Origin of the sequence: Nonomuraea sp. MTCD27 (genome assembly GCF_041950495.1) — a bacterium.
Lineage (GTDB): Bacteria > Actinomycetota > Actinomycetes > Streptosporangiales > Streptosporangiaceae > Nonomuraea.
Genome location: NZ_JBGNUW010000013.1, coordinates 286,837 through 344,507, shown reverse-complemented (window position 1 = coordinate 344,507; position 57,671 = coordinate 286,837). Strand labels below are relative to the sequence as shown.

Below are 57,671 nucleotides of genomic sequence, written 5' to 3'. Positions count from 1 at the left end.
GTCCGCCGCCGCCCAGCCGGTGCCCCACGACAGCTCCGCCTCCACCGGCCGGGTGCGCGGGGCGCCGATCTGGGGCGCGTTCTGGCCCTGGACGACGACGCCGAGCTTCGGGTCGTACAGGTAGCTGAGGCCGAAGCGCTGGTTGTCCCAGAAGCCGTACTGGGTGTCGACGTGCTTGCCGAAGCCCAGGCCGACCACGTAGGAGGGGCGCTTGGCGAAGACGAACCGCTGGCCGGTGACCTCGTCCGAACGGTACTCGGTGTACGGGGCGCCCGCGTACGGGCGGAGCGTGCCGACGGCCGCCCGGCGTTCGGCCGTGGTCGGGTAGAACTCCTGCCCCAGCGCGACGTCACGGATGATCGACGGGTCGAGGTAGGCCCACGTCGGGGCGATGAGCGGCGCGACCGAGGACTGCCACCCCGCCGCGGCGAACGCCTCCCGCCGCCGCTGTGTCTCCTCCCGGGTGGCCGAGTACGCGCGGGCCTGCGGGATGACCGAGCCCCACAGGTTGTTGGAGCCGATCGGCAACTCGTCCGCGTAGTTCCAGCCGCGGTGCCGGGAGTCGGTCGCCGTGTTGATGAAGTAGCCGTCGAGCCCTTGGTCGTAGAGCAGGTTGTACTGGGCCCAGTCCAGGTAGCGGGCCTGCATCCGGTCGATCGTGGGCCGGGTCGCCGGGTCGGCCCAGCCGGCCAGGTCCTCCGACTCCACCTCGATGCTGTAGCGGTGGGCCACCGTGCCGTCGCGGAAGAAGCCCGCCGTACCCTGCGAGATCCGCTCGTGGTCGGCGAGACGCTGCTCGAACCTCGTGCGCAACGCGGGGTCGCCGAGGCGGCCGAGCAGGCGGGAGATGCCGACCAGCCCGCCGGCGACCTGGTTGGCGAACTGCGCGCCGCGCGGCCCCCAGACCTCCTCGTCCTTCAGGAACCACCTGGCCGCCGACCTCATGGAGCCGGTCAGGGCGGTGGTCAGGGCCGGATCGACCGTGCCGACGGCGTCCAGGAGCTCCAGCATGATCGCGTACAGTTCGAGCGCGAACCCCGTGGCGGCCCGCGAACGCACGTCCCCGCCGCCCTGGGGGAAGGAGCCGTCGGGGTTCTGGGTGCCGAGCATGAACTGCAGCGCCGCCTCCAGCCGCCCGCGCAGGGCCGCGTCCCGGTGGTACGGGTTCCAGGGGCGGTCGGCGGTGTAGAAGTAGGCGAGCGTGAGGACGTTCTCCATGACCCGCGCGTCGCTCGGGCCCTGCCCCGTGCGCCAGCAGCCGCAGGTGATGAAGCCGTAGTTCGTGGCGCTGTCGTCGTTGACGCTGTTGGCCAGGCGGGCCAGGTTGCCGAGGTAGGGGGCGATCTGCTGCTCCAGGCCGGTGAAGTCGGCGAGGTCGATCGAGGCCGGGTCGAGGGCGGCGACCTCGGGCAGCGGACCGGCCACGACCGTCGGCACCCGCCCCGGCTGCGGGTCCCGCGCCGCCGCGGCCGGGACGGCGGGAGTCAACGCCAGCGTCGCGGTGACGGCCACCGAGGCGATCCGGCGGCCGGCGTGTCGTTGCGATCTCATGATCGGAGTGCCTCCAGGGGCAGGGGATGGGGATCGGCCGCACCAAGATCGTGAATCGATTCACGGCGGTGGCGCGACTGTAGTGACGCCGCCGCACCCATGTCAACAACGTGTTTCGCCCATCCGCCGCGGGTGCGGGCCTGCGGTGCGGGCCTGCGGTGCGGGGCTGTCGGACGCCGTGGGACGCGGCCCGCTGCGGTCAGGCTGACTGGCGCAAGGGCACGCCGGGGCGGGTCGGTGCGAGGCGCGCGGGGCCGGGCGGGGAGGAGGCCCGGCGGGGGGTGGGGGCCGGGCCGAGGGGGTTATGGGTGGTCGGCGGGTGGTGGGATGGGCAGGGAGGAGGAGCGGATGACGAGTTCGGGCTCGAAGCGGCCCTTCGTGTCCTCCTCGCGCTCGATCCCGATCAGGATCCGCACCGCGCTGGCCCCCAGCGCCGCCGACGGGTGCCGGATCGTCGTGAGCGGCACGATCGCGAAATCCGCGAACTCTATGTCGTCGTACCCCACCAGCGACAGGTCCTCCGGCACCCGGATCCCGCCCACGATCAGCCCGTGCAGCAGCCCCAGCGCCAGCAGGTCGTTGCCCGCGACGATCCCGTCGGGGAAGGTCGCGGCCGAGCGGCGCAGCAGCGTGCGGGCGACCGCCTCCCCGACCTTCGCCGTCTGGACCTGGATGCGGATGATCTCCAGCGAGGCCGGCTCCGCTGCCTCCGCGATCGCCCGCTTGACCCCGGCCAGCCGGAGGTCGACGTGGGGATGGGCGCCGCCGACGAAGATCAGGCGGCGCCGCCCCTGGGCGAGCAGGTGCGCGGCCGCGAGGTGGCCGCCGCGCTCGTTGTCGCCGGAGATGGCCGGATAGCTGTGCGGCCCGGGGGCGACGCCGACCAGGACGAACGGCGTGCCCCGGCTCCTGAGCCCGAGCAGCTCCGGCGGGACGTCGCCGACCGGGGCCGCGAGGATGCCGCTGACCTGCTGGGACTCGAAGAAGTTGAGGTAGGCGCGCTCGCGTGCCGCGTCCTCGTCGCTGTTGGCGACCAGGATGAACCGGCCGTGCGCGGCCGCCTCGGCCTCCGCGCCCGCCGCGAGCTCGGCGTAGACGGGGTTGTTCATGCTGGAGATCAGCAACCCGAGCGCGAGGCTGTGGCCGACCCGCAGCCGCCGCGCCGCGTCGTTGCCCACGTAACCGAGCTCGTCGGCGGCCGCGAGGACGCGCCTGCGGAGATCCGGGGAGACGCGGTTGGGCTGGGTGTAGGTGTAGGAGACCGTCGCCCGCGAGACCCCCGCCAGCGCCGCGACGTCGCCTACCGTGGCGGCGGAACCCTCGGCCCTCGGCTGGTTCGGCACCGGTCCAGTGGTCATCGGGCTCCTCACTGACGTGTCCACCGTGTGTCGGCCGGGTGTCGCCCGTCAGCCTAGCGCACGCGTGAATGGATTCACGCAGCCGTCTCGGAGGGCGCAGCGCCATTGACGCGAGGTCCGGGGGACCCGTAATCTGCCCGAAACGCCGTGAATCGATTCACGACATTCACGCCCGGCTGCGATCAGCCCGCCTCTCTCGTCCAGGCGTACAGGACGCGATCATCGGTCACCCCCGAGAGGAGTCACACGTGGCCTTGCCGCATGCGACGACGAAACCGCCCGACGTGCGCGAGCCCGCCGCCGCGCGCACGCCTCCCAGCCCGTACGGCAGGTCCCGCCGAGGGACAGGGGTACGCGCCCCGTGGTGGTTCGTGGTGCCCGCGATCTCGATCTACCTCTTCATCGTCGTCGTGCCCAGCGCCAACGGCGCGTTGTACTCCTTCACCGACTGGAACGGCCTGCGCCCCGACTGGTCCTTCGTCGGCCTGGACAACTTCGCCGCCGTCTTCTCCGACCGGGCGGCCCGCGCCGCGCTGCTCAACACCGTGGTGCTGGCGGCGGTGGCCATGGTGGTGCAGAACGTCGTGGGCCTGCTGCTGGCCCTGGGCGTGAACAACCTGGTCAAGAGCCGCTACGTGCTCCGGGTGATCTTCTTCGCGCCGGTGGTGCTGACGCCGCTGGTGGCCGGGTACGTGTGGAGCTTCCTGCTGTCACCCAACGGCGCGATCAACGACGTCCTGCGCGCCGTGGGCCTGGACGGGCTGGCGCGCGACTGGCTCGGCGACCCCGACACCGCGCTGTACGCGATCGTGCTGGAGATCGTCTGGCAGTTCGCCGGCTACTCCATGGTGATCTACCTGGCGGGCTTGCAGGCGATCCCCGGCGAGGTGCTGGAGGCGGCCACCATCGACGGGGCCGGGGCGTGGAGCAAGTTCCGCCACGTCGTGCTGCCGCTGCTCAACGGCGCGGTCGTGATCAACGTGATGCTCTGCCTGATCGGCGGGCTCAAGCAGTTCGACCAGGTCATGGCCATGACCGGGGGCGGACCCGGCACGGCGACCGAGACGATCTCGACCGCGATCTACAAGAGCGCGTTCTCGCTGGGCGACTTCCCGTTCTCGATCGCGCTGGCCGTGGTCATGACCGTGGTGATCGCGATCCTGGCGGCCGTCCAGTTCCGACTGACGCAGCGGAAGGTGTCCTGATGCAGGCGCGATACACCTGGCGGACGCTGGTGCGCGAGGCCGGTCTCATCCTGGCCGCGCTCGCGTTCCTCGTACCGCTCGTCGGTCTGCTCAACGTGTCGCTGAAGCCGCAGGACAGCCAGACCGGCGCGCTGGCCCTGGAGTTCCCGCCCACGCTCGACAACTACGCCGACGCCTGGAACCAGGCCGGCCTCGGCGCGGCGCTGGCCAACAGCTTCGCCATCACCGCCGTCAGCGTCGTCCTGATCATCGCCCTCGCCGCGATGGCCGCCTACCCGCTGGCCCGCGTGACCCGCGGCTGGTCGCGGTACACGTTCTCCTTCATCGTCGGTGGCCTGCTCGTCCCCGGCCAGCTCGCGCTGCTCCCGCTGTACGCGACCATGCGCGACTTCGGCCTGCTCGGCTCGCTCTGGTCGGTGATCCTGATCAACCTCGGGCAGCAGATCCCGTTCTCCGTCTTCCTCTACACCATGTTCCTGCGCGAGTTGCCGCTCGACTACGAGGAGGCCGCGCTGCTCGACGGGTGCGGGCCGCTGAGGTCGTTCGTGAGCGTGGTGTTCCCGCTGCTGCGCCCGGTCACCGGCACCGTGGTGATCCTCAACGCGGTCGGCATCTGGAACGAGTTCTTCACCCCGCTCCTCTACCTGGGCGGCAGCGACAACACCACGGCCCCGGTGGCGATCTACGGCTTCGTCAGCCAGTACGTGTCGCAGTGGCCGCTCATCTTCGCCGGCCTGGTGATCAGCGTGATCCCGATCCTGGTCGTCTACTTCGCCCTGCAGAAGCACATCATCAAGGGCTTCGCCGGCGGCCTCAAAGGCTAGTGCCCACCCCCCGACCCTCGAATTCGGAGTGCCACATGAAGCACATCAGAACGTTCGCATCAGCCTGCTGCCTGGCCGCCGCGGCCTCGGCCTGCTCCACCTCGGGCGGCGGCGGCACCACCAGTGCCTCCTCCTCGGACAAGGTGCTGACGCTGGCCGCCGCCGGGCAGGGTCCGGCGAAGGCCGCGGTCGAGGCGTTCCAGAAGGCCAACCCCGGGGTCACGGTGCGGACGTCGTTCACCGAGGACGACGCCTCGTACCAGCAGCAGCTGCGCACCCAGCTCTCCTCCGGGACGGCGCCCGACGTGTTCCGCATGTGGCCGGGCGGCGGCAACACCATGGCCGTCCGCGACCTGGCCGCCGACGGCATGCTGCTGGACCTGTCCGGCGAGAGCTGGGCCGGCGGCCTGAGCGCCGACCTCAAGTCCGTCACCAGCGACCCGGCCGGCAAGGTCGTGGCGGTGCCCGTGACGATCGGCGCAATCGGGGCCGTGTGGAACGACCAGGCCCTGGCCAAGAGCGGGCTGGCCAAGCCCCGGACCTGGCCGGAGGTGCTGGCTTTCTGCAAGGAGGCCAAGGCCAAGGACGTCGTGCCGTTCGCGCTCGGCCTCAAGTCCGCCTGGGTGACCCAGCTCGTCCCGTACGCGCTGACCTCCTCCCTCGTCTACGGCCCCAACCCCGCCTTCACGCAGCAGCAGAAGGACGGCAAGGCCACGTTCGCCGGCTCGGAGTGGAAGCAGGCGATGGACAAGTACCTGCGGATGCGCGACTCGGGCTGCTTCAACGACAGCCCCAACGGCGTCGGCTACGACGAGCAGATGCAACTGCTCGGCCAGGGCAAGGCGCTGGGCGTCGTGCACGTGCTGTCGGCCGTGCAGTCGGCCGTCGAGTACGCCCCCCAGGGCACCACGTTCTCCATGACGCCGTTCCCCGCCACCGACAACACCGCGGACACGTACGTGCCGGTGTCGGTCGGCATCGTGTACGGCGTCAACGCCAAGGCCAAGAACCCCGCGCTGGCCAGGAAGTTCATGGAGTTCCTGGCCTCACCCGAGGGCCAGGCCCGGTACGCGACCGAGTCCGGCAGCAGCCCGGCCCTGCCGAGCCCCTCCTTCAAGGCCGACGCGCTGCAGCAGCCGGTGCTGGACGCGGTCAAGGCGGGCAGGTCCACGCTCTACCCGGACCAGGGCTGGCCCGGCCCCAAGGTGCAGCAGGAGCACCTGACCTCGGTGCAGGAGCTGTTCAACGGCACGGTGGACGTCCCGACGCTGCTGGGCCGCATGGACAAGGCGTTCGGTGAAGCCAAGTGACCGTGGAAGCCTGCCTGTGGATCACGCCCAAGATCTTCGACGACCTCGGCGACCCCGCGCCCGGGGTGGAGGCGTTCTTCGACCACCACGCGGACTGGCTGGTCGACCGCCCGGTCACGGTGGTCTTCTGCGCGGGCAACGGTGACCACGTGCTGAACTACGCCGGCCGCCACGCCTGGGACGACCGCTTCGACTGGGCCCGCTACAACTGCTTCGCGCTCGCCCCCGGCGGGCCCGCCGCCGGCGCGCGGGCGCACAACCGGGACTGGCTGGCCCGGGTGCGTGACGGCGGGGAGCGCTCGGCCAACCCGTACTCCGCCGGGCCGATGTTCGTCCTGTCCGAGCAGCCGATGGACTACCGGCGACTGGCCGGGATCTACGCGGCCGTGCGCGCGGAGGCGGGGCGGCGCGGGCTGGAGGTGCGGCTGCTGGAGTACCTGGAGCCGGGTCCGGAGTTCTGCCGCAGCGAGTGGAAGACGGCCCGGCACCCGGAGGTGGCCGCGGGCACCGCCGACGCCGGCGGGCACATGGTGCCGGGCGTGATCGACGTGACGGCCCCGCTCGCGGCCGACCCGCGCCCGTACGCCGCCTTCCCGGCCGGCATCCGGGCCGGGCTGCCGGCGGGAGACTTCGTCGCCGCCCAGACGGCCGCGTTCACCGCCGACTTCGGGCTGGACGGGATCATGCTGGGTAACCAGTTCGGCCTGGTCGGGTTCTGGCACCCGGACAACGCCCCGCCGCTCACCCCCGAGCGGTCGGCCGGAATCGAGCGGTTCTTCCTGCGGTTGCGCGCGGCCATGGGCGACGGCCTGGTGTACTGGATGGACACCTACTGGCGGGCGGAGGTGGAGCGGTCGGCCTGGGGCATGACCGACGCCGCCTACCACGCGCTCGACGCGATCCTGGTCAGCACGTTCGCCGTGCTCGTCGAGCGGACGGAGATCGTGCCCAACCTGCTGAGCAAGGCCGCGCTGGGCGGCCCGCGGCCGCTGCTCGGGCTGGACTTCGTCGATCCCTGGTACTGGTACCGGACCTACCTCGACGACCGGCGCACCTACCTCTACCAGCGGGAGGTGCTGGCCGCGCACGCCGGGTCCGTGGCCGGCGTCTCCTTCTTCGCCAACGACACCTTCGGCCACTTCGTCCCGGAACCGGAGCTGGCGCTCACCCTGGAGGTCGTCAAGAACGCCGGCTGAGCCGACGAGCGGCGCGCCTTCAGAGGGGCGAGGTCTGGAGGATCTCCGGCAGGCCCGCCATCGCCTTCCGGTGGTCGTCGGCCGTCCGCCGCCCCTCGGCGAACGCCGCCTCGAAAGCCGCCGCACCGAGCCGCTCCCGCAGCGCCTCGACCAGGCCGTGGCTCTCCGGGGCCGAGGGGGCGAGCCGGTCGGCGGCGCCCAGCAACGCCGCGGCCCGCCCGAAGTGGCCGCCCGCCCCGTCCCCGGACGCCGTCAGGCGGCGGAGGCCCGTCTCGTGATCCGATGCCGCGAGCAGGCGCAGGCCCGTCTCGTGATCCGATGCCGCGAGCAGGCGCAGGCCCGCCGCGTGATCCGATGCCGCGAGCAGGCGGAGGCCGGTCGCGGTGATGCGGACGTCCCCGAGATCGGCGGCGATGCGGGTGCCCTCGGTCAGGTGCCGGCGGGCGCTCTCGTGCTCGCCGCCCGAGGCCGCCGCGCGGCCCAGGCCGAGGAGGCAGCGGGCCGCGCACCGCAGGTCGCCGATCCGCCGGAACTCCGGCAGGAGGGCCGCGAAGCGGGCGATCGGGTGGTTCCCGAGATGCTGGTCGAAGGTGGCGAGGTAGATCTCGGCGTGCAGCCGCTCGTGGTCGTTGCCGCCGGTCCGGGCCAGCCGCGCGGCCTCGGCCAGCCAGCCGGGTACGTCGTCGAGGTGGATGCGCTCCTCGATCGCCCGGACGGCCATCTGGTTGAGGCAGTTGGCCTGCTTGACGTGGTCGCCGAGCCGGCCGAACAAGTCGGCGGCCTGCGCGAGCCGGGCCAGGGTGGCCGGCACGTCCGAGGCGTAGACGTGGGCGGACAGCGCCAGGGCGCGATGCCAGTCATCGCCCAGCCGCTCGAACATCCCGGCGGCCTCGACCGCGTGATCCAGCGCGGCGGCGCTCCGCTCGCCGTACCTCAAGGTCCAGCCGAGGGCCAGCAGCGCGAGCGCCCGGTCGTGTTCGGCGTCGCTTCCGGCCGTCGTGTGAGCCGGTGCCCGGTCGTGTTCGGCGTCGCTTCCGGCCGTCGCGTGGGCCGGTGCGCGGTCGTGTTCGGTGTCGCTCGCGACCATCCCGTGGGCCAGTGCGGCGAACTCCCGCGCTCGTTCCGTGTCCTGGTAGCAGAGCACGACGGCGCAGGTGATCGCGGCCCGGAAGCCCAGCGCGCCCCCCGGCAGCGGTCGCCGGAGCAACTCGTCGAGCCAGTCGAACAGCTCGCCGCTGCAGCCGACGACCTCCCACGCCGTGCCGATGCCGGCGATGAACTCCCAGGCGGCGGTGGTGTCGTCCCGGTCGAGGGCCCAGCGCAGGGCCGCCGCCAGGTCGGCCGAGCGGCGGTTGAGCCACCGCAGCGCGCCGGCCTGGTCCCGGCCGCGAAGGTCGGGCACCGTGGAGACGGCGTGCCGCAGATGGTGGCGGGCGTGGTGCTCGTGTGCCGTCCCGGCGCCGCCACGCGCGGCCAGCCGCCGGTGCGCGAACTGGCGGACGCTCTCCAGCAGGCGGTATTCGGTGCTCTCGTCCCGGCGGTGGACGGAGATCAGCGACCGGTCCAGCAGGCGCGAGAAGGTCCGGACCAGGTGGGCGTACTCCAGCGGCGGGTACGCGACGACCCGGGCGGCCGTGTCGTAGTCGAAGTCGCCGGGGAACACCGAGCAGCGTTCGAGCAGCAGCCGCTCCTCCTCGCTCAGCAGCTCGTAGCTCCAGGCGAGGGCCTCCTCCAGGGTGCGGTGGCGGCTCGGGGAGCCGTGCGCGCCATCGGTGAGGAGGGCGAACCGGTCGTGCAGCCGGGCCAGCAGCTCGGCGGGTGTGAAGAACCGTACCCGGGCTGCGGCCAGCTCGATCGCCAGCGGCAGGCCGTCCAGGCGGCGGCAGATGGTCGCGACCTGCCGGGCGTTGCCCGGGGTGACGGCGAACCCCGGGGAGGCGGCCGCGGCGCGGTCGGCGAACAGCCGGCCGGAGCCGGACTCCAGCACGGCGTCCGGCCCGTCGATCTCGGCGGGCAGGGGCAGCGGCGGGATCTCGTAGACGACCTCCCCCGTGAGGTGCAGCGCGCCGTGGCTGGTGGCCAGCACGTGCAGGTGGTCGGTGGTGGCCAGCAACTCGCCGAGCAGGGCCGCCGCGGTGGCGGTCACGTGCTCGCAGTTGTCCACGATGAGCCAGTGCCCGCCCCCGGCGAGGGCCTCGCGGATCAGGCGGCGAAGCCGGTGCTCCTGCCCGACGACCCCGAGCGCGTCGGCGAACGCCCGCTCCACGGCGCCACCGGCGCTCACGGGCGCGAGGTCGATCAGGGTGGCGGGCGGCAGTGCGGTCACCGAGTGCGCCAGGTGCAGGGCCAGCCGGGTCTTCCCGGTGCCGGCGGGGCCGGTCAGCGTCACCATCCGGTACGCCCCCAGCAACCCCCGCACCTCCTCCAGCTCCCGGACCCGGCCCACGAACGACGACAGCGGCGTGGGCAGGACCCTCCTGGACTCGTGGCCGGAGCGGAGCCGGGCCGCGGCCGCCACCAGAGCCAGCCGGTTGGTCCCGCCGAGCTTGCGCAGCAGCGACGACACGTGGCTCTCCACGGTCCGCTCCGACAGCCGCAGCCTGGCGGCGATCTCCTGGTTCTGCAGGCGGTCGCCCACGAGCCACAGGACCTCCGACTCGCGCGGGGTAACGCCGGCAGCGTGCAGATCGGGTAAGGCGTCCGAACCCATATCTCGGAGTATGCGGGTACGGAGCCGATTTCCGTACCGAGCACGGATGTGGGCCCGCGGGGCGCCGGGATGGAATGAGGCCTGACGCGAACGACGACGAGGAGAGACCATGGCAGGCAAGGCCGTCATCAGCTTGACCACCGGATTGGAGGACCCCGAGCGGGTCACGGTGGCCCTCCTGGTCGCGGTCGGCGCGGCCGAGCTGGGCCGGCCGACGCTGATGTTCCTCACCAAGGAGGCGAGCCGGCTGGCGCTGGACGCCGTCGCCACCGGCGTCGCCTGCGACGGCTGCCCGCCGCTGGCCGACCTGATGGCGCGGTACGCCAAGGCGGGCGGGACGTTCCTGGTCTGCCCCATCTGCTTCGACGCCCGCGGTCTCGACCAGAGCCGGCTGATCGAGGGCGCCGAGCTGGGCGGGACCGTACCCATGTGGCAGTGGATCGGCGACGACGGCGCCACCACCTTCAGCTACTGAGCGCCGTCATGACCGGATTCCTCGAGCCCGCGGAGCTCACCCCGCAGGTACGCCGCCTCTTCGACGACGACCTGGCCGGCACCGGCTACGTCATGAACCTCACCAGGCTGTGGGCCCATGACCCCGCCGCCATGGAAGGGCTGTTCACCCTGCTGCGGCACGCCGCCGAGTCGGGCGGCCTCGACGTGCGCACACGTGGTGTCCTGGTGGCGGCCTGCGCCTCCGCCATGGGCGACTCGTACTGCTCGCTGGCCTGGGGGAGCCGGCTGGCCGAGGCGGCCGGCGCGCCGGCGGCCTCCGGGGTGCTGCGGGGGGACGACGACGGGCTGACCCCGGGCGAGCGGGCGATGGCGGTCTGGGCGCGGAAGGTGGCGCGCGACCCCAACGGGACCGGCCCGGCGGACGTCCAGGAGCTGCGCGACGCCGGCCTGCCGGACGGGCAGATCTTCGCGATCACGCTGTTCGTGGCGTTGCGCGTGGCGTTCTCGACCGTCAACGACGCGCTCGGCGCCCACCCGGACGCCGAGCTCCGCACCACCGTCCCGCCCCCTGTCCTCGCCGCCGTCACCTACGGTCGCCCCATCGCATCCCGGACCCCCGCCGCAGCCGGCGACCCGTAGGCCCGCCAGCCGTACGATCGGGGCATGCTGCATGGCCGGGAACGGGAATGCGGGATCCTCGCGCGGCTGCTCGACGGCGCTCGCGACCGGCGCAGCGGCGTCCTGGTCGTCCGCGGCGAGGCGGGCATCGGCAAGTCCTCGCTGCTCGGCTTCGCGGCCGAGCGGGCGGCGGGCCTGCGGGTGCTGCGGGGCGGCGGGGTCGAGTCGGAGTCGGAGCTCCCGTACGCGGCGGCGCACCAGCTGCTGCGGCCCGTGGCCGACCGGCTCGCGGCCATCCCCGCCGGGCAGGCGGCCGCGCTGCGCGGCGCGTTCGGGCTGGGTGAGCCGGTCGAGGGGGACCGGTTCCTGGTCTCGATCGCGGTGCTCAGCCTGCTGTCCGAGGTGGCCGAGGAGGGGCCGCTGTTGTGCCTGGTCGACGACGCCCAGTGGCTCGACGGGGCCTCCGCGGGCGCGCTGGCTTTCGTGGCGCGGCGGCTGGAGGCCGAGGGGATCGTGCTGCTGTTCGCCGTACGCGACGAGGAACCGGGTCCCCCGCACCGCGCCGTGCGCGACGAGGAACCGGGCGCCTCCCGGCACCTGGCCGGGCTGCCCGAGTTGCGCCTGCGCGGGCTGGAGCCGGAGGCGGCGCGGGCGCTGCTGGCCGAGCGTACGGCGGTCGCGCTCGCGCCCGAGGTGGCCGGGACGCTGGTGGCCAGCACCGCCGGCAACCCGCTCGCCCTGCTCGAACTGCCCGGCTCGCTGTCGGCCGAGCAACTCGCCGGCCTCCGCCCGCTGCCCGAACGGCTGCCCGTCGGCGAGGTGGTCGAGCAGGTCTTCCTCGACCGGGTGCGGCGGCTGACGGCCCCGGCGCAGACCCTGCTGCTGGTCGCCGCCGCCGAGGAGAGCGGCGACGTCGGCCTCGTGCTCCGGGCGGCGCGGACGCTGGAGGTGCCGCCGGAGGTGCTCGACGAGGCGGAGACGGCGGGCCTCGTCCGCGTCGAGGGCGGCGTCATGTCCTTCCGTCACCCCCTCGTACGCTCGGCCGTCTACCGGGGCGCGACGTTCCTGCGGCGCAGCGCGGTGGAGCGGGCCCTGGCCGCGGCGCTGCCGGACGAGGACGCCGACCGGCGGGCCTGGCACCTGGCGGCCGCCGCGACCGCCCCGGACGAGGCGGCGGCCGCCGAGCTGGAGAGGTCCGCCGAGCGGGCCACCCGGCGCGGCGGCCACGCCGCCGCCGCGAGCGCGCTGCACCGCGCCGCCGCCCTCACCCCGACGGCCGGGTCCCGCGCGCGGCTGCTCACGCTCGCCGCCGAGGCCGGATGGCTGGCCGGGCAGCCGGACCGGGCCCGCGCGGTGGTGGACGAGGCGGCCGGGCTCGCGGCCGACCCGCTGCTGCGCGCCCGGGGCGAGCACGTACGGGGGGCGATCGAGGGTCTCTGCGGCCGGCCCGACACCGCGTACGCGATGCTCGTCGCAGCGTCGGAGCCGGTCGCCGCGCTGCACCCGGGCCAGGCCGCGCGCATGCTGACCGAGGCGGGCCGGCTGGCCTGGACCGTCGCCGACCTGCCGAAGCTGGCCGAGGCCGACCGGCGGCTGGCGAGCCTGCCGCGCGGCGAGGGTGCCGTCACCGACGGCACCAGGCTGGTGGGCGGGCTGGCCGCGCTCTTGGAGGGGGACGCCGCGCGGGCCAACCCGTCGCTGCGCGAGGGCAGCGAGCCCGCGCAGGACCAGGCCGACCCGCTGAGCCTGGGCATGGCCGCGGCCGCGGCGATGTTCGCCGGGGTGGACGCCACGGCGCTCGACCTGTTCACCAGGGCCGCCGTCCGCGCCCGCGCGGCCGGCGCGGTCAGCGTGCTGCCCCTGATGCTCGCGCCGTTCGCGGCGCTGCAGATGTGGACCGGCCGGTTCGCCGCCGCCCGGGCCACCGCCACCGAGGGGCTGCGGCTCTCGCTCGACACCGGGCAGGAGAACACGGCCGCCCACCACCGCGCGGTGCTCGCCTGGATCGCCGCCGCGCAGGGCCGGGCCGCGGAGTGCCGTACGGAGGCGGGGGCCGCGCTGGCGCACGCCATCGGGCAGCGGCTCGGACCGCCCGCCAGTATCGCGGCGTGGGCGCTGGCCCTGCTCGACCTGGGGGAGGGGCGGAAGGCGGAGGCGTTCGACCGGCTGAGCGCGATGGCGGACGCCGGGCCGGGGGAGGGGCATCCGGCCGTGAAGATCTTCGCCGCCGCCGATCTCGTCGAGGCCGCCGTACGAACCGACCGCCCCGACCGCGCCATGGCGGCCCTGGACCTGCTCCGGGGCTGGGCCGGGCCGTCCCGGGCACCGTGGGCGCACGCGCTGGTGGCCCGCTGCCGGGCCCTGGTCGAGGGCGCCGATGCGCCGGAGCTCGCCGAGGCCCGCTTCACCGAGGCGCTGTCGCTGCACGCGACCGCCGGCCGGCCCTTCGACACCGCCAGGACGGCGCTGCTGTTCGGTGAGGCGCTGCGCAGGCGCCGGCGGCGGGCCGAGGCGCGGCGTCACCTGCGTGCGGCGGGCGAGACGTTCCAACGGCTGAACGCGGCGCCCTGGGCGGAGTCCGCCCGGGTGGAGCTCCAGGCGACCGGCGAGACCGCGCGCAAGCGCGACCCCAGCACGATCGCCGACCTGACGCCGCAGGAGCTGCAGATCGCGCGACTGGTCGCGGAGGGCGGGACGAACAGGGAGATCGCGGCGCACCTGTTCCTCAGCCCGCGCACCGTCGACTACCACCTGCACAAGGTGTTCGTGAAGGTGGGCATCTCGTCGCGGGCCGAGCTGGTGCGGCTCTCCGTGGAGGATCCCGGCCGCCTGGGCGGAGGTCGTTGACCGCCGGGACTGTGTACTTCACCGATTCGACGGGGCACGTCCGGGCGGAGGGTGGTGGCAACGAACCCGGAGGGAAGATCCCCGATGAACCCGACAGACGTGATCGTCGTAGGCGCCGGACCGACCGGTCTCATGCTGGCGTGCGAGCTCGCCCTGGCCGGCGTGCGCTGCAAGATCCTGGAACGGCGCGCCGAGCAGCCCAACATCACCCGGGCGTTCGCCGTGCACGCCCGCACCCTCGAACTCCTCGACGCCCGGGGCCTGGCGGACGACCTGCTGCCCCGCGGCGTCCCCGTGCGCCGGCTCCAGCCCGCCCCCGGCGCCGCCCTCGACCTGAGCACGCTGGAGACCAGGTACCCGATGGTCCTGATCGTCCCGCAGAGCGGCACGGAACACCTGCTGGAGGATCGCGCCCGCGAGCTGGGCGTGGAGATCGTCCGGGGCGCGGAGGTCGTCGGGCTCCGGCAGGACGCCCGGCAGGTGGTCCTGGAGCTGGCCGGCGGCCGTACGGAGGCGGCCGGCTACGTCGTCGGCTGCGACGGCGCGCACAGCAGGGTCCGCGGCCTGCTCAGGATCGACTTCGCCGGCAAGCAGTACGAGACGCACATCCTGCTCGCCGACGTGCGCCTCGCCGAGCCGCCCGAGGACGCCCTGTTCGCCGCGAACGGCCCCGAGGGCGTCGTCCTCATGATCCCGTTCGGCGACGGGTGGTTCCGCGCCATCGCCTGGGACCGGCTGCGCGAGCAGGTGCCCCTGGACGTGCCGCTGCCGATGGCGGAGATGCGCGACGCCTTCCTGCGCATCGCGGGCACCGACTTCGGCATGCGCGAGCAGCGGTGGAGCTCGCGCTTCCTGAGCGAGCGCCGGCAGGCCGGGCGGTACCGCGCCGGCCGGGTGTTCCTCGCCGGGGACTCCGCCCACGTGCACTCGCCGCTGGGCGGGCAGGGCATGAACACCGGCATCCAGGACGCCATGAACCTCGGCTGGAAGCTGGCCGCCGCCGTGCGCGGGCAGGCGCCGGACGGGCTGCTGGACACCTACGAGCGCGAGCGGCACCGGGTGGGCACGCAGGTGCTCGCCCTGACCGACGCCTTCAACCGCCTCGTGCTCGGCCGCTCGGCGATCCGCCGCGCGCTGCGGACCCTGACGATCCGGCTGCTCCTGCGGTTCGGCCGCTCCCGCCGGCTGCTGGCCGGCCGGCTGACCGGGCTGGGCATCGGCTACCCGCCCACGACCCGGCACGCCCACCCGTGGACCGGGCGGCGCGTGCCCGACCTCCCGTGCACGGACGGCCGGCTGTACGAGCTGCTCCGCGACGGCCGCCACCTGCTGGTGGACGCGACGGGGCGGGAGGCCGTCGCGGCGGCGGTCGGGCAAGCGGTCAAGGTCGCCCGGTACGCGGGCCCGGCCGTGCCCGGCCTGCCGGCCGCCGTCCTGGTCCGCCCGGACGGGTATGCCGCCTGGGCCGGCGAGGACCGTACGGACCTGCCCGAGCTGGCGAAGGTGGCGGTCGGGCGGTGCGGCGGCCCCTCACCGCGCACCCACCCGGCCAGCTCGTGAGACCCGGCCCACCACGCCGCACGGAAACGAGCCGCAGGCCCCAGGACGAATGACCCGGCTCCGGATGCCCATGTCAAATAGCAGGTATCCAATCAAGCCCGGCTCTTCTCTCTTTACCGTGACCATGCCTCCCGAAGGAGATGTTTTTGTGAAGAGACCTCTCGCAGGCACCAGTGTCGTCGCGGCCGTCGCGCTGGCCGGCGGGCTGCTGGCCGCCTCCCCGGCCGCCGCCGCGACGGGCGAGCGGGCCGTCACCTCGGTGACGTTCACGGCGGAGTCCGCCGCCGCGCGCCCGGGCAACGGCCGGATCCTCTACGACCGGATCAGCGGCGGCCTGGGCACCCTGAAGATCAAGAACGGCACCTCCAAGGACGGCGTCGTGGCTCTGGTCAGGGGCAGGACCAAGGCCATCAGCATCTACGTCCGCGCGAAGTCCACGGCGAGCATCAAGGACGTCAGGGACGGTACGTACCGGATCTACTTCACCACCGGTTACCGCTTCAGCACGTCGAAGGGCCGGTTCACCAGGGCCGCCGCCTACCAGCGGTTCAACGACCGCCTGAAGTTCGTCACCACCTCCAGGTCGACCACCATCTGGACCCTCACCCTCAACCCGGTCAGGGGCGGCAACGCGAAGACCAGCTCGGTCAACCCGAGCGACTTCCCCGCCTGACGCCGGGGCGGCGCGCGAGCAGCCCGCCTCGGGCCAGGAAGCACCGCGGGTCCAAGGAGCAGCCGGACGGCGGGTCCACCGGGCCGGGCCGCTTCCCTCCGAGGACGGTCTCCTGCCGGGCCCCCGCGCGCCGCGGGGCCCGGCACGGGCGCCGCCGCTCCCGGATAACCGGTTGCGCCCGCCCGTAGACTGATCGCATGGCTTCGCCCCGCAGAATTTCCTAGCAAGGACACCCGCTTCCACGCCACCCGTGTGTCCTCTAGCTTCTCCGGAGCGCAATCCCATGCTTACCTTCCGTGGCGTCGACGTGCGTGCCGGCGCCGGCCTCCTGATCTCCGGCGTCACCGCGCACGTCGCTCCCGGCGACCGCATCGGCCTGGTCGGCCGCAACGGCGCGGGCAAGACCACCCTCATGAAGATCCTCGCCGGGCGGCTCCAGCCCGCGGCCGGCGACATCGTCCGCACCGGGCCCGTCGGCTACCTGCCGCAGGACCCGGCCGCCGCCGATCCCGGCATCGCCGTCCTCGACCGGGTCCTGTCCGCCCGCGGCCTGGACCAGGCCATGCGCGCGCTGCGCGACGCCGAGGCCGCGCTCGCCGAGTCGGGCGACGAACGCTCGATGGCCCGCTACGCCAGGGCCGAGGCCGAGTTCCAGGCCCGCGGCGGTTACCCGGCCGAGGCCGGGGCCGCCCGCGTCGCCGCCGGGCTCGGCCTGCCCGACCGGGTCCTCGACCAGCCGCTGGGCACCCTGTCCGGCGGGCAGCGGCGCCGCGTCGAGCTGGCCCGCGTGCTCTTCGCCGAGCCGGGCGTCATGCTGCTCGACGAGCCCACCAACCATCTGGACGGCGACTCCGTGGCCTGGCTGCGCACGTTCCTGGTCGGCTACTCCGGCGGGCTGGTGCTCATCAGCCACGACACCGGACTGCTGGCCGACGTGATCAACCGGGTCTGGCACGTGGAGCAGGGCGCGCTGGAGGTGCACAACACCGGCTGGCACGCCTACCTCGCCGACCGCGAGGCCGACGACCGGCGCCGGGCACGGCTGCGGGCCGCCGCCGAGCGCAAGGCCGCCACCCTGCACGCCCAGGCCGACCGCATGCGCTCCAGGTCCGCCACCGCGGTCCGGGCCAAGGACATGGCCCGCCGCGCCGACCGCATGCTGGCCGGGGCCCGGCCGGTCCGCCGCGCCGAGAAGGTCGCGCGCATCCGGCTGCCCGAGCCGGCGCCCAGCGGCAGGACGCCGCTCGGCGCGATCAGCCTGGCCAAGTCCTACGGGCGCCTGCCGGTGCTGTCCGGGGTGGACCTGGCCGTCGACCGGGGCAGCCGGCTGGTGGTGCTCGGGCTCAACGGCGCCGGCAAGACCACGCTGCTCAAGCTGCTGGCCGGGCGCGAGCGGCCGGACTCGGGACGGGTCGTGCACGGCCACGGGCTGCGGCTCGGCTACTTCGCCCAGGAACACGACACCCTGGACCCGGCGCACACCGTCGGCGGGCACCTGGCCGCCGCCGCCCCGCAGCTGACCGACGGCGAGGCCAGGACGGTGCTCGGCTCGTTCCTGTTCGGCGGCGACGACGTGGACAAGCCCGTTGGCGTGCTGTCGGGCGGCGAGAAGACCCGGCTGGCGCTGGCCGGGCTGGTCAGCTCCCGGGCCAACGTGCTGCTGCTCGACGAGCCGACCAACAACCTCGACCCGGCGTCGAAGGCCGAGGTGCTGGCGGCCGTGGCGGCGTACGAGGGGGCGGTGGTGATGGTCACGCACGACCGCGAGACCGTCGAGGCCCTGCGGCCCGACCGGGTGCTGCTGCTGCCCGACGGCGTCGAGGACCTCTGGAACGACGACTACGCCGACCTGATCGCCCTCACTTGACGGCGCCGCCGGTGATCCCGGCGATGATCTTCCGTTGCGCGACGGCGAACACGACCAGCAGGGGGACGCTCATCAGGATGATGTAGGCGAAGATCAGGTGCCAGTTGTTGAGGTAGAGGCCGGCGTTGGCGACCTGGAACAGGTTCAGCGGCAGCGTGTCGACGCGGCCGCCGACGACGAAGAAGGCGTAGAAGACGTCGTTCCAGACGTACAGGCAGATGAGGATGGTGGCGGTGGCCAGCACCGGCCTCAGCAGCGGCAGGATGACGGAGACGAACACCCGCACGGGGCCGGCGCCGTCCATGCGGGCCGCCTCCTCCAGCGACACCGGCACGGTGCGGACGAAGCCGGTGACGAAGAAGATGACGGTGGACAGGTAGATGCCGACATAGACGCCGATCATCCCGGCCGGGCTGCCGGCCAGGCCGAGCTGGCGCAGCAGGAGCACGATGGTGACGACGGCGGGCGGCAGCACGATGCCGCTGATGGCCAGCGCGTACAGCGCCGCGGTGAGCCGCCCGCCCCGCCGGGCGAGGACCCACGCCGCCATCGAGCCGAGCGCGAGCACCAGCACGACCGACGGCGCCACGATCAGCACGCTGCCCAGGAACGCGGCCGGGATCTCGCCCTGCTGCCAGACCTGCGCGAGGTTGTCCCACAGCCGCCAGCGCGACGGGAGGGACAGATCCGGCGACAGGGCCTCGCCCTGCGACTTGCCGGCCGTGACGACGATCAGCCACAGTGGCACGCCCATCACGGGCACGACCAGCGCCACGACGGCGAAGGGCCGCAGCCGCGCGGCCAGTCCCCGCGCCGCCGCGGGCAGCACGCGCCCGCTCCGGGCGGCGCCGAAGACAGGGACGCTCACAGGATCTCCTCCCTCTTGCGCAGGACGCGGATGACCGGGAAGGCCAGCAGGGCGACCATGAGGAACAGCACCAGGCTCATGGCCGTGGCCTGGGCGAACAGCCCCTGGCCGAAGGTGCGGTAGATGAAGATGTTCAGGATCTCGGTGCTGCGGGCGGGCCCGCCGCCGGTGAGCGCCTGGACGACGTCGAAGCCGTTCATGGACCCGAGGAGCGCGGTGGCCACGTTGAACGTGACCGCGGGGGCCAGCAGCGGGAAGCGTACCGACCAGAACGCCTGCCGGGCCGAGGCGCCGTCGATGCGGGCGGCCTCGGTGACGTCCTCCGGGACGGTCTTGAGCCCGGCCAGGTAGATGAGCATCGACAGGCCCATCCACTTCCACGCGTGGATGACCGCGGCCAGGACCAGGGTCCAGGTGGTGCTGCCCAGCCAGGCGATCCGCACCTGCTGCCCGGTCAGCGCCGAGAGCAGGTCGTTGAGGCTGCCGTCCGGCTTGAGCAGGGCCTGGAAGACGTACCCGACGGCCAGGGCGGACATCAGCACCGGGATGAGGAAGGCCAGGCGGGCCGCGCGGTTGAGCCAGGTGTCCTTCTCCAGCAGCACCGCCAGGCCGAAGCCGAACAGGTTCTGGAACAGCGCCACCAGGACGGCGTAGATCAGCGTGATGCGCAGCGCGCCGAACAGGGTGCCGTCCGACAGCAGGTAGGCGAAGTTGTCGAACCCGGCCGGGCGGATCTCGCTCTTGAAGCTGGACCAGTCGGTGAAGGCGTAGACGAAGTTGAACAGGGTCGGCAGGAAGAAGAAGACGAACAGGATCGCGAACGCCGGCGCCAGGAACCACATCGGGTGGGTGCTCGCGCGGGCCGCCGCGGGCCTGATTGGTGTACCGGTCGGCACGAGCGGCTCCTTGCTGGGTCGTGGATCAGAAGCCGGTGGCCCCGGCGGCCTTCGCGAGCTGGGCGAACTGCTTCTGCGTGGCGGCGGCCACCTGCTCGGGGGTCAGGCCGCCGGTGATCATGTCGGACAGGTTCAGGTACAGGTCGGGGTTGGCCACGGCCAGCGCCTGCATGGACCCGACCGCCTGCCCGAGCGAGGCGTGCACGTCGAGCAGCGCCTTCGGCACGCCCTGCGGGGTGGGCACGTCGGCGCGCAGCGAGACGGTCTTGCGGTCGGCGACGAACCCGGCGTAGCCGGGCCCCATCCAGTACGCCAGGAGCTGCCGCGCCGCCGCCTCCCGCCGGGCGTCACCCGTGCGGAACGCGACCAGCGCGTTCGACTGGTCCGGGATGAAGGTGCCGACGTTGCCGGACGGCGAGATGGGGAAGAAGCCGATCCTCTCGTCCAGCTCCGCGGTGTCCGCCTTGGCCTGGAGCTGGCCGAAGAACGAGTTCACCTGCACGACCATGGCGGCCTTGCCGGACAGCAGCGCCGCCCCCTGGTCCTCGAACCTGGCGGTCTTGATGTCGGAGTTGAACAGCCCCTCGTCGATCAGCGCCTTGTACTTCTTGATCGCGTCCAGGATGGTCTTGTCCTCGAACGTCTCCTTGCCGGTGTTGACCCGCTCCCACAGCCCGTCGCGGGCGGCGTCGGCGAGCTGGACCTGCACCCACCACTGGGTGGCCCACTTGTCGGCGGCCATCTCGAAGAACGGGGTCACCCCCTTGCCCTTGAGCGTCCGCGCGACCTCCACCATCTCGTCGAACGTCTTCGGCGGCTCCTTGACGCCGTTGGCCGCGAAGACCTCCTTGTTGTAGTAGACGCCCTCGACCGCCGGGCTGGTGATGAGCGCGGCGTAGCGGGTCCTGTCCAGCAGGCCCGTGATGTCGCGCAGCTCCGGCGACAGGGACGCGACCCAGGGAGCGCCGTCGAGCGGCTGGAGGTTGGCGCGGGCGTTGAGCGCGGTCAGCATCGACGCGGTCGGCTGCCAGAAGGCCAGGTCGGGCTTGTCGCCGGTGGCCACCTTGGTTTGCACGCCCTGCTCGTACGGGTCGGGGATGGTGACGACCTCCACCGCGGCGCCGGTCGCCTGGGTGAAGGCGTCGGTGACGGCCTTGGGCATGGTGTTGCTGTTCTGCGCGGCCCAGATGGTGAGCGTGACCCCGTCCAGGCGGGCGGTGGGGGAGGGCCAGGCGGCGTTGGCGGCGCCGGTGGTGGACCCCGTGGATCCAGCCGGCGGCCCGGCGGAGGGATCGCTGCAGGCCGCGACTGCCAGGGCGAGGGCCATCGTGGCGGCGACACGCTGGAGGAGTTTCACGGTTCGGTTCCTCGATCCAGGTCGGCTGGGGGGCTACAGGGGACGGAGGTGCAGGATGCGGGCGGTGGGCGCGGGGACGGTGGCGGTGACGGCGAGCTTCCCGGTACGCGGGTTCCACTCGTGGCTCCAGCCGCCGGCCGCCGCCGGGTAGGCGATCTCCACGCTCACGTCCCGTCCCGCCAGGTGGGGGAGTTCGAGCACGGCGGTGTCCGCGGCCCCCGGTCTGCGCCAGATCCCCAGACGGGTGACCTGTTCGGTCCGCAGGCCGAGGGCCAGCCACGGGTCCTCCCAGCCGGGCAGGCCGAGCGGCCAGCACGGCGTGGACCGCGGCAGGTCCAGGCGCAGGCTCTGATGGAGCCGTACGCCGTCGCTGACCAGGGTGCGCTGGGCGTCGTCCATGCGGTGGAGGTTGCCCGACAGGTAGAGGCGGCCCAGGATGCCGGTGCACATCGTGAAGGCGATCTCCTCGGCCGTCATCTCGGGTTGCGGGTAGGCCCAGTTGGCGGCCTGCTCGGGCAGCACCGACAGGGGCGCGGCGACCGCGATCGGCGGGTAGCGCAGGAAGTCCTGCTGGTCGCTGGTGGACTGCAGCTGCAGGCGGGCCAGCATCGCGTAGTCCATGCGCATCGCCCCCGAGCCGCAGTTCTCCAGCACCAGGCGCGGGTGCCGGTCCAGGACGCCCTCCAGCCAGGCCAGGTGGGCCCGGTTGTGCGCGAGCAGGCCGGCGCCGGCGCTGGCGGCGTCCAGGTCGGTGCCGGGGCCGGGGTCGATGTTGTAGTCGAGCTTGAAGTAGCCGATGCCCAGCTCCTCCACCAGGCGGTCCACCACCTGGTCGAGGTGCGCGCGGGCAGCGGGGTGGCGCAGGTCCAGGTGGTGGCGGCCGTGCTCGGCGATCCGTACGCCGCCGCGCTGCAGGAACGCCTCCGCGGGCAGCTTGTCGGCCATCGGGCTGCGTACCCCGATCACCTCGGGCTCCAGCCACAGGCCGGGCGTCATGCCGTGGCCCGTGATGCGGGCCAGCACCTCCTCCAGGCCGCGCGGGAAGCGGGTCTGGGAGGGCTGCCACTCGCCCACGCTGTCCCACCAGTCGCCGCCGTCGTCGTACCAGCCGGCGTCCACGCAGAACACCTGCGCCCCGGCCGCGGCGGCGGCGTCGATGAGGGGCAGCAGCTTGTCCGTGGTCGGGTCGCCCATCAGCGTGTTCATGTAGTCGTTGAACACGACCGGCAGCGCGGGCCGGTCGGGGTGGGGGCGCAGCAGCGCCCGCCGGTACGCGGTCAGGGCCGCCACCGCCCGCTCGAAGCCGGGTCCCTCGCCGGCGTCGCCGTCGTTGCCCTCGTCGCCTTCGTCGCCCTCGGAAACGGCGATCGCGACGGGCACGGTGGTGAACGACTCGCCGGGCGCGAGCAGCTCGCTCCACTGGTGGTCGAGGTCGGTGGGGCCGGACAGGGCGACGTACGCGCCGTCCAGCCGCTCGCCCGTCTCCCACCGCCACGGCCCGTTGTGCTCGATCTGCCACAGCCAGGTCCGGCCGGTACGCCGGTCGCTCAGCCCACCCATCGGCACGTGCCGCCCGCTCGACCAGGTGCCGGAGCTGGTCAGCGCGAACACGCCCTTGCCGTGCTGGCCGTGCCCGGCCAGGCCGAGGTCGGCGACGTGCTCGCGCAGCGGGCGCCTGGTCCAGCGGCTCTCGCCCAGCCACTCGCTGTCGGCGTACAGGACGTCCAGGTCGTTCACCGGCCGCCCGAGGAAGCCGGCGGCGAACGAGGTGACGGCCAGCAGCGGCACCGGCCTGTCGCCGGTGTTCGTCACCCGCACGCGCGCCTGCACGGCCGCCACCCCGTCGGGGGAGCGCAGGATCATCTCCGCGTCCAGCCCGGCCGCCTCGTCCCGCAGCCGTACGCGCAGCTCGTGCCATCCGCCGGCGCTCGACTGCTCGGCTCCGGCGTAGCGCAACCGGCAGCCCACCGCCGTCTCCGACAACCGCTGCGACGCCCTGGCCCGCCCCTCGCCCGGCACCAGCACCTCCACCAGCGGCTGAGACGGGCGCGCCGGCGTCCGGTCGGGACCCGCCGACAGCTCGCGCAGCGCCACCGGGCGATCCGGGTGGATCTCCAGGATGGCGGTCAGGCCGGCATGGCCCCAGCGCAAGGTCTCGACGATGTCAGCAGGCATCAAGCGGCTCTCTTTCGGGCGAAGTTGATGTGACCGGTCACATCCATGGCCATAGTGTGAGCGGTCACACGCCACTCGCAAAAGCCCCCTTTGCGGGATCGTTACGAACGCATTTCGCCCGGCGCCCTTACGGCGCGGGCTCCCGGGTGTTCCTCAGGCGCGGGGCGGGGGAGCGGTGGACTCGCGCAGCACCAGGGTGGGCGGCGTGAGGGCGAGCTCAGGCTGTGGCCGCCCGGTGAGCTCCGCCACGGCCGCGCGGAAGCAGGCCCTGCCCAGGCCGGCGAAGTCCATCCGTACGGTGGTCAGGGCGGGCGTCCAGTACGCCGAGCCCGGGATGTCGTCGAACCCGACGATGCTCACGTCACCGGGCACGTCCTTGCCCGCGTCGTACAGGGCCCTGCGCACCCCCTGCGCGATGTCGTCGTTGCCGCACAGGATGGCGGTGACGTCGGGGGCGGCGGCCAGCCGCTGCCCGGCCGCGTACGCGGACCGGACGTCCCACCCGCACGCCAGCACCCCGGGGATCTCGGCCCCCGCCTCCCGCAACGCGTCCCGCCACCCCGCCAGCCGCCCCCCAGCCACCAGCTGACCGCCAGAAGCGCCCCCGACCAGCAGCTCTCCAGAGACCGGCGGGACGTCAGAAGGGCTGCCCGCCCGTCCACCACCGCCCAGCGGGTCGCCGGCGGCGCCGCGTGGCAGCTCGCCACCGCCCTGGGGGTCGCCGGGGATGCCGCTCGGCGACTCGTCGCCTGCCACCGTCCTGCCTGTCGCGACCGGGGCGCCCTCGGAGGGGATGGCCACGTGGTGCACGGTGCGGTGGCCCAGCGCGAGCAGGTGCCGCGTGGCGTCGGCCGCCGCGCGGCGCTCGTCCAGGGCGATCGCGACCCGCCCCCGGTCGGGTGCGGCCGGCTCGGTGGCGGCGACGGCGGGCACGTGCTCGGGCAGCGCCTCCAGCACCGCGACCCCCAGGGGATCGAACGCGATCACCACCACGCCCCCCGCGCTGGCGTCGCTGACGTAGTCCACGGTCTGCTTGACCTCGGCGGGCTCGGCCGACTCCACGACCCTGATGCCCATCGCCATGCCCTCGGCCCGGGCGGCCTCCTCCAGGCCCTGCAGCGTGGCGGCGTACCCGTACAGCATGGTGTTGGACGTCACGACCGTGATGCCGCGCGCCCGCCCCAGGCTCAGGGCGCGCGCCGCCCTGCTGGGCCGGAACCCGAGCCGCTCGATCGCCGCCAGCACCGCCGTACGCGTCTCCGGCCGCACGCGCGGCGACTCGTTCAGCACGCGCGAGACGGTCTGGTACGAGACCCCGGCGGCGGCGGCGACGTCCCGGATGCTGGGTGCGGCTCCGCCGTGAGCGGCGGTGCGGGGCGCGCGTCGAGGAGTCGGAGTCACGATCACATGGTAGGACGGCCCACGAACCGGACGCCGCGCCCGGCCCCGCCAACCCCGACCGACCTCCTTCGGGTGCTCGCGACCGCCCCGGATTGCCGGCCGCGTCCCTTCGGGTGCTCGCGGCCGCTCCCGGAACGTCGGCCCGCTCCGCCGGGCGCCGGTTTCGCCCTCCCCGCGCCTGGCGGCCGTCGCATGCAGCCGCGCAGGACCGTTCGAACGGGCGAGCGTGCCGTCGGGGGCCGCTCCAGTGCCGGGGCCTTCGGGCGGCGCGGGCGCGCTGGAGGTGGTGGTCAGGCGTAGTGGCGGTAGATGGCGCGGGCGGCGCAGGCGGGCTTGGCGGAGCCGTCGATCTCGACGGTGAAGTCCATGGCCATCTGCACCCCATTGCCCGGGACGTCCTCGACGGAGACGACCTGGCCGGCCAGCCGGATCTTGGCGCCCACTCTGACCGGGCTGGGGAAGCGGACTTTGTCCAGGCCGTAGTTGATGCTCATAGTGACGCCCTGGATGTCGAGCAGTTCGCCGAAGAGCGGGATGATCAGGGCGAGGGTGAGGTAGCCGTGTGCGATGGTGCCGCCGAAGGGTCCGTTCCGGGCGCGTTCGGGGTTGGTGTGGATCCACTGGTGGTCGCCGGTGGCCTCGGCGAAGGTGTCGACCCGGTCCTGGGTGATCTGCAGCCAGGCGGTGCGGCCGAGGTCGCGGCCGGTCAGTGCCTTGATCTCGGCCAGGCCGGTGGCGGTGGTGGTCATCGCTGGGTCTCCTTGGCGGTGAGGCCGAGCAGGCGGGCGGCGTTGTGCTTGAGGATCTTGGGGCGGACCTCGGGTTTGATGTCGAGGCCGGCGAAGTCGGCCAGCCACCGGTCCGGGCTGATCACGGGGTAGTCGGAGCCGAACAGCACCTTGTCCTGCAGCAGGCTGTTGGCGTAGCGGGTGAGTTGCGGCGGGAAGTATTTCGGCGACCAGCCGGACAGGTCGATGTGCACGGTGGGTTTGTGGGTGGCGACGGCCAGGGCCTCGTCCTGCCAGGGGAACGACGGGTGGGCCAGGATGATCTTCAGGTGCGGGAAGTCGACCGCCACGTCGTCGACGAGCATCGGGTTGGAGTGCTTGAGCCGGATGCCGGCGCCACCGGGCACGCCGGCGCCGATGCCGGTCTGGCCGGTGTGGAACAGGGCGATCGCGCCGAGCTCCTCGATCACGTCGTACAGCGGGTAGGCCATCGGGTCGTTGGGGTCGAACCCCTGGACGCTGGGGTGGAACTTGAAGCCGCGGACCCCGTGCTGTTCGACCAGGCGGCGGGCCTCGCGCGCGCCGGCGCGGCCCTTCCACGGGTCGATGCTGGCGAACGGGATCAGCACGTCGGCGTGCGCGGCGCAGCTGTCGGCGATCTCCTCGTTGGCGATCCGGCGGTGGCCGGTGGCGTGCTCGGCGTCCACGGTGAACACCACCGCGGCCATCGCGCGCTGCCGGTAGTAGGCGGCCATCTGCTCGATCGTGGGCCGCTCGTGCGAGCCGAAGTAGTCGGCCGAGGCGCCGAACAGCTCCGGGCTCAGCGACACGTGCCCGTCCGCGGCGACCTCGGCGTGGGTGTGGACGTCGATCGCGACCAGCTCGTCGACGTTCACGCGACCGGTTCCCGCATCCGTACCGCGACCTCGGACTCCGCCGCCGCGGCCTTCCCTGACAGATCCACGAACGTCACCTCATCGGAAATGTGGGGCATTCCTGCAACCTCCGTCACAGCTTTGCCCAATAACCGGCGCCCGTCTACCCTCGATCCGTGACCTTCCGCGAGGGAGACGACCCGCCGCAGCCCGCGTCCCCGCGGCCGCAGTCGTTGATGTTCAGCTTCCTCGGCGTCTACGTGCTGGGCCGCCGCGTCGCCGTCTACTCCGGCAGCGTCATCGACGTGTTCGCCCGGCTGGGCCTGACGGAGGAGGCGGTGCGCTCGACGCTCACCCGCATGGTCAAGCGGGGGCTGCTGGCCCGGCACCGCCAGGGGCGCAAGACGTACTTCGGGCTCACCCCGCATGCCGCGGACATCCTGGAGGACGGCCGCCGGCGGGTCTGGGAGACCGGCGCGGTCAACCGCGACTGGGACGGCTCCTGGACGCTGGTCGGCTTCTCCCTGCCCGACAGCCGCCGCAGCACCCGTCACGACCTGCGCTCCCAGCTCGTCTGGGCCGGATTCGGCCTGCTGCACAACGGCATGTGGATCGCGCCGGGCACCAAGGACGTGAACGCCATCGTCACCGAGCTGGGCCTGCGCGACCACGTCACCGTCCTGGCCGTCCGCGCGACCGGGCCGACCGAGTCGGCCGACCTCGTACGCAGGGCCTTCGACACCGAGCAGATCGCCGGCCGCTACCACGCCTTCCTCGACCGCTGGGACACCCCCGGCCCGCAACCCGCGCTGCCCGACGACCTGGCCCGGCAGCTCCTGCTGCACACCGACTGGCTGCAGCTCGTCCGCCAGGACCCGCACCTGCCCGCCGAGCACCTGCCGCCGGACTGGCCGGCCATCCGGGCCGAGCAGGTCTTCCACACGCTGGCCCGCGCCTACCGGCGGCCCGCGGGCCGGCTGGCCGACACCGTCCTGGACGAGCTGCCCCTCCACCCGTGACCGCGTACGTGGTGGTCCTGCGCGGGATGGGGACCCTGGGGCGTGAGCGCCGAATACGTGGGCAGGGTCCTTGGTGACCGCGATCAGCTACTCGAGGGACGCCGACATGACCTCTTCACCCGGTCCTCACCAGCCGGAAAGGCCTCGTGACGCCGTCCCGGCCGATGCGCGGGAGCCGTCGGTGGAAACCGAGATCGGGCGCGTCAAGGAGCCCGCGAGGCTGTTGCGCGTGAGCACCATGGCGCGCTCGCTGCTCGACGAGGCCCGCGGGCTCTCCCTGGACGAGCACGCCCGTGATCAGCTCCGGCACATTCACGCGCGGGTGGTCGCGGAGATCGCCGACTCGGTGGCGCCGGAGCTGCGGGACGAGCTGAACCGGCTGCTGCCCCCGCCCTCGGAGACCCTCACCCAGGCGGAGATCCGGATCGCGCAGAGCCAGCTCGTGGGCTGGCTGGAAGGGGTCTTCCAGGGGATCAGGATCGGGCTGACCCTCCAGCAGGCCCGCCCGGCCCCGCACCCCGGCCCGGGCACGGACACCGGCCCCTACCTCTGACCGTCTGCCCCCGGCCCTCGACCCCGGTTCAAGTACCGGTGGCCAGGCCCGGCTTGCCGCTGACCGCCTCGGAAGGAGCGGGCGCGCCGCGAACCGCGCGGCCGGCCGAGGGAACAGCGGCGGCGCGTGGCGGTCAGGAGAGGCAGCGGTGGGTGGCCTCGATGAGGTGGCGGGCGCGGTCGTCGCCGCCCTCGATGAGCTCCGTCATGCGGTTGGGGACGTAGGCGAAGGCGAGCTCGTTGTCCGGGTCGGCGTAGGCGAAGACGCCGGTGACGCCGGGGTGGCCGAAGGCGGTGGGGGAGGTGGTGGCGGGCCACATGGGGCCGCCGGGCAGCATGAAGCCGCGGCCGTAGGAGGTGTGGCAGCGCAGGACGAGGTCCATGCCGGCGGCCTCCACGGTACGGGCCCGGTCGGTCGCCTGCGGGCGTAGCAGCCGGATGCCGTCGACCTCGCCGATGAGGGCGGCGTACAGGCGGGCGAGCGCGGTGGCGTTGCCGGTCCCGCCGCAGGAGGGGATCTCGGCCGAGGGCAGGCCGGCGAGCAGGTTGCCGGTCAGGGCGAGGCTGCCGAAGGTGGAGCGGTGGAAGAGGGAGGCCGGGTCGCAGATGGCCTGGTTGAGCTCGCGGAGCTGCGGGTCGGCGCGGCCCTGGAGGAGTTGCTGCGGGGTGGGCGGAAGGAGGGCGGCCAGGCGGCGGTGCCGGCCGGGCGGCGGGCCGACGTGCAGGTCGAGGCCGAGCGGGGCGGCGATCTCGGTGGCGAAGAACCGGCTGGTGGACTGGCCGGTGACGCGCTGGATGATCTCGCCGACCAGCCAGCCCATGGTCAGGCAGTGGTACCCGTGCGCGCGACCGGGATGCCAGGCGGGGCGGGCGGTGGCCAGGGCGTCGGTGACGGCGGTGCCCTGCCGGAGGTCGGTCAGCGTCAGGGGCGGGTCGACGGTGACCACGCCTGAGCGGTGCCCGAGCACCCACCTCAGCGGGATCCCCGCCTTGCCCCGGGCCGCGAACTGCGGCCAGTAGTCGGCCACGGGCGCGTCGAGGTCGAGGATGCCCCGGTCGACCAGCAGCATGGCGGTGGCGGCGATCAGGCCCTTGGTGGCGGAGGCCAGGAGGGTGATCGTGTCCGGCCGCCATTCGGGGGCGTCGTCCTGGGCGCCGGTCAGCCCGCCCCACAGGTTCACGACCGCCTGCCCGCGGTGGTAGACGGCCACGCAGGCGCCGAGCTCCCGGCCCTGGGCGAAGTTGTCCTCGAACGCCTCGCGTACGGCGCCGAACCGGGGCTCGCACATCCCGCGGACCTGGCTCACGGCCCCCTCCTCACGACCCCTGACGTCTGGGCGCGGGGGTTCGAGGGGGAATGTGCTGCTGACCCGAGAGGGAGCCCCTACCCCGGGAGTCTCCTGCGAAACGGGCTCCCCAGGCGACGGGCACCCCGGCCGGACGCGCGGGACGTGCTGGAGGGCCCCCGGGTGGTCAGGCGAAGGGGCTCCAGGGGAGGACCCGGCCGAACCGGACCAGCTCGCCGTAGTGGGCCGGGTCGACGGGGTTCTGGACGAGGTCGAGGAGGGGTTCGGCGGCCTGGGCGGGGCTGGGGGCGTCGGCGACGTTCCACCACAGGGCCGAGGTCGGTGTGTTGATCATGCCGGGGCAGACGGCGGCGAGCAGGATGCCGCGGCGGGCGTCCGCGGCCCGGCGCTGCCCGGCGAGCGCGCGTACGGCGGCGACCTGGGCGATCTTGGACGGGATGTTGACGAAGCCGGGCCACGCCCCGGCGCGGGCGCTGCCGTCCTTGACGGCGTCGCGCCAGGCCGCCACCTGCTTGTCCACCTCCTCCAGCGACGTCAGGCCGTCGAAGCGGTCATGCAGTACGGGCGCCAGATGGTGCAGCGTGCCCAGCGTGCTGGCGACCACGACGAGCCGCCCGCCATCGCGCACCAGCGGCCCGAAGGCCCGCAGCAGCCGGGTGGTGCCGAAGTTGTTGACCTCGGTGTAGGCGTCCATCAGCGTGCGCGGGTCGTCGTCGGGGCCGATGCGCATCACGGCGTTGCCGAAGACGACGTCCACGCCGCCGTGCCGGTCCTGGAGCAGGCCGGCGAACCGGGCGGCGGCGTCGGGGTCGGCGACGTCGAAGAGCTCGCCCCGTACCCGGGCGCCGGTTCGCGGCATCGCGTCGGCGGCCCGCGCCACGCGGCCGGCGTCACGGCCGGTGAGGTAGACGGTGTCGGCCGGGTTCAGGCGCCGGGCCAGACCCTCGACGAGGGCCAGGCCGAGGCCCTGCGTCGCGCCGGTCACCAGGGCGACTCGGGGTGGGGTTGTCATTCGGGCTCCTTGTGATGGGAAGTGCCACGCGGAGTGCGGCAGCGTCCGGTCCGGGGTGCGATTCGCGCCCCGGGCACGCGGTTCTGCCCGCGGACGCGGGTTCGAGAGCTGGGGTCGCACCCAGGTTAGGCAGGCCGGAGGGGATGCGGCCAGCGAAAGTTTCTCAACCGTGGTATGCGTAATCGTCATGGCATTCACCGACGCCTCGCTCACCGCCCTGCGGGTCTTCCGGGAGGTGGCCGAGCGCGGGACGCTCACCGCGGCGGCCACCGCCCTCGGCTACACGCAGTCCGCCGTCTCCCGCCAGATCGCCTCGCTCGAACGCGCGGCGGGCGCCCCGCTCCTGGAGCGGCGCCACGACGGCGTGCGGCTCACCTCGGCGGGACGGATCGTGCTGCGCCGCGCCGCCGCCGTCGTGGACCAGGTCGACGCGGGTGCGCGGGAGCTCGCCGGGCTCCCCGACGAGCCCAGCACGGTACGCCTCGGCTGGTTCCCCAGCGCGGGCGCCGCCCTGGTGCCCCGCGCGCTGGCCGCCCTGCGCGTCACGCACCCGGCCATCACCGTCGACTCCAGGGAGGGCCGGACGCCGGCCCTGGTCCGCGCCCTGCGCGCCGGTACGGTCGATCTCGCCGTCCTGGCCTCCGTCCCGCCCTTCCGGCCGCCCGACACCGAGACGCCGGCGCTGGAGCTCCAGACCTTGACGGAGCGCAGCCTGCACGTGGCCGTCCCGGCCGGCCACCCCCTCGCCCGCGGCGACTACATCGACGTCGCCGACCTGCACGGGCAGAGCTGGATCGCCGGCCCCGGCAGCGCGGCGGCGGGTGGCGCGGGTGACAGCACGGGGATGGGCGCCTGGCCCGGCCTGGACGAGCGCCCCCGGATCGCCCATTCCGCCCGCGACTGGCTGGCCAAGCTCGGCCTCGTGGCCGCCGGCTGCGGCCTGACGACCGTCCCGGCCTCGCTCGCCCCCGCCGTGCCGCCCGGCGTGCGCGTCCTCCCGGTACGCGGCGGACCCCAGGAACGGCGCCGCCTGCTCCTGGCCCGGCTGCCGGGCCCGCTGCCGGAACCCGTCGCCCGCCTCGCGCAGGTGCTGCGCGAGGCCGCGCTCACCCCGTAGCGACCGGCAGGCGCCGCACACCGCCGTGGCGAGGGGGAGTCACGCGCCCGTCCCGTAGGGCTGGAGGCCCTCCACCGCGTACGTGACGAGCGTGGTCAGCACCTCCTTGACCGACCTCCGCTCACGCACGTCGCACAGCACGATCGGGATGCCCTCGTTCAGCCCGAGCGCCCGCCGTACCTTCGCCGGGTCGTACCGGCGGGCGCCGTCGAAGCAGTTCACCCCGACCACGAACGGGATCCCGCGCTGCTCGAAGTAGTCCACCGCCGGGAAGCAGTCCTGCAGGCGGCGGGTGTCGGCGAGCACGACGGCGCCGAGCGCGCCCAGGGCCAGCTCGTCCCACATGAACCAGAACCGGTCCTGCCCCGGCGTGCCGAACAGGTACAGCCACAGCCCTTCCCGGATGGTGATCCGGCCGAAGTCCAGCGCCACAGTGGTGGTGATCTTGGACTCCACGCCCGAGGTGTCGTCCACCCCGATGCCGCGATCGCTCAGCAACTCCTCCGTGTGCAGCGGCCGGATCTCGCTGATCGTGCCGACCATGGTCGTCTTGCCGACGCCGAAGCCGCCCGCGACCAGGATCTTGATGGCCAAGGCCGAGGCGACCGCGGTCGCCCCCGGCTCAGAGGCTGCGTAGTCCATGCAGCACTTCCCTGTAGATGCGTTCGTCGATCGTCTGCGCCACGGGACGCGGGCGCTCGATGGTGACCAGGCCCTCGCGCCGCAGGTCGCCCAGGATCACCCGGGTGATGTTGAGCGGCAGCCTGAGGTGCGCCGCGACGTCCGCCACCGGCGTGGGCCGGCGGCACAGGGCGAGCACGGCACGGTGCTCGGGGATCAGGTCCACGGGCTCGTGGGTGTCGCCGGCCGTCGTGACGATGGCCACCAGGTCGAACGCCTCGCCCTGCGGCCGCGCCCGGCCCCCGGTCAGCCCGTACAGCCGGATCAGCGGCCCGGGATCCTCTCCGGTCACGGTCTCGCGCCGTTCCAGGCGGGTGCCGGTGCCGCTCCCCTCGGATGCGCGGCGAGGTGCTCGCCGACCCGCTTGACCATCAGGGCCATCTCGTACGTGACCATGCCCAGCTCGGCGTCGGCCGTGGCGATGACGGCCAGCCGGGCGCCCTGACCGGCCGCGGTGACGAACAGGAAGCCCTCGTCCATCTCGATGATCGTCTGCCGTACACCGCCCATGGCGAAGTGCCGCCCCGCCCCCATGGCGAGGCTGTGGCTGCCGGCGGAGATGGCGGACAGGTGCTCCGCGTCCTCCCTGGTCAGCTCGCGGGAGTTGCCCATGGACAGCCCGTCCGCGGACAGCACGATGGCGTGCCGGATGCCCGGGACGCGCTGGATGAGGTCGTCGAGCAGCCAGCTCAGTTCACTTCTGGGGTCAGGCATCGGGTTGGTCGTCCTTTCCGTTCCACATGTCTCGCTCCTGCCTCGCTTGCTGGCGACCCTGCTGCCAGCCGCGTTGCATGGACGACATGAGCTGTGCGAGCTCCTCCGGCGAGCGGGCCGGGGTCGGGCGACGCTCCGCGCGCCCGTCCGTACGGAGCTGGGGAGCCAGGCTGGCCTGCGGGATCCGCATCGGCAGCCCGTCGAGGTCGTCGTCCGCCTCCTGGGCGGGCACCGTGACGCTCCAGCCGGCCGGCGGGCCGGGCGGCGGGCCGGCGGGCGGGCCGGGGGGCACGGTGGGGCCGGCCTCGTACGCCGGGCCGGGCCTCCGCACCGCATCGGGCTCACGAACGGGCTCGGGCGCGGGGCCCGGAGGGCGTACGTGGTCCTGGGTGCGGATCGCGTCCTGGGCGCCTACCGGGTCGGCGGGCCTGCGTGCCGGGCCGGCCTCGAACCAGGTCGCGCGCTCCGGCTCGGGAGCGATGGCCACCCCGCGCGGCCGCACGTCGGGGGCCGCCATGCCGAGCGCCCGTACGGGCCGGGCCACGCGGGTGGCGGCGTCCTGGCCTGGCTGGCCCATGGAGTGGGCGGCGGCCGTGAGGGCCGGGGGTTCGGCGCCGGCGAGCAGCGTGGCGGGCAGGAGCACGATCGCGGTGGTCCCGTCGTACGGCGAGCGGCGCAGCACGATCTTGATCCCGTGCCGGGCCGCCAGCCTGGCCACCACGAACAGCCCGAGCCGGTCGGTGTCGGCCAGGTCGAACTCCGGCAGGTCGGCAAGCCGGGCGTTGAGCTCGTCGAGGGTGGTCTGCGACAGCCCCAGCCCCCGGTCCTCCACCTCCAGGGCCAGGCCGTTGGCCGCCGTCACCCCGCGTACGCTCACGGTCGTGTCGGGCGGGGAGAAGACGGTGGCGTTCTCCACCAGCTCGGCGACCAGGTGGATCACGTCGGTGACGGCGGCGCCGACCAGCAGCGGGGCGTCCGGCATGGGGGCGACGGTGACGCGCGTGTAGTCCTCGACCTCCAGCACCGCCGCGCGTACGACGTCGAACAGCGGCACCGGGTCCCGCCAGCGGCGCGCGGGGGAGGAGTCGGACAGGATGATCAGGTTCTCGGCGTGCCGCCGCATGCGGGTGGTCAGGTGGTCGAGCTTGAACAGGTCCTCCAGGACCTCGGGCTCGTCCGCCCGGCGCTCCATGGTGTCGAGCAGCGCGAGCTGGCGGTGCAGCAGCGCCTGGTTGCGCCGGGCCAGGTTGAGGAAGACCTGCCCGACGCCCTTGCGCAGGGCCGCCTGGCCGACCGCGGCCTCGACCGCCGTGCGGCGTACCGCGGCGAACGCGTCCACCACGCGATCGACCTCGGCCGTGTCGGCCCGGTCGAGCCCGGGGGCCTCGGTGGCCGGGTCCACGTCGTCGCCGCGCCGCAGCCGCTCGACCAGCCGGGGCAGCCGCTCCTCGGCCAGCTCCACCGCCGAGCCCTGCAGCCGCTTGAGCTCGTCGACCAGCGAGCGCCCGAACCGGTACGACAGCGCCACCGACACGACCACCGCGGCCAGCCCCAGGAGCAGGACCATCCCGATCCGCCAGTACGCCCCGCTCTTCAGCGCCTCGGCCTCCGCGGCGGCGCGGGCCAGCTCCGTCTGCGTGTCCCGGTTGATCCCGCCGATGATCGCCTCGGCGTCGCGGCGCCACTCGGCGGGGTCCACCGGCGGCGCCCCGTCGGTGTCCCAGGTGAACAGCTCGTCCTCGACCGAGATCAGCCGCCGGTACGGTTCGCTGGCCACCAGCCGGTCGTAGTCGGCGCGCAGCTCGGGCCCGGCGTCGCGCTCGGCGTTGGCGAAGACGAGGCGGCGGCTGGCCATCGCGGCCACGAACGCGCCCCGGTCGGCCGGGGTCATGCGGCGGTTCACGATCGTGGCGGTGAGCACGGCGTGCTCGCGGCCGAGATATTCCGCCGTGGCGCTGAAGGCCGCCATGCCGCGCACCCCGCGGAAGGACGACACGTCGCTCAGCGCGTCGCGGTCGCCGAACTGCCGGTTGGCCACGGCGATCAGGTTGTCGTACGCCTGGATGATCGTCAGCGGCGGCGCCAGCACGCCTCCGTCGGCGGAGGCCCGCAGCGCCTGCAGCCCGTCCAGCGCCTGCACCATCGTGCGCACCTGGGCCGGCGTCCCGCCGCCCGCCGCCTCGACGTCAACGGATCCGATGATCTCGCGCAGGCGCTTGGCCTGCGCGTCGGTGACCTCCCGCTGATCGGCCAGCGGCTTGTACGTCGCGGTGCTGCCCGGCGCCTCCGCCGAGAGCTGCCGCTCCTTCTGTAACTCCACGATCAGCTGTAACACGGGTGCGCCGATGGCCTCCCACCGGTCCTGTGCCTGCGAGACCGTGACGATCTCTTCCACACTGGAATAGGCGATGAACCCCCAGAGGGCAACCATGGAGACCAGCGGAAGCAGGAGGATCCTGAGCAGCTTGGTACGGATCGGCGGGGGCGAGCTCATCCATCTAGTCCAATTCCGCGCGTGGTGGTGCGTTTCTGTGGGCAGTCGTGAACTTGCTACCGGCCCCCGAGGATGCCCAGCCACGACTGGTTACGCCTGTGGTCCGTCCACTATGCCGATGGGGCAGATGTACTTCAAGGTACGGATGCGAAGAAACACCCGGAATGGCGGGTTGACTCTTTGTCAGCACACCGATCGTGACGGTGATCGTTGGCGGCTCACGTACAGTGACGAATTCAGACGAATGCGCTCAGGCCGGTGATCGCGCGCCCAGCCGACCACCTGGCGCATCTGCGTCGTGCGGTACGCCTTGGCCCTGCACGCGGACGCCCAGCTCGACCGGATCGCCACCGCCTTCGCCGCCGCCGGACGCCGCCTGGGCTCATCGGAGGATGAGCGTGACGACCTGGAGGACGATGACGAGCGACAGCGCCACGACGAGGACGAGCCAGCGGTGGTCGAGCCGGCCGGACCGGTCCCGGGTGGCGGGGGCGGCGTCCGGGTCCAGCAGGTCGCGCAGGACCGGGTTGATCTGGCTGTCCGGCAGCACCCGCTCCAGCTCCGGGACCAGGGCCGGCAGCCGGGAGCGCACCTCGGACGGCTGGCGCGTGGCCGCCCAGGCCCGCACGTCCTTCAGGATCTCCTTCACCTCCTTGGCGCTGGTCGCGGCGGCCAGGTCGGCCCGGAACTCCTCGAAGACGTCCCGCATCGCGTAGGTCCGCGCGGCCCCCTCGCCCTGCGCACCGCCCCCGGCCCGCACACCAGGCGCGGCCCCCTCGTCCTGCGCACCCTGGGCGGCCGCCTGCGCGTGCGCGGCCGGCGTGCCGGGGAGCGGCTCCCGGTGCCCCGCCTGCGGCTCCCGCCCGCCGGGCGCACGCCCTCGATCGGCCTGCCCCGCTCCCGCTCCCGCACCCGACTGCGCCGCCGAGGGGGACGGGGCCGCCTGCGCCCGGGCCGCCAGCGTTCGCGCGGCCTGAGTCCGCGGTTCCGGGGGCTGCGGTGGCCCGGGTTGCGACGCCTGGGCCGCCGGATACGGCGAGGCGGAGGCGGCACGCGGGGCCGGGGCGGGCGGTTGCCCGGCCTCGCCCGATGCGCGCGCCGTCGCCGACGGCGGCCCGGCCTGGCCGGACGCGCGGGCCGGCGGGCGCGGGGCCCAGGAATCCTCCGCCGGCGCGGCGGCCCAGCCCACGGGCTCGGGCGGGGCGGTCGCGAGGAGCCGGATCCGCTCCTCCGGCGGCGTACCGTCCGTGAACCTCAGCCGCCTGACCAGCTCCACCAGCTCGTCCCGCGCGTACGCGTCCACCACCCGCGCCGCGATCTCCCCGTACTCGTCCTCCTGGTACGGCGCCCGCAGATCCACCCGCGCCCGGTGCGAGGCCCGCGACGACGGCCCCGGCCACTGCTGCAGGAAGACGACCTCCGCCCCCTGCGTCAGGTCGTCGCTCTCGTACGTGGAGAACGTCTCCGGATGCCGCCCCAGCACCAGGTCCAGGATGTCCACCAGCCCCCAGAGCTGCGCGACGGCGTCCCCGTGGGACGCCACGGACAGCTCCTTCCCGGGCCGGCGCAGCGCCTCCGCGACGATCGGCGCGAGCGTCCCGGCCCCGACCCGCGCCCGCCGGTCGAGGGCCGTGCTGGACCGGGTGTAGGAATCGAGCAGCCGGGCCAGGTCGAGCGGCTGGTCGTCGGCGGGCAGCTGCTCGGCCCAGCCGGGGGCCAGGGCGAGCGCCTGGCGCACGTTCGGCATCGCGGGGGACCGGTCGGCGGAGCCGCCCAGGTACGCCTGGACGCGGATGGTCCGCCTGCTGTCCGAACCCCCGGTCCGGGTCCGCGCGAGCACCACCACCCGCCCGTCCACCAGGAGCCGGCAGACGCTCACCCCCGCCGCCGGCCCGGGGTCGAGCCAGGGCCCGAGCTGGTGGTACCAGCCCCGGGTGTCCTCCAGCGAGGAGCGCACGGGCCCGAGACCGGTGCGCCGCTCGTCCCACTCGAACTGGATCCAGTCGACGCTGGCGTAACGTCCCATCACAGCCCCACCTCCGGATAGCCGCGCAGCACGCCGGTCATGGCGAAGAGCGAGATCAGGGGCGCCAGGACCCGCCGGGGCCGGACACCCCGCCGGAAGCGCCCCTCGGTGGCGGTGGCGCCCGTCGCCGAGACGAAGTGCAGGGTGCACCTGCGGCACTTGTCGTACGGGCTCAGCCACGCCTGCGCGCCCCGCCGGTGCAGGAAGGCGTAGACGTCGCGGCTCTCCTCCAGCACCGCCTCCGGGTCCAGCCGGTCGGGCTCGCCGTACAGCCACGTGTCGACCGGCGCCTGGAAGCGCACCGCGTCGCTCTTGGTGACCGCGATGGCGGCGGGGATGTCCAGCCGCCCGCCGGTCTTGGGCAGCCGGTCGAGCACGGCGCGGAAGGACTCGTCGCCCATCCTGGCAGGCCGGGTGTCGGCGTCGATCACGAAGAGCAGCCCGCCGACGGCCGGCACGAACCTGGTCGCCTCGTGCGTGCTGCTGCGCAGCAGCTCGCCGGCGATGTCGAAGAAGGCCACCGCGGTGGTGTGCCGGCCGTCGTTGACCAGCAGCGCGTCGGCCGGTTCTGCGGTGGCCCGGTGGGTGGTGCGCGACAGGGCGACCCGCTCCACCATCAGCGGATGCACGTACGTGTCGACGTACTCGGCGTGCCGCTCGATGTCCACCGCGTCCGTGGTCAGCCCGTACGGCCGCAGCCCGCCCTGCTCGATGGCCCCGATCATGGCGGCCAGCAGGTGCGTCTTGCCCGTCTCCGGCCCGCCGACCAGGCCGATCACCAGCGGCCGGCCGTGCCGTACGTAGGTGTAGGGCAGGTGGTGCTCCTGGCTCGCGTCGGCCACCGGTGCCGGGCAGCGCACGTGGGCGGCACGCAGGAGGTCCTCGCGGCGGGCCCCGGTCACGTCGTCCAGGGACAGCGGCCGGTACTGGCCGGCCGGGGTGCGCTCGTAGAGCTCGTCCTCGCTCCAGGCGAACTCGTGCAGGCAGATCGGGCAGAGGATCACCGGGTCACCAACCAGAGGACGACGAGCAGGACGAGCAGCACGGCCAGCGGGAGCCAGCGGGCCCACCAGGGGCGCGGCGCCTCCTCCGGCGGCTCGGGCACCGGATGGACCCGGGTCACGGGCTCCTCGGTGGCGGACCCCGCGGAGGACGGCGCGGGAGCCGCCTCGGTCCTGGCCTCCCGCGCCCGGTCGAAGGCGGTGCGCCCCTCCTCCAGCCCGAGGTCCTGCTCGACGGGGACGGCCTGCATCGGGTCCGGCACGCGCAGCCGGGCCAGCACCTCCCGCGCCGACGGTGGCTCGCCGGAGAACACGTCGTGGATGGGCTGCAGCGCCGGGGCGGCGGTGAGGTCGGGCAGGTCGGCGATGTCGCGGCCGGTGACCGTACGGTAGATCACCATGCCCGCGCTCCACAGGTCGTCGGCGGTGGCGGCCAGGCCCGTGCCCGCGCGCTGCGCCGGGCAGGCGTAGGGCGCCTCGCCCAGCCGCAGCCGCCGGCTGTCGATCAGCGTGGCCCGGCTGAGGTCGGTGAGCTGCACGTGGGAGCCGTCCCAGCGCACGGTCTCCGGCTCGATGCGCCGGTGCACGATCCCGCAGGCCGACAGGATGCGCACGGCGCGGAAGAGGCTCGCCTGCAGGGCCCGCTGCTCGGCGATCAGCAGCGCGCCGGACCTGCGGGTGACCGGCTCGCCCCGCCGGTCGGACAGCAGCACGAACGGCTCCTCCTCGTCGAGGCTGTAGCCCATCAGCCGGGGCAGCTCGACGGGGTAGGCCCGGCTCAGCCGGGTGAGCAGCCGGGCGCCCATGCGGGCCTCGTTCTCCAGCAGGTCGTAGAGGTATTCGCGGTCGCGGCCCTCGGCGCGGGGGACCCGCCGCTGCACGAGCCTGGTGCCCTGGACGACGAGGGTGAGCCGGCGCTCGAAGGGGTCGTGCCACGGCTCCGCCTCCACCTCCCAGGTCACCGGGTCGCCCTCGGGGGAGGTGAAGGTCAGCGGCTCAGGTTCCATCCCCACTCCAGTTCTCCTCCACCGTTCCGGGGCGAAGCGGCACCAGGCGCAGGGTCCCGGCGTACTGGCCCGACCGGGTCCACACCACGCCGGGCGGGTTGCCCTGTCCCCGTACGGCCCTGGGCGCGAACCGGACCGCGTACGCCTGCCGCAGCAGCACCGACAGGTCCCGGTCGCCGCACAGCTGCAACATCTGCCCGCCCGCCTGGGCGCTCAGAGCCCGCACGACCTGCTGGGACTGCCGCCACACCGCGTCCACGAGCTCCTGGCGGCCGGTGTCGCCGGTGCCGAAGTCGGGCTGTTCCTGCACGCCCCGGTGGGCCAGGTGGTAGCGGTACTGCCGGAGCGTCTCGTCCACCCGGCGTTCCAGCCCCGTCTGGACGTCCCGGTAGCCGCCGTGTTCGAGGGAGACCCAGCCGGGCTCCAGCCAGCCCGTCACCGCGTCGAGCAGGTCGCCGGTGATGACCTCGCGCAGCTGCCCGCCGCGGTCGCGCAGGCGTACGGTGACCTCCTCGTCCAGCGCCGGGGCGGCGGCGGCCTGGCCGGCCTCGGCCCTGCTCCAGTCCCGCAGCGTCCCGGCCACCTGCGCGCAGACCTCGCCCAGCGCGGCCGCCAGCGTGCGGGCCGCGTCGGAGGTGTGCGTGCGCGCCGCGCCGAGCGTCCACTCGCTGGCCGCGACCCGTTCCAGCCGCGCGCGCAGCTCGTCGAGCGCGGTCCTGGCCGGGCCGAGCGAGAGCTGCTCGCGCCACCACGCCCGCGAGCGCCGCCAGAAGACGAAGCGGTCGAGCAGCCCGGGAGGGAACTCGGCGGGCGCGTGCAGCGCGTTGAGCAGCTCGTCGGGGCAGATCCGCCAGAGGTCGCCGACGAAGGCGGCGCTGCCGATGGGCGCGCTGTGGTCGGCCAGCAGGCGCAGCCGCGAGGCCAGCCGCGCCAGGCTCTTGCGCTCGGCCAGGGCCGCCTCGACGTCGGCGCGCAGCTCGCCGACGATCTCGGCGTGCCCCATGAGCGCGGGGGTGGCGAACTTGACCCCGTTCGCGGCCAGCGTCTCGGCGGTGTCCTCGTCGGCGTGGTCGATCTCGGAGAACAGCCGCGCGACGGTGTCGCGGAACTCGGCCAGCGCCTTGCCCGCCGCGATCACCTCGTCGGCGATCGTGTTCCGGACCGGGGCGGCGTGGAAGTAGCCCAGGTCGTCCAGGGCGCGGGCGGCCCGGTCGAGCTGCTCGGCGGCCCGGCGGTGCAGCCGGTCCAGCGGGCCGTCATCGACGAGCGCGTCGAGGAGGTCGGCGGGCAGGTCCACGGTGCCGCTGAGCACCGGCAGCGCGGTGGCCAGCGGCGAGCTGAAGGTGGCGGTGTCCTGCTGGACGGGCCCGTCGAAGCGCTCGGCGACCTCCTGGAAGGCCTGGGCGAGCACCTCGGGGTCGATCCGGCCGGCCACGATGCGCCAGCCGGGCGAGGCGGTGCCGTATGGGATGTCGCCCAGGCTGTTGACCACCTCGTCGAAGACCTCCGGCTGGCTGAGCAGGTCGATCAGGATGGACTCCGAGCTCACCCCCGGCCCGTGCGCGGCCTCGCCGGTGTCGGCGTCCCACAGGATGCCGCAGGGGTCGCCCACCCACAGCACCCTGCGGCTCTCCCCGTCGAGCGCCGGGGGCAGGCGCAGCTCCGGCCCCAGCGCGACCACGAGCACCGACCTGACCAGGCGCGAGCTGAACACCTGCTGCAGGGCCTGCTGCCCGTTCGCCAGGCGCTCCGTGTCGGCGACCACCAGCACCCGGGGGCCGAGCCGGGCCGGCTCACCCTCGCGCAGGTCGAGCACCACGACCATGGTCACTCCCCGACGAGCGCGTCCAGGTCGCGCAGGTTGTAGGCGACCGCCTCGGCGACCCGCTCGAAGGGCAGGTCAAGCGCGGCGGGCAGGGTGTGCGCCCAGAAGGCGACGAGCTGGTCGGCCCGGTTGCGCGCGCCGGAGGGCAGCTTGGGCGCCATGATCTCCAGCAGGCCGAGCTGGTCGGCGGCCATGCCGGTGACCTGGTGGTAGAGCGGGTCCGGCACGCTGAGGGTGCCCGCCAGGCCCGCCGGGGTGGCGTTCATCAGCTGCTCGCTGACCAGGCTGCGGAACTCCTCGTCGCCGCCGATCACCCACTGCTCGTAGGCGCGCAGCATGCTCGGCCACGAGGACGCCTTGCCGTACCCGGTCAGCGGGAGCGTCATCGAGCCGCCCTCGACGTCGATCCGGATCCGCGACGGCGAGCTCGGCTCGCCCTCCACCACGCTGACCCGCCCGTTCCACAGCAGGCAGAGCAGCCGGTGCAGGATGCGGACCCGGTGCTCCTCCGTCGTGGCCAGGTAGCCGAAGTCGTAGCCGAGCCGCTGGCGCCACTTCAGGTGGTCCTGCGGCCGCTCGCCGTGCAGCGCGTCGGCCCAGCTGGCCAGCACCTCGCGCAGCTCGCGGACCTGGGTGACGCTCATCGAGGTGCGCAGCTGCACGACGGTCACCGAGTCCGCGTCGATGTTGCGGAAGTCGGGCACGCCCGGCAGGTCGATCCGGTCCTTCAGGAAGCGCTCCAGGTCGGGGTCCTTGGCCGGCGCCGGGTAGGAGACCAGCACCTTCAGGTCGCCCGTGCCGTCGGGGGTGAAGCCGCCCGGCACCAGGTCGGCCAGCTTGAGCCGGAACTGCCGCACGTGCGGGTCGTCACCCCCGCCCGAGGCGGTCCCGGAGGCAGACTGGGCCAGGATGTCGGCCAGCGAGGGCAGCAGCGGCCGCTCGCCCAGCGCGGCGGCCTCGTCCTGGTCCTTGAAGAGCTTCTTCACCTCCAGCTTGAGCCGCTCCCGCACCCAGTTGAGCGCCTCGGCCGGCTTGCCCGTGCGCCAGGCCAGGTCGTACGCGTGCCGCCAGCCGTCCGGGCCCACCAGCGCGTTGACCACGCCGGCCTCCCCGTCGGTCGGGCGGAGCAGCTGCCGGGCGACGAAGACGTCGACGAAGCGGCGCACGACCGCGTCGTAGAAGGCGTCCGCCCCGGTGGGCGGCAGCAGGTGGTAGACGCCCACGCGGGTCTCGTAGAGCTCGCCCGCCCGGCGCGCGAACCGCTCGGGGTCGGCCTCGGCGTGCTCGGCGAAGACCTGGGTGAACTCGCGCACCTCGCGGATGAGCTGCTTGCGGCGCGGCTCCCAGCGGGGCATCTGGTCGGCCCACGCCTTGTGCCAGAGCGACTGGCTGCGCCACAGGTACCAGGCCTCCTGGTCGGCCAGCGACGCCTGGACGGCGGGGTCGGCCCACTGCACCTTGCGGAACACCCGGTCACGCATCGGCCGGGGCTGCGGGGGAGCCTCGTTCATGTTGTCGTACGGCTTGCGCGGCTGTGCCCTGCGGTGGTCGAGCAGCCCGGCGAAGCCCAGCCGGTCGGCCTCGTGCACGTCGCCCGGCAGGCCGACCACCACCCGCCGCAGCCGGAACGGGTCCACCTGGCCGAGCCCTTCGAGCGCGCCGCGCCGCACGTCCATCTCCTGCGCCATGGCCGGCACGCTGCGGGTGAGCTGGCGCTCCAGCGAGGCGAGGTTGTCCTCCATCGCGCGCATCCGGTTGGCCAGCGACTTCAGGATGTCGGCCGCGCCGGTCGCGGTGCGGGCCTCGGGCAGCGGCAGCGGCTCGCGGGTGTTGAGCGGTTCGAGGTTGGTGGTGGTGAACATGCGCCGGATCTCGTCGACGTTGCTCTCGGCGGCGCCCGGCGGCACGGCTTCGAGCTGCGTCACCGCGCGGGCCAGCAGCCGCGAGCTGACCAGGTCGGCCAGCTCCTCCACGGGCACGGTCATGGACGACACGAACGCCGTCGAGACGCCCCGGTTGCCGATCCCGGAGGCCGCCGCCACCTCGCGCTCCACGGCCCGGTTGATGAAGTCGTCGGCGAACGAGGACTCCCCGCGATCCTCCATGCCGCCGGCCGCCTCGCCCGAGGTGCGCGGCTGGGTGCCGGCCAGCGAGACGATCAGCGAGGCGATCGAGCGGTGCAGGTCGTCCCGCTCGACCCCGGGCGGCATCGTGAACAGGAACGCGGTCTGTACGGTGCCGGTGGCCAGGCGGACCTCGCCCCTGGCCGGGTAGCGCACGCCGAGCTCGCCGACGATGCCCTGCTCGTCGACCTGCGTGCCCGCGGCCGGCGCGTTCTGGTCGTCGACCAGCCGGAACAGGTCGAGCAGGCTGGAGCCGGCGTTCAGCCGGGCGCGGCGGCCGCCGCCCTTGCCCTCGGCGAACGCCGACGGCATGACGACCAGCGGGTAGATCCGCGCCCGGATGCCGTTGCGGGCGAAGGCGTCGCCGATCAGGTGCAGGTAGTCGTAGAAGATGCCGCTGCCGGTGCCGCCCGCCACCGAGAAGGCCACGAAGACGTCGCAGCTGCGCCGCAACCGGCCGCCCAGCGCGGCCAGCTCGCTGCCGGAGTTGCTGATCGCGCCGATGGCGTCGTCGATGCCCTGCACCACCGGCCCGGTGCCGTGGCGCATCCGCTCGAACAGCGCCGCCCTGGCCACCGTGGGCAGCTGCCCGGCGCCCCGCATGAGGGGCGCGACCAGCGGTTCCTGCTCGCGTGGCGGCAGCCAGTCCTTGACGTGGTCGCCCAGCGTGGCCCGCAGGCTGCGGGCCACCTCCGGGTAGGAGTCGAACTTCGGCACCACGTCGTGGATCAGGTGGGCGGTCCGGCTCGCCGCCGGGAACTCCTTCTCCGTCGGCACCACCCGGCGCCGCGTGCGGTTGAGCTCGGCCTCGTTGAGGTCCACGTAGACGAACTGCAGGCAGGAGGGCAGCTCGTACGGCTGGTAGTTCTGCCAGCTGAAGTTCCTGATCAGGTCCATGCCGTCGGGACCGCACAGCTCGTCCCGCAGCCAGCGCTCCAGCTCCACGCCCACGCGGCAACCGGTGCCGCCGAGCCCTACGAACATCATCGGATCGAAGATCCTCATGCGCTCCTCACAACAGGTCGTCGCCCGGCATCGGTCTGTGGGTCCTGCTCTGGTGCGGCTCCCGCCCGCCGTACGCGGGCTGCCCGGCTGCCGAGCCGCGCGCCCGCCCGTCGTCCACGCCGAGGTACAGGCCGCCCGGCAGGGCGATCGGCCGCCCGGGGAGCAGCGGGTCCAGCTCCTGCCCGGACGGGTCGCGGACCAGGACGGCCTGGCCGGCGCCCCGGCGTACGGTGTAGCCGGTGCCGTACGTGCGGACCAGGCGGCCGCCGCTGACCTCGAAGGTGAACTCGGGGCCCTCGCCCAGCGGCGCCTGCAGCCGGCTGATGTACGGCTCGCCCGGCTGGTCGAACAGGTGCAGCGTCAGCTCGCTGGGATCGGCCGCCCGGCGCCGGGCCCGCCTCCTGACCAGCAGGAACGGCAGCGCCACCGCCACGATCGCGAGCAGGATCAGCAGGGCTTGGAGCAGCCGCTGCCACAGCGGGGTGGGCGGCCGCACGTCCACGTCCACGAACTCCTCGGCCACCACCTGCCCGGTCGCGTCCACGACCTGGACCACGCCGCCGATCCGGCCCTCGGGCGCGCCGGCGCCGACCCGGAGCGCGAAGGCGTGCTCGGAGGCCCCCGCCGGCGCCTGCAGCTGCTGGGCCGACAGGCTCACCGTGCCCGGGACGTCGACGAGCCGCAGCCCGAGCTGGGCCGGCCCGGCGTCGTTGGTCACGCGCACGGCGCCGGAGACCTCCGCGCCCGGCTCGACCGTGGCCGCGTCCAGCTGCACCTGGGCGCGGAGCCGGTCGGCGGGCCCGGCGACGCGGGTCGCGTAGGGGCGCTCGTCACCGGCCACGCCGGGCCCGGTCACCCTGCCCAGGAAGGACAGCGCGCCGGTGGCCGAGGCGGGGATGGCGACCTGGCCGGAGAACTCGCCGTCGCCCTCGCCCCGGTCCGCGCCGTCGCCCGTGTCGCTCAGGTTGATCGGGAGCTCCTGGAAGCCCTCGCCGGACATCCTGGCGGTGAAGCGCAGGCCCTCCAGCGCGGCCGGGTCGGTGATCGTGCCCGTCCTGGTCTGGAGCCGCAGCCGCACGGCCACCTGCTCGCCGGGGCGCGGGCGGGGGTTGCTCAGGGAGATCGAGGCGCGCAGCGCGCCCTGCCAGACGACGGTCGCGCTGACGTCCTGGCGCTCGACGCCCGGCGGCGACTTGAGCTGGATGCGCCACTTGCCGGGCAGCGGGTTGCGGATGCGCAGCGACTCCACCGGGCCGGACTCGCCGGCGGCCTGGAAGGTCGAGTCGTTCTGCTCGCCCTGCTTGGGCACCTGCGCGCCGGCCGGGTCGAAGTAGGTGACCTGGATGCGCCGGTCGCGCTTGACCACCACGATCGAGCCGTCGGTCGCGATGATCGGGATGTTGACATGAAGATCGACGGTGGCGCCCGCGTCGAGTGAATCGGTCACCGACTCCTCGATGCCCGCGCACCTGGCGTAGGCGAACGCCTCCAGCAGGGAGCGCTCGACGTCGGCGGAGTTCGCGACGACCCGCGCCCGCGGGGTGGCCGACTCCTGGCCGCCGCAGGGCTGCCGCCAGCCGCCGGCGGCGAAGGCGTCGAGGCTGGTCTTGTCGGCGGAGCCGAAGCCGAGCGGCCAGATCTGCACCCGAGCCCGCTCGGCGTCCTTCAGGCCGCTGCCGATCTGCGCCTGGGCGTTGCGGTTGCGGGCCTGGGCGTCGGCGCCGTACTGCGGGCTGTTCCTGACGTCGAGGACGCCGTCGGTCAGCAGGAACACGATCTTCGCGCGCTGCTGGTCGTCGGGCTTGTTCATGATGTCGAGCGCCTGCTCGAGCGCGGCGGCGTGGTCGGTGTCGTTGCCCTCGTCGGTGCCGCGGCGGTGCAGCCGCTCCACGCACCGGCTCAGCGACTCGCGGTCCTGTGCCGTCTCCACCCCGGTCAGCGGGCAGACGATGTCCACGGCCGACTGGCCGGGACCGTTGGAGCTGCCGAAGCCCACCACGGACACCTGCGACTGCGGCGAGAGCTCGCTGAGGGCGATGAGCTGCGCGGCGGCCCGCTCACGGGCGACGTCCTGCCCGCTCAGGCTGCCCGACTCGTCGACCAGGATGACGACGCGCACGGGCTTGACGTCGGACGGGGCCCGGCGGGGTAGGCCGGCCTGCGCGGCCGTCGGGAAAAGCACCACAGCAGCGGTCACGGTCAGCGCGAAAAGGGACGTGAAGGATGAAGTGACGCGCACATTTCCTCACAGTTGCCGTTTTTCCTAACCGCTGAACGGAGAAAGGCCCCGAGAAGTTTCTGCCGTAGTTATGGACGCAACGACCGCCAATTTGAGCATGTCCGAAATTGGACACGGATGCAATGCATATCGCGATCCTAAAGGGAGACGCGCGGATGTGACGGAGAGAGATGCCTGGATGACAGGCTGGTTGGTAACGGAGGGAAGTTGGCGACCAGATCGCCCGGCTCGGTGCGACCCCATCTGGATCGCGGTGCGCTCCGGGGCCGCCTCCTTACGACGAGGGTGACCAGGCCGGGAACCACCCGCCGAAGCGGTGCCAATGTCGGAAAAAGGCGAATCCGTCGGTGTAAAGGCGGCAGTAAATGTCGTCCGCGGCCCCGGAGGATCGTCCGCCGGGGCCGGGGATGCTCAGCCGGGGATGCTCAGCCGAGGTGCTCGTCGGGCCGGAAGTCGGCGGGGGAGAGCCGGCCGTAGATGATCATGAGGACGGCCACGAGCGCGGTCCACCCGGTCTGGTGCCCGGCGCCCAGACCGGCGCCGTCGTCGCCGTGGAAGTACTCGTGGAACTGGATGAGGTCGCGCCAGTGCGGGTCCTCCTGGAAGATCCGCTGCCCTCCGTACACCGGCCGCCGCCCGTCGGGGCCGCGCAGGAACAGCCGGACGAGCCGGTCGGAGATCTCCTGGCCGACCTCGTACAGCGTCATCCGGTTGCCCGAGCCCGTCGGGCACTCGACGGTGAAGTCGTCGCCGTAGAAGGCGTACAGGTGCAGCAGCGCCCGGATGATCAGCGCGTTGACCGGGAACCACACCGGCCCCCGCCAGTTGGAGTTGCCGCCGAACATCCGGCTGTCGGACTCGGCCGGCAGGTACGCCACGCGGTACTCGCGGCCCGCCACCCGGAACGAGTACGGATGCTCGGCGTGGTGGCGCGACAGCGACCGGATCCCGTACGGGCTCAGGAACTCGTTCTCGTCGAGCATCCGGGCCAGCACCCGCCGCAGCTTCCGCTCGTCCAGCAGCGACAGCATCCGCTGCCCGCCCACCCCCGGCCGGTCGGCGGCCGACATGCCCTCGGCCACCGACGGGTGCCTGCGGGCGAACTCCCTGATCCGGTTGTACAGCCGGGCGTCCCGCTCGTCGGGCCGCGGCGTGAAGACGGTGGTGGCGCACAGCGGCAGCAACCCGACCAGGGAGCGCACCCTGAGCCGGGTGGCCTCGCCGTCCGGCAGCCGCAGCACGTCGTAGAAGAACCCGTCCGCCTCGTCCCACATCTCCTCCTTCACCTCGCCGATCCGGTCGGTCGAGGCGGAGATGCGCAGGAAGTGCTGGGCGAAGCGCACGGCCAGATCCTCGTACGCGGGCGCCCGGTCGGACAGCTCGGCGGCCATCTGCAACATCGTCTGCGTGTAGAACGCCATCCACGCGGTGCCGTCGGCCTGGTCGAGCGACCCGCCGGTGGGCAGCGCGGCGCTGCGGTCGAACACGCCGATGTTGTCCAGGCCGAGGAAGCCGCCCTGGAACACGTTGCGGCCGTCGGGATCCTTGCGGTTGACCCACCAGGTGAAGTTCAGCAGCAGCTTCTGGAACACCCGCTCCAGGAAGTCGGGGTCGCTGTGGCCGTCGAGCCGGCGGTCCATGCTGTTGATGAAGCGCGCCGCCCACGCCTGCACGGGCGGGTTGACGTCGCCGAACGCCCACTCGTACGCCGGCACCTGGCCGCTCGCGTGCAGGTATCTGTCGCCGAGCAGCACCTCGACCTGGTGCTTGGCCAGGTCGACGTCCACCATCGCGAGCGCGACCGCGTGGAAGGCCTGATCCCAGGCGGCGAACCACGGATATTCCCACTTGTCCGGCATGACGAGGATATCGTCGGCGCTCAGGTCGTACCAGGCGTGGTTGCGCTGCCCGGTGCGGTTCCACGGGTCGGCGCCGTGCTCGGCCAGCCAGGTCTCGACGTCGAAGCAGTAATACTGCTTGCTCCACAGCAGGCCGGACAGCGCCTGCCGGAGCACCAGCGCCGCGTCCTGGCCGGTGTCCCGCGGGGCGAGCGCGGCGTAGAAGGCGTCCGCCTCGGCCCGCCGCGCCGCGATCACCTCGTCGAAGCCGGGCCCGAGCGGGTCCGGCACGTCCCCTGCCGCGAGCCGGACGCGTACGGTCGCCTCCCCGCCGGCCGGCACCGTCAGCGTGTGGTGCGCGGCGGCCTTGGTCCCGGCCAGGTCCGGGCTCACCGCGCCGCCCTCGCCGTTCACGACGTGGCGGCCGATGCCGTCCTTGACGTACGGGGTGGCGTTGCGGCCGCCGAACAGGCGCTCCTTGTTCGTCTCGTTCTCGGTGAACAGCAGCGGGACGTCCGCCGCGCAGTGGAGCCGGTACGTCCCCAGCTCCCGGTGGTCGGCCTGGACCACGCCGGGCCCGGCGGCCCGCATCGCCGGCTTCGCCGTGCCGCCGCCCCACGACCAGGTGTTGCGGAACCACAACGTCGGCAGGACGTGCAGCGTGGCCGCCTCCGGCCCCCGGTTGGCCACGGTGACGAGCATGAGCAGGTCGTCGGGGGCGGCCTTGGCGTACTCGACGAAGACGTCGAAGTAGCGATCGCCCGCGAAGACGCCCGTGTCGAGCAGCTCGTACTCGTAGTCGTGCCCGCCCCTGGCGGCGTTGGCGGCGACCAGGTCGTTGTAGGGGAAGGCGGCCTGTGGGTATTTGTAGAGGTATCGCATGTACGAGTGGGTCGGGGTGCTGTCGAGGTAGAAGTAGTAGTCCTTCACGTCCTCGCCGTGGTTGCCCTCCCCGTTCGTGAGCCCGAACGGGCGCTCCTTGAGGATCGGGTCCCGGCCGTTCCACAGCGCCGGCGACAGGCAGAGCCGCTGCTTGTCGTCGCTGACGCCGCCGAGGCCGTCCTCGCCCCACCGGTAGGCCCGCGAGCGGGCGTGGTCGTGCGGGAGGTAGTCCCACGCCTCGCCCGTCACGCTGTAGTCCTCGCGGACCGTCCCCCACTGCCGCTCACTCAGGTATGGCCCCCACCGGCGCCAGGGCGCGTCCGGAGCGGCCGACTGCGCTAGTCGTTCCCGTTCGGCATCCATGGGGGCAGCATGCTCCCCCTTCCCCGCCCGTGCCTGCTCACCGCGCGGTGACGTCCGGATGTGGACGCTCACCGGCCTCGGACGAACAGGCTGGAGACCACGGTGACCGCCGCGCCCAGCACCGCCACCAGGGGGGCCACCACGGGCAGCAGGTGCACGCACAACGCGGCGGCGGCGGCGCCGAGCGCCAGGGTGAGCAGCACGGCCGCCAGCTCGAACAGGTGCGGCGGGCCGGTGCCGGGGGCGAGCTGACGGGAGATGGCGACGGTCAGCGCGCCGGTGATGAACGTGGTCGAGCCGACGAACGTACGCAGCCGGTGGGTCACCGCGCTCTGCCCGCCCATGGCCAGGGCGGCGATCGCGACCAGCGGCAGCTGCGGCCAGGACGCCGCCCAGCCGGTCGCCAGCACGGCAAGCAGGCACACCTCCGCGCCCACGGCCAGCCTGGTACGGGCGGCCCAGCCCGTGGCCGGGCCGATGAAGCGGAAGGCGACGACCAGGCCGCAGATGAAGGCGACCAGCGCCACCAGCGAGCCCACCGCCTCGGACAGGCGGCCGTGCCCCGCCGACAGGCCGAGCAGGACCAGATTGCCGGTCATGTTGGAGGTGAAGACCTGGCCCAGGGCGAGGAAGGTGAAACCGTCCACGGCGCCCGAGGTCAGCGCCAGGCTGAGGACGGGCAGGCGGGTGCCGGACGACATCCTTCCATGCTCCGCCGCGCCGCCCGCCTCCTGGGGAAGGCGCGCTGGAACTCAGTCGCGCAGGGAGCCCCCGCCGTCGACGGACCAGGTCTGGCCGTTGATCCAGGCGGCGTCGTCGGACAGCAGGAACGCCACCGCCCCCGCCAGGTCGGCCGGCCTGCCCAGCCGCGGGCTGCGGATCGCCCCCAGCACCGCCGCCTTGAACCCCTCGCTCATCGTCTCCAGCCCGGTCTCGCTGAGCACCATGCCGGGGGAGACGCCGTTGCAGCGGATGCCCTCCTTGCCCCAGCGGGAGGCGACGTGCCGGGTCAGGGCGTTGATGCCGGCCTTGGACGCGGCGTAGGCCGGGCGCACCGCCTCGCCGACGTACGCGGCGCCGGACGAGGTGTTGACGATGGCGCCACCGCCGCCCTCCAGCAGCAGCGGGACGGCGGCGCGGCAGGTGTGGGCGTACCCGATGAGGTTGACCTCGAACGTGCGCCGCCAGATCGCCGCGTCCATCTCCGACAGGTCGCCGTCGCGCCCGAGCGTGTCCGGCGACAGGTCGGCGCCCACGTTGAACAGCCCGTCCACCCCGCCGAACTCGGCGACCGCCCGCTCGAACAGCGCCCGCACCGACCCCTCGTCGGCGAGGTCGAACGCGACCGCCACGGCTGTGCCGCCGGCGGCCTTCACGCGCCCGGCGGTGGCCTCGGCGCCCTCGAGGTTGACGTCGCCGATCAGCACCCGGGCACCCTCCTCGGCCAGCCGCTCCGCGGTGGCCGCGCCGATGCCGGTGGCACCGCCGGCCACCACGATCCTCTTGTCCGCCAAGCCGCGCATCAGGTCTCCGATCTCGTGGTGACGGGAGCCAGCCAGAGGCCGGCCAGGGCGTCGATGAGGCCGAGGGCGGTGGCCTCCCAGCTCGTACGCGCCGTCGGGCCGCCCTCCTGCAGGGCCCGCTCGCGCTCGGCCAGGATGTGCACGACCAGCAGGCGGCTCATGTCGCTCCGCTCGGCGTGCACCTCCTCCGGCAGGCCCGGCAGCAGCCGGAACATGCCTTCCAGGGAGCGCCGCATCGAGGGCGTCGCCACGGACTCGTCGATGACGATCTGGCGCAGCGCCGGGACGGTGTTGACCTGGGCCAGGCAGCGGGCCCGCCAGCTCGGCACGCCCAGCGCGTCGAGGTGGTCGGTGGCGGGGCGGACGAGGCAGGAGACCCACGCGCGCAGGTCGGTCGCGTCGCCCATCTCCGCCAGCATGCGCAGCCGCCGCTGCTCGGTCTCGGTGGTGTAGCGGCGCACGATCGCGCGTACCAGATCGGCCTTGGTGCCGAAGTGGTAGCCGACGGCGAAGTTGTTCGCCTGCCCGGCCGCCTCGCCGATCTGCCGGTTGGACACCTCGCCGACCCCGTGCTCGGCGAACAGCCGCTCGGCGGCGTCGAGGATGGCCTCGCGGGTCTCCTGGGCCCGCTCGGTCCGGCCGGCCACCGTCACCACCGCACCGGCACGCGCTCCAGGCCGCCGACGACCAGGCCCTCGCGGCGCCTGAGCTCGGCGACCGGAACGGCCAGCTCCAGCGTGGGCAGCCGGTCGAGCAGCACCCTGAGCACGGTCTGCAGCTCGGTGCGGGCCAGCGACTGCCCGATGCACGAATGCGGGCCCACGCCGAAGGCCACGTGCGGGTTCGGCGAGCGGTCCAGCCGCATCTCGTCGGCCCGCTCGAACTGCCGCTCGTCCCGGTTGGCCGCGGCCATGCTGCAGATCACGGTGGTGCCCTTCGGCAGCGGCTCGCCCGCCACCTCGACCTCCTCGCTGAGGTAGCGCGGCATGCCGAAGCCGGGGTTGGCGTCGTAGCGCAGGACCTCCTCCACCGCCGGGCGGACGAGTTTCGGGTCGGCCAGCAGCGCCTCCCACCGGCCGCGGTCGGCCAGCAGCATGGAGACCATCTTGCCGATCATGTTCGCGGTGGTCTCGTGCCCGGCCACCAGCAGCCCCTTGGCCGTGCCCAGCACCAGCTGCTCGGTCAGCCGCCCGTCCAGCCCCGCCACCATCGACAGCAGCTCGCTGACCAGGTCGTCGCCCGGCCGGGCCTGCTTGGCCTCGGTCAGCGCGACCAGGTACGCGTCGAACTCGGCCTGCGCGGCGTCGATCTCCTCCTGGCCGAACCTCGTCATGCTGAGCATGGTGTCCGACCAGTACGCGAACCTGTCGCGGTCGGAGTCGGGCACCCCGAGCAGGTCGCAGATCGCCCACACCGGCAGCGGGAACCCGACCGCGCTCACCAGGTCGGCCGGCGCTTCCCGGGTGACCATCTCCTCGACCAGGTGCTCGGCCATGGCCTGGATCCTGGGCTGCATCGCGGTGACCCGCTTGGCGGTGAACGCCTTGCCCACGAGCTGCCGCCACGCCCGGTGCTCGTCGCCGCTCATGCTGCTGCCGCCGCTGCCGAACACGCCGCCGGACTCGTTGGCGGTCACCCGCGCGGCGTCCGCGGCGTCGAGCTGGCGGGTGAAGCGCGGGTCGGACAGGACCTGCCGCACGTCGTCGTACCGGGTGAGCAGCAGCGCCTCGTCGCCGCTGGCCAGCCGGATCGTCGCCACCGGGCAGCCCTCACGGAGCTCGGCCCACTCCGGGGGCGGTTCCAGCGCGCTGGGGTTGCGGAAGGGGTACTCGGGTGCCTCGGTCACGATTCGTCTCCCTCTGCGCGGTGGCTGGACGACATTGAAGTCATGTCATCCATTTAAGTCAAGCGACTCAAACAGGGAGAGGGCCGTGAGCGCGGGAGGCGGACCGCGCCCACGGCCTCCGCGGTGCCGCGTCAGATGGAGATGCGGCCCGCTCCGGCGCCGCCGGTCACGATGGACTTGACGCTGGAGGCGCTGTCGAGCGAGTACGAGTACGGAATCGACCGGACGCTGCCGCCCTGGTCACCGCTGCCCGAGTTGACGAAGTGGTTGTTGCGGGCCACCAGGCTGCCGGCCGGGGAACTGCCCTCGCCGCGGTGGAAGGGGTCCTCGGTGTTCTCGAAGTAGTTGCCCTCGACCAGCACGCCGGCCTCCTGGGTGGAGGCGACGCCGTAGCTGCCCACGTTGCCGTAGAAGTTGTTGTACACGTGCACGGGGTTGCCGAACCGCACGCGCGGGTGGCGCTGGTTGGTGCCGTCGAACCAGTTGTGGTGGTAGGTCACCCGCAGATGGTTGCGGTCCTCGGAGCCGTTGCCGTCGCTGTGGCCGAGCAGCATCGTCTTGTCGTGGCTGGAGAACTTGTTCCAGGAGACGGTGACGTAGTCGCTGGCCCGCTTGATGTCCAGGGCGCCGTCGTAGCCGTTGCTGAAGGAGTTGTGGTCGATCCACACCCGGGTCGAGTACTGGACGTTGATGCCGTCGTCGTTCCAGCCGCGGAACGTGAGGTTGCGGATGATCACGTTCGACGCCTGGGAGACGTTGAAGCCGCAGCCGGAGATGGTCGCGCCCGAGTTGCCGATGACGGTCTTGTTCGAGGCCACCCTGAGCATGCCGGAGCAGGAGATCGTGCCGGAGACCCGGATCACGGCCGCCGAGCCGGACGACAGGGCGCTCGTGAGGGCGGAGGAGGAGCTCACCGTGGTGGTGGGCGCGCTGCCGCCGCCGGTGGTGCCGCCGCCCTGGGTGGCCCAGCCGACCAGCGGGGTGTCGGCCGAGGCGGGCGGTACGGTCACGGTCAGCCCGGCGGCCGCCGCGGCCAGGCCCGTGGCCAGCGTGAGGATACGTCGTGATGTGCGCATGGTGGTGCTCCTCCTTCAGAGGTATCGATGCCGTCCACATATGTGAACGGCTGGCAAGATGGTGAACACGTGTGAATCTAGGAAAGCGCTTTCCAGTCGTCAACAAAGCGCCTGTGATCCGTTCCGGCGGAATCGGCGTCGTCGCCGGTCAGGACATAACAGGCAAGATTTCCGGGAGTGAAACTTTCAGTCGGGACCCCGGACGCGAAAGGGCCGGTGCCGGACATCCGGCACCGGCCCTACGCGGTCGGGACTACTCGCTCACCTCGATGGCGGCGGCCGGGCAGACGGCCGCGGCCTCACGGACCAGGGCGTGCTGGTCCTCGCCCGGCTCCGCCTCCAGCAGGATGACGATGCCGTCGTCCTCGCGCTGGTCGAACACCTCCGGCGCGAGCAGCACGCACTGACCCGCGCCGCAGCACTTGTCCTCGTCCACGGTCACTTTCATGCTGACTCCTCTCTGTCGGTCCGGGTCACCAGCGGACCGGGACGGTGCGCAGGCCGCCGACGGCCAGGCCCTCCACCCGCTCCAGCTCCGCCAACGGCACGGCCAGCTCCAGGGTGGGCAGCCGGCGCAGCAGCACCTCGAGCACGACCTGCAGCTCGGTGCGGGCCAGCGACTGGCCGAGGCAGGAATGGGCGCCGGCGCCGAAGGCCAGGTGCGCGTTCGGGCTGCGGGTCAGGTCCATCCGGTCGGCGGCCTCGAAGGCGCTGTCGTCGCGGTTGGCGGCGGCCATGCTGCAGATCACGGTGGTGCCCTTGGGCAGCACGGTGTCGGCGATCTCGGCCTCCACGGGCAGGTAGCGCGGCAGGCCGAAGCCGGAGTTGGCGTCGAGGCGCAGCGTCTCCTCCACCGCCGTGCGGATGAGCTTCGGGTCGGCCAGCAGCGCCTCCCAGCGGCTGCGGTCGGCCAGCAGCATGGAGACCATCTTGCCGATCATGTTCGCGGTGGTCTCGTGCCCGGCGACCAGCAGGGCCATGCCGGTGACCAGGATCTGCAGGTCGGTCAGCCCGCCGTCCTCCGGGCCGCCGGCCGCGATCAGCTCGCTGAGCAGGTCCTCGCCCGGCTGCTCCCGCTTGGCGGCGACGTGGTCGGACATGTACTGGAAGAACGCGGCCTGGGCGGCCTCGATCTCCTCCTTGGTGTAGCGGGTGAGGTTGAGCAGCGTGTCCGACCAGTACGAGAACCGGTCCCGGTCCTCGGCCGGCACGCCGAGCATGTCGCAGATCACGTACACCGGCAGCGGGAAGCCCAGGCTCGCCTTGAGGTCGCCCGGCGCGCCCCGCGCCACCATCTCGTCGATGAGGTCGTCGGCGATCTGCGCCATCGTGGGCCGCAGGGCGGCCATGCGCTTGGCGGTGAACCACTTGCCGACCAGGCGCCGCCAGCGCAGGTGCTCCTCCCCGCTGTCGGGGATGATCTGCGCGACGTCGCTGTTGAACACCCCGCCGCCGTCGGCCGACAGCCGGGCCGCGTCGGGGGCGGTGAGCTGGCGGGTGAAGCGCGGGTCGGCCAGCACCTGCTTGACGTCGTCGTAGCGGGTCAGCAGCCGCGCCCGGTCGCCGCTGGGCAGCGTCACGTGGGCCACCGGGCACTTGCCGCGCAGCTCGGCCCACTCCTGGGGCGGGTCCAGCGCCGCGTCGCTGGGGATCGGGTAGCTCAGAACCTCTTCGTTGACGCTCATGCGCATCTCCTCTTCGTGGATGGTTGCTCGCCTGGGCGCAGCGTCACGCGGGCGCGAGCGGCTGGTTGCCGAGGGCCTGTTGCCGCAGGAGGCGGGCCTGTTTGGGCATGTTCCAGCCGAGCACGCCGGTGACCCGCCCGCCCTCGCGGTAGAGGGCGGCGAAGCGGCCCTGCGCCGGGTCGCCCTCGGCGATGCCGACCTCGGCCGCGGGTGACGGCAGGCCGTGGGCCTGGATCTTGATGTCGTACTGGTCTGTCCAGAAATAGGGGATCGGCGTGTACGGGCGGTCGGCGCCGAGCAGGTTGGCCGCCACGACCTGGGCCTGCTCGGTGGCGTTGGTCCGGTTCTCCAGCCGCAGCCGCCTGCCCAGCCCCTCGTGCTGCCACGACGCGACGTCCCCGACGGCGTAGACGCCCTCGGCGGCGCGGCAGCGCGAGTCGCACTCCACCCCGTCGCCCAGGGTGAGCCCGCTGCCAGCCAGCCAGCCGGTGGCCGGCCGGGAGCCGATGGCCACCACGACGGCGTCGGCGGGCAGGAGCTCGCCGGTGGCCAGGCGTACCCCCGTGACGCGTCCGCCTGCTCCGGTCAGCCCGTCGACCGCGACGCCGAGCCGCAGCCGCACGCCGCGCTCGCCGTGCACGCTGCCGAGCAGGGCGCCGACCACCTCGCCGAGCTGGTCGCCCAGCAGGGTGTGGCCCATCCCGGCGAGCGTGACGTCCAGGCCCATGACCCGGGCGGTGGCGGCGATCTCCGCGCCCAGCACGCCCTCGCCCACGACCACGAGCCGCTCGGCGGCGGTCAGGTGGGTGCGCAGGGTGAGCGCGTCGTCCAGGCCGCGCAGCACGTGCACCCCGGCCAGCCCGTCCTGCCCGGGGAGCGTCCTGGGCTCCAGGCCGGTGGCGATGACGACGGCGTCGGCCCGCAGGACGCGGCCGGAGGCGGTGGTGACGGCACGGGCCGCGGCGTCCAGGGAGGCGGCGGGCTCGCACAGCACGAAGTCGGCGTTCAGCGCCTCCAGCTGCGCCTGCGTACGGAGCCGGGTCCGCGCCGGCTCCCAGGCGCCGGCCAGGACCTGCTTCGACAGCGGCGGCCGGTCGTAGGGCAGATGCGGCCCGGCGTCCAGGAGCGTCAGCCGGCCCTCGTAGCCGTGCCGGCGCAGCGCCTCCGCGGTGCTCAGCCCGGCGGCCGAAGCCCCGGCGATCACGATGCTCCCGGGCGAGGTCACGGGGCGTCGCTCCGGCGAAGGGCGGCGGCGGCCCTGCCTGCGCATATCCGCATGTGACGTGGTCCTTTCGTCGTCGCGTGGGATCAGATTACCCTACAGATGTAGGAAAACCTGCACATGTAGAGTGACGGTAGGGTGAAAGGCGTGGGCACCACGAAAAGCAGCAATCTCCCCTCCGGCGACCGGCGGGTGCGCCGGACCCAGGCGTCCCTGGCCCGCGCGCTGCTCAAGCTCGTCGAGGAGCAGGACCTGTCCCGGGTCAGCGTGGCGGACGTCGCCGAGCACGCCGGCGTGAGCCGCTCGACCTTCTACGACCACTACCGCGATGTCCACGAGCTGGCCGAGGCGGCCTGCACCGCGATGATCGACAACCTGATGGCGTCCCTGCCCGGCCCCGGCCCCAACTCCCCGGACCCGGGGCCGGAGGCGACCCGGTCACTGGAGGACTTCTTCGCCAGCCTCGCCGAGCACGCCGGCCTCTACCGCGCCCTCCTCGGGCCGCAGGGCAGCGCCCGCGTGGCCGACCACATCCGCCGCCGCAGCACCGTGGCCATCCACGACCGCGTCCACCATGGCGTCGTCGGCGGCGAGCTCCCGGAGCGCGCCGGGGCGCCGCTGGACATCCCGCACGACGTG

General features: G+C 73.4%; 45 protein-coding genes (2 of these 45 only partly in view). 14 read left to right on the top strand and 31 right to left on the bottom strand.

Going from position 1 to position 57,671, the window contains the following annotated elements:
- Positions 1 to 1,551 carry the 5' portion of a hypothetical protein gene (locus ACBJ59_RS34810; protein WP_375114441.1) on the bottom strand. 1,536 nt of this gene lie to the left of the window's left edge, so the window shows 1,551 of its 3,087 coding nt (coding positions 1-1,551); the start codon lies at positions 1,549 to 1,551; its stop codon lies beyond the left edge, outside the window.
- Between the two features lie 302 nt (positions 1,552 to 1,853).
- Positions 1,854 to 2,909: a LacI family DNA-binding transcriptional regulator gene (locus tag ACBJ59_RS34805; protein ID WP_375114440.1), complete on the bottom strand. Its 1,056-nt coding sequence runs from the start codon at positions 2,907 to 2,909 to the stop codon at positions 1,854 to 1,856.
- Between the two features lie 248 nt (positions 2,910 to 3,157).
- On the opposite strand from ACBJ59_RS34805, the gene ACBJ59_RS34800 reads away from it, so the two are divergent.
- From ACBJ59_RS34800 to ACBJ59_RS34785, 4 genes are read left to right on the top strand one after another with little or no spacing between them, the layout of a single operon-like run.
- Positions 3,158 to 4,114 (top strand): carbohydrate ABC transporter permease, encoded by a 957-nt coding sequence (locus ACBJ59_RS34800; RefSeq protein WP_375114439.1) that lies wholly within the window; start codon positions 3,158 to 3,160, stop codon positions 4,112 to 4,114.
- A complete protein-coding gene (locus ACBJ59_RS34795) occupies positions 4,114 to 4,938 on the top strand; it encodes a carbohydrate ABC transporter permease (protein WP_375114438.1) in 825 nt (274 codons plus the stop codon). The genes ACBJ59_RS34800 and ACBJ59_RS34795 overlap by 1 nt, the downstream gene beginning before the upstream one ends.
- A gap of 35 nt (positions 4,939 to 4,973) precedes the next feature.
- Positions 4,974 to 6,248, top strand: coding sequence for an extracellular solute-binding protein (locus tag ACBJ59_RS34790; RefSeq protein ID WP_375114437.1), 1,275 nt, complete (start codon positions 4,974 to 4,976; stop codon positions 6,246 to 6,248).
- Positions 6,245 to 7,444 carry a hypothetical protein gene (locus ACBJ59_RS34785; protein WP_375114436.1) on the top strand — a complete coding sequence of 400 codons (1,200 nt, stop codon included), beginning with the start codon at positions 6,245 to 6,247 and terminating at the stop codon, positions 7,442 to 7,444. Before ACBJ59_RS34790 ends, ACBJ59_RS34785 begins: the two co-directional genes overlap by 4 nt.
- 19 nt (positions 7,445 to 7,463) lie before the next feature.
- Here ACBJ59_RS34785 and ACBJ59_RS34780 read toward each other — a convergent pair whose 3' ends face one another.
- Positions 7,464 to 10,154 carry a LuxR C-terminal-related transcriptional regulator gene (locus ACBJ59_RS34780; protein WP_375114435.1) on the bottom strand — a complete coding sequence of 897 codons (2,691 nt, stop codon included), beginning with the start codon at positions 10,152 to 10,154 and terminating at the stop codon, positions 7,464 to 7,466.
- Positions 10,155 to 10,263: 109 nt separating this feature from the next.
- Between ACBJ59_RS34780 and ACBJ59_RS34775 the strand changes: the two genes are divergently transcribed.
- From ACBJ59_RS34775 to ACBJ59_RS34750, 6 genes are all read left to right on the top strand, one after another.
- Positions 10,264 to 10,629 carry a DsrE family protein gene (locus tag ACBJ59_RS34775; RefSeq protein ID WP_375114434.1) on the top strand — a complete coding sequence of 122 codons (366 nt, stop codon included), beginning with the start codon at positions 10,264 to 10,266 and terminating at the stop codon, positions 10,627 to 10,629.
- Between the two features lie 8 nt (positions 10,630 to 10,637).
- Positions 10,638 to 11,249, top strand: coding sequence for a carboxymuconolactone decarboxylase family protein (locus ACBJ59_RS34770; protein WP_375114433.1), 612 nt, complete (start codon positions 10,638 to 10,640; stop codon positions 11,247 to 11,249).
- A gap of 24 nt (positions 11,250 to 11,273) precedes the next feature.
- A complete protein-coding gene (locus tag ACBJ59_RS34765) occupies positions 11,274 to 14,075 on the top strand; it encodes an AAA family ATPase (protein ID WP_375114432.1) in 2,802 nt (933 codons plus the stop codon).
- Between the two features lie 84 nt (positions 14,076 to 14,159).
- Positions 14,160 to 15,635 carry an FAD-dependent monooxygenase gene (locus tag ACBJ59_RS34760; RefSeq protein ID WP_375114431.1) on the top strand — a complete coding sequence of 492 codons (1,476 nt, stop codon included), beginning with the start codon at positions 14,160 to 14,162 and terminating at the stop codon, positions 15,633 to 15,635.
- Positions 15,636 to 15,783: 148 nt separating this feature from the next.
- On the top strand, positions 15,784 to 16,308 hold the full coding sequence (locus ACBJ59_RS34755; RefSeq protein WP_375114430.1) for a hypothetical protein: 525 nt from the start codon (positions 15,784 to 15,786) through the stop codon (positions 16,306 to 16,308).
- A 283-nt stretch (positions 16,309 to 16,591) separates the two neighbouring features.
- Positions 16,592 to 18,175, top strand: a complete 1,584-nt coding sequence (locus ACBJ59_RS34750) for an ABC-F family ATP-binding cassette domain-containing protein (RefSeq protein WP_375114429.1) — start codon at positions 16,592 to 16,594, stop codon at positions 18,173 to 18,175.
- On the opposite strand, the gene ACBJ59_RS34745 is transcribed toward ACBJ59_RS34750, so the two are convergent.
- The 7 genes from ACBJ59_RS34745 to ACBJ59_RS34715 form a co-directional block, all read right to left on the bottom strand.
- A complete protein-coding gene (locus ACBJ59_RS34745) occupies positions 18,168 to 19,043 on the bottom strand; it encodes a carbohydrate ABC transporter permease (RefSeq protein WP_375114428.1) in 876 nt (291 codons plus the stop codon). The genes ACBJ59_RS34750 and ACBJ59_RS34745 overlap by 8 nt on opposite strands.
- Positions 19,040 to 19,939, bottom strand: a complete 900-nt coding sequence (locus ACBJ59_RS34740) for a carbohydrate ABC transporter permease (protein WP_375114427.1) — start codon at positions 19,937 to 19,939, stop codon at positions 19,040 to 19,042. Before ACBJ59_RS34740 ends, ACBJ59_RS34745 begins: the two co-directional genes overlap by 4 nt.
- 25 nt (positions 19,940 to 19,964) lie before the next feature.
- The gene (locus ACBJ59_RS34735; protein ID WP_375114426.1) at positions 19,965 to 21,296 is read right to left on the bottom strand and encodes an ABC transporter substrate-binding protein; all 1,332 of its coding nucleotides are present in this window, start codon (positions 21,294 to 21,296) and stop codon (positions 19,965 to 19,967) included.
- 33 nt (positions 21,297 to 21,329) lie between these two features.
- Positions 21,330 to 23,471 (bottom strand): alpha-galactosidase, encoded by a 2,142-nt coding sequence (locus tag ACBJ59_RS34730; protein WP_375114425.1) that lies wholly within the window; start codon positions 23,469 to 23,471, stop codon positions 21,330 to 21,332.
- A gap of 153 nt (positions 23,472 to 23,624) precedes the next feature.
- Complete coding sequence (locus ACBJ59_RS34725; protein WP_375114424.1) at positions 23,625 to 24,872, bottom strand: LacI family DNA-binding transcriptional regulator; 1,248 nt, start codon at positions 24,870 to 24,872, stop codon at positions 23,625 to 23,627.
- Positions 24,873 to 25,162: 290 nt separating this feature from the next.
- Positions 25,163 to 25,621, bottom strand: coding sequence for a MaoC family dehydratase (locus tag ACBJ59_RS34720; protein WP_375114423.1), 459 nt, complete (start codon positions 25,619 to 25,621; stop codon positions 25,163 to 25,165).
- On the bottom strand, positions 25,618 to 26,496 hold the full coding sequence (locus ACBJ59_RS34715; protein ID WP_375114422.1) for an amidohydrolase family protein: 879 nt from the start codon (positions 26,494 to 26,496) through the stop codon (positions 25,618 to 25,620). The genes ACBJ59_RS34720 and ACBJ59_RS34715 overlap by 4 nt, the downstream gene beginning before the upstream one ends.
- Positions 26,497 to 26,651: 155 nt before the next feature.
- On the opposite strand from ACBJ59_RS34715, the gene ACBJ59_RS34710 reads away from it, so the two are divergent.
- On the top strand, positions 26,652 to 27,494 hold the full coding sequence (locus ACBJ59_RS34710; protein WP_375114421.1) for a PaaX family transcriptional regulator C-terminal domain-containing protein: 843 nt from the start codon (positions 26,652 to 26,654) through the stop codon (positions 27,492 to 27,494).
- Between the two features lie 181 nt (positions 27,495 to 27,675).
- On the top strand, positions 27,676 to 28,047 hold the full coding sequence (locus ACBJ59_RS34705) for a proteasome activator (RefSeq protein ID WP_375114420.1): 372 nt from the start codon (positions 27,676 to 27,678) through the stop codon (positions 28,045 to 28,047).
- Between the two features lie 133 nt (positions 28,048 to 28,180).
- On the opposite strand, the gene ACBJ59_RS34700 is transcribed toward ACBJ59_RS34705, so the two are convergent.
- Complete coding sequence (locus tag ACBJ59_RS34700; protein WP_375114419.1) at positions 28,181 to 29,353, bottom strand: serine hydrolase domain-containing protein; 1,173 nt, start codon at positions 29,351 to 29,353, stop codon at positions 28,181 to 28,183.
- Positions 29,354 to 29,519: 166 nt separating this feature from the next.
- Positions 29,520 to 30,365, bottom strand: coding sequence for an SDR family NAD(P)-dependent oxidoreductase (locus tag ACBJ59_RS34695; RefSeq protein WP_375114418.1), 846 nt, complete (start codon positions 30,363 to 30,365; stop codon positions 29,520 to 29,522).
- 187 nt (positions 30,366 to 30,552) lie between these two features.
- Between ACBJ59_RS34695 and ACBJ59_RS34690 the strand changes: the two genes are divergently transcribed.
- Positions 30,553 to 31,482 carry a LysR family transcriptional regulator gene (locus tag ACBJ59_RS34690; protein WP_375114417.1) on the top strand — a complete coding sequence of 310 codons (930 nt, stop codon included), beginning with the start codon at positions 30,553 to 30,555 and terminating at the stop codon, positions 31,480 to 31,482.
- Between the two features lie 39 nt (positions 31,483 to 31,521).
- Here ACBJ59_RS34690 and ACBJ59_RS34685 read toward each other — a convergent pair whose 3' ends face one another.
- The 19 genes from ACBJ59_RS34685 to ACBJ59_RS34595 form a co-directional block, all read right to left on the bottom strand.
- Positions 31,522 to 32,124: an ATP/GTP-binding protein gene (locus ACBJ59_RS34685; RefSeq protein ID WP_375114416.1), complete on the bottom strand. Its 603-nt coding sequence runs from the start codon at positions 32,122 to 32,124 to the stop codon at positions 31,522 to 31,524.
- A complete protein-coding gene (locus tag ACBJ59_RS34680; RefSeq protein ID WP_364113917.1) occupies positions 32,105 to 32,455 on the bottom strand; it encodes a DUF742 domain-containing protein in 351 nt (116 codons plus the stop codon). Before ACBJ59_RS34680 ends, ACBJ59_RS34685 begins: the two co-directional genes overlap by 20 nt.
- The gene (locus ACBJ59_RS34675; RefSeq protein WP_364113919.1) at positions 32,452 to 32,877 is read right to left on the bottom strand and encodes a roadblock/LC7 domain-containing protein; all 426 of its coding nucleotides are present in this window, start codon (positions 32,875 to 32,877) and stop codon (positions 32,452 to 32,454) included. Before ACBJ59_RS34675 ends, ACBJ59_RS34680 begins: the two co-directional genes overlap by 4 nt.
- On the bottom strand, positions 32,870 to 35,371 hold the full coding sequence (locus tag ACBJ59_RS34670) for a nitrate- and nitrite sensing domain-containing protein (protein ID WP_375114415.1): 2,502 nt from the start codon (positions 35,369 to 35,371) through the stop codon (positions 32,870 to 32,872). The genes ACBJ59_RS34675 and ACBJ59_RS34670 overlap by 8 nt, the downstream gene beginning before the upstream one ends.
- Positions 35,372 to 35,753: 382 nt before the next feature.
- Complete coding sequence (locus ACBJ59_RS34665) at positions 35,754 to 37,397, bottom strand: hypothetical protein (protein WP_375114414.1); 1,644 nt, start codon at positions 37,395 to 37,397, stop codon at positions 35,754 to 35,756.
- Entirely contained in the window at positions 37,397 to 38,401 is a 1,005-nt protein-coding gene (locus tag ACBJ59_RS34660) for a hypothetical protein (protein ID WP_375114413.1), read from the bottom strand. The genes ACBJ59_RS34665 and ACBJ59_RS34660 overlap by 1 nt, the downstream gene beginning before the upstream one ends.
- The gene (locus tag ACBJ59_RS34655) at positions 38,398 to 39,405 is read right to left on the bottom strand and encodes a hypothetical protein (protein WP_375114412.1); all 1,008 of its coding nucleotides are present in this window, start codon (positions 39,403 to 39,405) and stop codon (positions 38,398 to 38,400) included. Before ACBJ59_RS34655 ends, ACBJ59_RS34660 begins: the two co-directional genes overlap by 4 nt.
- Complete coding sequence (locus tag ACBJ59_RS34650) at positions 39,395 to 41,230, bottom strand: hypothetical protein (RefSeq protein ID WP_375114411.1); 1,836 nt, start codon at positions 41,228 to 41,230, stop codon at positions 39,395 to 39,397. Before ACBJ59_RS34650 ends, ACBJ59_RS34655 begins: the two co-directional genes overlap by 11 nt.
- Before the next feature lie 2 nt (positions 41,231 to 41,232).
- Complete coding sequence (locus ACBJ59_RS34645) at positions 41,233 to 44,358, bottom strand: tubulin-like doman-containing protein (protein ID WP_375114410.1); 3,126 nt, start codon at positions 44,356 to 44,358, stop codon at positions 41,233 to 41,235.
- A 7-nt stretch (positions 44,359 to 44,365) separates the two neighbouring features.
- Positions 44,366 to 46,543 carry a VWA domain-containing protein gene (locus ACBJ59_RS34640; protein WP_375114409.1) on the bottom strand — a complete coding sequence of 726 codons (2,178 nt, stop codon included), beginning with the start codon at positions 46,541 to 46,543 and terminating at the stop codon, positions 44,366 to 44,368.
- 479 nt (positions 46,544 to 47,022) lie between these two features.
- Positions 47,023 to 49,680 carry a hypothetical protein gene (locus tag ACBJ59_RS34635; RefSeq protein WP_375114408.1) on the bottom strand — a complete coding sequence of 886 codons (2,658 nt, stop codon included), beginning with the start codon at positions 49,678 to 49,680 and terminating at the stop codon, positions 47,023 to 47,025.
- A gap of 68 nt (positions 49,681 to 49,748) precedes the next feature.
- Positions 49,749 to 50,381 (bottom strand): YoaK family protein, encoded by a 633-nt coding sequence (locus ACBJ59_RS34630; protein ID WP_375114407.1) that lies wholly within the window; start codon positions 50,379 to 50,381, stop codon positions 49,749 to 49,751.
- Between the two features lie 51 nt (positions 50,382 to 50,432).
- Positions 50,433 to 51,203: an SDR family NAD(P)-dependent oxidoreductase gene (locus tag ACBJ59_RS34625; RefSeq protein ID WP_375114406.1), complete on the bottom strand. Its 771-nt coding sequence runs from the start codon at positions 51,201 to 51,203 to the stop codon at positions 50,433 to 50,435.
- Positions 51,203 to 51,850, bottom strand: coding sequence for a TetR family transcriptional regulator (locus ACBJ59_RS34620; RefSeq protein WP_375114405.1), 648 nt, complete (start codon positions 51,848 to 51,850; stop codon positions 51,203 to 51,205). Before ACBJ59_RS34620 ends, ACBJ59_RS34625 begins: the two co-directional genes overlap by 1 nt.
- 2 nt (positions 51,851 to 51,852) lie before the next feature.
- Positions 51,853 to 53,049: a cytochrome P450 gene (locus ACBJ59_RS34615; protein WP_375114404.1), complete on the bottom strand. Its 1,197-nt coding sequence runs from the start codon at positions 53,047 to 53,049 to the stop codon at positions 51,853 to 51,855.
- A 131-nt stretch (positions 53,050 to 53,180) separates the two neighbouring features.
- Complete coding sequence (locus tag ACBJ59_RS34610; RefSeq protein ID WP_375114403.1) at positions 53,181 to 54,125, bottom strand: polysaccharide lyase family 1 protein; 945 nt, start codon at positions 54,123 to 54,125, stop codon at positions 53,181 to 53,183.
- A gap of 253 nt (positions 54,126 to 54,378) precedes the next feature.
- A complete protein-coding gene (locus ACBJ59_RS34605; protein ID WP_364113949.1) occupies positions 54,379 to 54,573 on the bottom strand; it encodes a ferredoxin in 195 nt (64 codons plus the stop codon).
- Positions 54,574 to 54,598: 25 nt separating this feature from the next.
- Complete coding sequence (locus tag ACBJ59_RS34600) at positions 54,599 to 55,810, bottom strand: cytochrome P450 (RefSeq protein WP_375114402.1); 1,212 nt, start codon at positions 55,808 to 55,810, stop codon at positions 54,599 to 54,601.
- Between the two features lie 43 nt (positions 55,811 to 55,853).
- On the bottom strand, positions 55,854 to 57,035 hold the full coding sequence (locus ACBJ59_RS34595) for an NAD(P)/FAD-dependent oxidoreductase (RefSeq protein ID WP_375114401.1): 1,182 nt from the start codon (positions 57,033 to 57,035) through the stop codon (positions 55,854 to 55,856).
- A gap of 144 nt (positions 57,036 to 57,179) precedes the next feature.
- On the opposite strand from ACBJ59_RS34595, the gene ACBJ59_RS34590 reads away from it, so the two are divergent.
- A protein-coding gene (locus ACBJ59_RS34590; RefSeq protein WP_375114400.1) for a TetR/AcrR family transcriptional regulator crosses the window boundary here: on the top strand, positions 57,180 to 57,671 show its 5' portion. It continues 147 nt past the right edge of the window; only the first 492 of its 639 coding nucleotides appear in the window; it begins with the start codon at positions 57,180 to 57,182; the stop codon falls past the right edge of the window.

What these genes read in the sequence shown, in the direction of transcription:
- ACBJ59_RS34805 (WP_375114440.1), bottom strand. Translation starts at nt 2,909, where the DNA reads ATGACCACTGGACCGGTGCCGAACCAGCCGAGGGCCGAGGGTTCCGCC.
- ACBJ59_RS34795 (WP_375114438.1), top strand. Translation starts at nt 4,114, where the DNA reads ATGCAGGCGCGATACACCTGGCGGACGCTGGTGCGCGAGGCCGGTCTC.
- ACBJ59_RS34790 (WP_375114437.1), top strand. Translation starts at nt 4,974, where the DNA reads ATGAAGCACATCAGAACGTTCGCATCAGCCTGCTGCCTGGCCGCCGCG.
- ACBJ59_RS34780 (WP_375114435.1), bottom strand. Translation starts at nt 10,154, where the DNA reads ATGGGTTCGGACGCCTTACCCGATCTGCACGCTGCCGGCGTTACCCCG.
- ACBJ59_RS34775 (WP_375114434.1), top strand. Translation starts at nt 10,264, where the DNA reads ATGGCAGGCAAGGCCGTCATCAGCTTGACCACCGGATTGGAGGACCCC.
- ACBJ59_RS34770 (WP_375114433.1), top strand. Translation starts at nt 10,638, where the DNA reads ATGACCGGATTCCTCGAGCCCGCGGAGCTCACCCCGCAGGTACGCCGC.
- ACBJ59_RS34765 (WP_375114432.1), top strand. Translation starts at nt 11,274, where the DNA reads ATGCTGCATGGCCGGGAACGGGAATGCGGGATCCTCGCGCGGCTGCTC.
- ACBJ59_RS34760 (WP_375114431.1), top strand. Translation starts at nt 14,160, where the DNA reads ATGAACCCGACAGACGTGATCGTCGTAGGCGCCGGACCGACCGGTCTC.
- ACBJ59_RS34750 (WP_375114429.1), top strand. Translation starts at nt 16,592, where the DNA reads ATGCTTACCTTCCGTGGCGTCGACGTGCGTGCCGGCGCCGGCCTCCTG.
- ACBJ59_RS34730 (WP_375114425.1), bottom strand. Translation starts at nt 23,471, where the DNA reads ATGCCTGCTGACATCGTCGAGACCTTGCGCTGGGGCCATGCCGGCCTG.
- ACBJ59_RS34720 (WP_375114423.1), bottom strand. Translation starts at nt 25,621, where the DNA reads ATGACCACCACCGCCACCGGCCTGGCCGAGATCAAGGCACTGACCGGC.
- ACBJ59_RS34695 (WP_375114418.1), bottom strand. Translation starts at nt 30,365, where the DNA reads ATGACAACCCCACCCCGAGTCGCCCTGGTGACCGGCGCGACGCAGGGC.
- ACBJ59_RS34690 (WP_375114417.1), top strand. Translation starts at nt 30,553, where the DNA reads ATGGCATTCACCGACGCCTCGCTCACCGCCCTGCGGGTCTTCCGGGAG.
- ACBJ59_RS34685 (WP_375114416.1), bottom strand. Translation starts at nt 32,124, where the DNA reads ATGGACTACGCAGCCTCTGAGCCGGGGGCGACCGCGGTCGCCTCGGCC.
- ACBJ59_RS34675 (WP_364113919.1), bottom strand. Translation starts at nt 32,877, where the DNA reads ATGCCTGACCCCAGAAGTGAACTGAGCTGGCTGCTCGACGACCTCATC.
- ACBJ59_RS34670 (WP_375114415.1), bottom strand. Translation starts at nt 35,371, where the DNA reads ATGAGCTCGCCCCCGCCGATCCGTACCAAGCTGCTCAGGATCCTCCTG.
- ACBJ59_RS34665 (WP_375114414.1), bottom strand. Translation starts at nt 37,397, where the DNA reads ATGGGACGTTACGCCAGCGTCGACTGGATCCAGTTCGAGTGGGACGAG.
- ACBJ59_RS34655 (WP_375114412.1), bottom strand. Translation starts at nt 39,405, where the DNA reads ATGGAACCTGAGCCGCTGACCTTCACCTCCCCCGAGGGCGACCCGGTG.
- ACBJ59_RS34650 (WP_375114411.1), bottom strand. Translation starts at nt 41,230, where the DNA reads ATGGTCGTGGTGCTCGACCTGCGCGAGGGTGAGCCGGCCCGGCTCGGC.
- ACBJ59_RS34645 (WP_375114410.1), bottom strand. Translation starts at nt 44,358, where the DNA reads ATGAGGATCTTCGATCCGATGATGTTCGTAGGGCTCGGCGGCACCGGT.
- ACBJ59_RS34635 (WP_375114408.1), bottom strand. Translation starts at nt 49,680, where the DNA reads ATGGATGCCGAACGGGAACGACTAGCGCAGTCGGCCGCTCCGGACGCG.
- ACBJ59_RS34630 (WP_375114407.1), bottom strand. Translation starts at nt 50,381, where the DNA reads ATGTCGTCCGGCACCCGCCTGCCCGTCCTCAGCCTGGCGCTGACCTCG.
- ACBJ59_RS34625 (WP_375114406.1), bottom strand. Translation starts at nt 51,203, where the DNA reads ATGCGCGGCTTGGCGGACAAGAGGATCGTGGTGGCCGGCGGTGCCACC.
- ACBJ59_RS34610 (WP_375114403.1), bottom strand. Translation starts at nt 54,125, where the DNA reads ATGCGCACATCACGACGTATCCTCACGCTGGCCACGGGCCTGGCCGCG.
- ACBJ59_RS34605 (WP_364113949.1), bottom strand. Translation starts at nt 54,573, where the DNA reads ATGAAAGTGACCGTGGACGAGGACAAGTGCTGCGGCGCGGGTCAGTGC.
- ACBJ59_RS34600 (WP_375114402.1), bottom strand. Translation starts at nt 55,810, where the DNA reads ATGAGCGTCAACGAAGAGGTTCTGAGCTACCCGATCCCCAGCGACGCG.